This is a genomic window from Rhodoferax sp. ZS1R25, from assembly GCF_056521335.1.
In genome coordinates this window covers 1,460,908-1,517,917 of sequence record NZ_JBWMAZ010000001.1, presented here as the reverse complement: position 1 = coordinate 1,517,917, position 57,010 = coordinate 1,460,908, and the positions used below count along the sequence as shown (strand labels likewise).

50 protein-coding genes (2 of these 50 running past the window's edge) are annotated in these 57,010 nt (G+C 62.9%); 20 read left to right on the top strand and 30 right to left on the bottom strand.

Annotated elements, in window-relative coordinates; translation table 11 throughout:
- From AC097R_RS07275 to panC, 6 genes are all read left to right on the top strand, one after another.
- Positions 1-713, top strand: partial view of a DUF2167 domain-containing protein gene (locus AC097R_RS07275; protein WP_479597154.1) — the 3' portion only. 232 nt of this gene lie to the left of the window's left edge; the window shows 713 of its 945 coding nt (coding positions 233-945); its start codon lies beyond the left edge, outside the window; the stop codon is at positions 711-713.
- 33 nt (positions 714-746) lie between these two features.
- Complete coding sequence (locus AC097R_RS07270) at positions 747-1,478, top strand: site-2 protease family protein (RefSeq protein WP_479597152.1); 732 nt, start codon at positions 747-749, stop codon at positions 1,476-1,478.
- Between the two features lie 38 nt (positions 1,479-1,516).
- On the top strand, positions 1,517-1,723 hold the full coding sequence (locus tag AC097R_RS07265; RefSeq protein ID WP_479597150.1) for a DUF3460 family protein: 207 nt from the start codon (positions 1,517-1,519) through the stop codon (positions 1,721-1,723).
- A gap of 64 nt (positions 1,724-1,787) precedes the next feature.
- Entirely contained in the window at positions 1,788-2,636 is an 849-nt protein-coding gene (locus tag AC097R_RS07260; protein ID WP_479597148.1) for a segregation and condensation protein A, read from the top strand.
- A gap of 83 nt (positions 2,637-2,719) precedes the next feature.
- Complete coding sequence (gene panB / locus AC097R_RS07255; protein ID WP_479597146.1) at positions 2,720-3,613, top strand: 3-methyl-2-oxobutanoate hydroxymethyltransferase; 894 nt, start codon at positions 2,720-2,722, stop codon at positions 3,611-3,613.
- A 109-nt stretch (positions 3,614-3,722) separates the two neighbouring features.
- Positions 3,723-4,547, top strand: coding sequence for a pantoate--beta-alanine ligase (gene panC, locus AC097R_RS07250; protein ID WP_479597144.1), 825 nt, complete (start codon positions 3,723-3,725; stop codon positions 4,545-4,547).
- A gap of 16 nt (positions 4,548-4,563) precedes the next feature.
- Here the strand turns inward: panC and AC097R_RS07245 are convergent, their stop codons facing one another.
- Both AC097R_RS07245 and AC097R_RS07240 read right to left on the bottom strand, forming a co-directional pair.
- On the bottom strand, positions 4,564-5,055 hold the full coding sequence (locus AC097R_RS07245) for a cyanophycin metabolism-associated DUF1854 family protein (protein WP_479597142.1): 492 nt from the start codon (positions 5,053-5,055) through the stop codon (positions 4,564-4,566).
- Positions 5,052-7,313: a cyanophycin metabolism-associated ABC transporter gene (locus tag AC097R_RS07240; RefSeq protein WP_479597140.1), complete on the bottom strand. Its 2,262-nt coding sequence runs from the start codon at positions 7,311-7,313 to the stop codon at positions 5,052-5,054. Before AC097R_RS07240 ends, AC097R_RS07245 begins: the two co-directional genes overlap by 4 nt.
- 182 nt (positions 7,314-7,495) lie before the next feature.
- On the opposite strand from AC097R_RS07240, the gene AC097R_RS07235 reads away from it, so the two are divergent.
- Together AC097R_RS07235 and cphA are read left to right on the top strand one after the other, a co-directional pair.
- Complete coding sequence (locus tag AC097R_RS07235) at positions 7,496-9,670, top strand: cyanophycin synthetase (RefSeq protein WP_479597138.1); 2,175 nt, start codon at positions 7,496-7,498, stop codon at positions 9,668-9,670.
- A gap of 8 nt (positions 9,671-9,678) precedes the next feature.
- Positions 9,679-12,255 (top strand): cyanophycin synthetase, encoded by a 2,577-nt coding sequence (gene cphA / locus AC097R_RS07230; RefSeq protein ID WP_479597136.1) that lies wholly within the window; start codon positions 9,679-9,681, stop codon positions 12,253-12,255.
- A 14-nt stretch (positions 12,256-12,269) separates the two neighbouring features.
- On the opposite strand, the gene AC097R_RS07225 is transcribed toward cphA, so the two are convergent.
- The 4 genes from AC097R_RS07225 to AC097R_RS07210 all read right to left on the bottom strand — a co-directional run bounded on the left by AC097R_RS07225 (position 12,270) and on the right by AC097R_RS07210 (position 14,586).
- Positions 12,270-13,286, bottom strand: a complete 1,017-nt coding sequence (locus AC097R_RS07225) for an NAD(P)H-dependent glycerol-3-phosphate dehydrogenase (RefSeq protein ID WP_479597133.1) — start codon at positions 13,284-13,286, stop codon at positions 12,270-12,272.
- A gap of 57 nt (positions 13,287-13,343) precedes the next feature.
- Positions 13,344-13,799: a protein-export chaperone SecB gene (secB, locus tag AC097R_RS07220; RefSeq protein ID WP_479597130.1), complete on the bottom strand. Its 456-nt coding sequence runs from the start codon at positions 13,797-13,799 to the stop codon at positions 13,344-13,346.
- 87 nt (positions 13,800-13,886) lie between these two features.
- The gene (gene grxC / locus AC097R_RS07215; RefSeq protein ID WP_479597127.1) at positions 13,887-14,150 is read right to left on the bottom strand and encodes a glutaredoxin 3; all 264 of its coding nucleotides are present in this window, start codon (positions 14,148-14,150) and stop codon (positions 13,887-13,889) included.
- A 28-nt stretch (positions 14,151-14,178) separates the two neighbouring features.
- The gene (locus AC097R_RS07210; RefSeq protein WP_479597124.1) at positions 14,179-14,586 is read right to left on the bottom strand and encodes a rhodanese-like domain-containing protein; all 408 of its coding nucleotides are present in this window, start codon (positions 14,584-14,586) and stop codon (positions 14,179-14,181) included.
- Between the two features lie 105 nt (positions 14,587-14,691).
- On the opposite strand from AC097R_RS07210, the gene gpmA reads away from it, so the two are divergent.
- The 5 genes from gpmA (at position 14,692) to AC097R_RS07185 (ending at position 19,466) form a co-directional block, all read left to right on the top strand.
- On the top strand, positions 14,692-15,435 hold the full coding sequence (gene gpmA / locus AC097R_RS07205) for a 2,3-diphosphoglycerate-dependent phosphoglycerate mutase (RefSeq protein WP_479597120.1): 744 nt from the start codon (positions 14,692-14,694) through the stop codon (positions 15,433-15,435).
- A 98-nt stretch (positions 15,436-15,533) separates the two neighbouring features.
- A complete protein-coding gene (locus AC097R_RS07200; protein WP_479597117.1) occupies positions 15,534-16,970 on the top strand; it encodes a S41 family peptidase in 1,437 nt (478 codons plus the stop codon).
- A gap of 7 nt (positions 16,971-16,977) precedes the next feature.
- On the top strand, positions 16,978-17,724 hold the full coding sequence (locus AC097R_RS07195) for a HesA/MoeB/ThiF family protein (protein ID WP_479597114.1): 747 nt from the start codon (positions 16,978-16,980) through the stop codon (positions 17,722-17,724).
- Between the two features lie 111 nt (positions 17,725-17,835).
- Positions 17,836-18,630 (top strand): GGDEF domain-containing protein, encoded by a 795-nt coding sequence (locus AC097R_RS07190; protein WP_479597112.1) that lies wholly within the window; start codon positions 17,836-17,838, stop codon positions 18,628-18,630.
- Positions 18,630-19,466: a MinD/ParA family protein gene (locus tag AC097R_RS07185; RefSeq protein ID WP_310339753.1), complete on the top strand. Its 837-nt coding sequence runs from the start codon at positions 18,630-18,632 to the stop codon at positions 19,464-19,466. The genes AC097R_RS07190 and AC097R_RS07185 overlap by 1 nt, the downstream gene beginning before the upstream one ends.
- 26 nt (positions 19,467-19,492) lie before the next feature.
- Here the strand turns inward: AC097R_RS07185 and AC097R_RS07180 are convergent, their stop codons facing one another.
- The 20 genes from AC097R_RS07180 to AC097R_RS07085 all read right to left on the bottom strand — a co-directional run bounded on the left by AC097R_RS07180 (position 19,493) and on the right by AC097R_RS07085 (position 47,470).
- On the bottom strand, positions 19,493-23,632 hold the full coding sequence (locus tag AC097R_RS07180) for a PAS domain S-box protein (RefSeq protein WP_479597109.1): 4,140 nt from the start codon (positions 23,630-23,632) through the stop codon (positions 19,493-19,495).
- Between the two features lie 137 nt (positions 23,633-23,769).
- On the bottom strand, positions 23,770-24,603 hold the full coding sequence (locus AC097R_RS07175; RefSeq protein WP_479597107.1) for a DUF429 domain-containing protein: 834 nt from the start codon (positions 24,601-24,603) through the stop codon (positions 23,770-23,772).
- A 5-nt stretch (positions 24,604-24,608) separates the two neighbouring features.
- Positions 24,609-25,490 (bottom strand): EamA family transporter, encoded by an 882-nt coding sequence (locus tag AC097R_RS07170; protein WP_479597105.1) that lies wholly within the window; start codon positions 25,488-25,490, stop codon positions 24,609-24,611.
- 8 nt (positions 25,491-25,498) lie between these two features.
- Positions 25,499-25,921: a BLUF domain-containing protein gene (locus AC097R_RS07165; RefSeq protein ID WP_479597103.1), complete on the bottom strand. Its 423-nt coding sequence runs from the start codon at positions 25,919-25,921 to the stop codon at positions 25,499-25,501.
- A 4-nt stretch (positions 25,922-25,925) separates the two neighbouring features.
- Entirely contained in the window at positions 25,926-26,645 is a 720-nt protein-coding gene (gene folE, locus AC097R_RS07160; protein ID WP_479597100.1) for a GTP cyclohydrolase I, read from the bottom strand.
- Between the two features lie 92 nt (positions 26,646-26,737).
- A complete protein-coding gene (clsB, locus tag AC097R_RS07155; protein ID WP_479597098.1) occupies positions 26,738-27,943 on the bottom strand; it encodes a cardiolipin synthase ClsB in 1,206 nt (401 codons plus the stop codon).
- The gene (locus AC097R_RS07150; RefSeq protein ID WP_479597096.1) at positions 27,940-28,680 is read right to left on the bottom strand and encodes an endonuclease/exonuclease/phosphatase family protein; all 741 of its coding nucleotides are present in this window, start codon (positions 28,678-28,680) and stop codon (positions 27,940-27,942) included. Before AC097R_RS07150 ends, clsB begins: the two co-directional genes overlap by 4 nt.
- Positions 28,677-29,180, bottom strand: coding sequence for a dihydroneopterin triphosphate diphosphatase (gene nudB, locus AC097R_RS07145; protein ID WP_479597094.1), 504 nt, complete (start codon positions 29,178-29,180; stop codon positions 28,677-28,679). The genes AC097R_RS07150 and nudB overlap by 4 nt, the downstream gene beginning before the upstream one ends.
- Before the next feature lie 72 nt (positions 29,181-29,252).
- The gene (gene aspS, locus AC097R_RS07140) at positions 29,253-31,067 is read right to left on the bottom strand and encodes an aspartate--tRNA ligase (protein ID WP_479597092.1); all 1,815 of its coding nucleotides are present in this window, start codon (positions 31,065-31,067) and stop codon (positions 29,253-29,255) included.
- A gap of 39 nt (positions 31,068-31,106) precedes the next feature.
- Complete coding sequence (locus tag AC097R_RS07135) at positions 31,107-31,727, bottom strand: DUF502 domain-containing protein (RefSeq protein ID WP_479598106.1); 621 nt, start codon at positions 31,725-31,727, stop codon at positions 31,107-31,109.
- 30 nt (positions 31,728-31,757) lie between these two features.
- Positions 31,758-32,093 carry an FmdB family zinc ribbon protein gene (locus AC097R_RS07130; protein WP_479597090.1) on the bottom strand — a complete coding sequence of 112 codons (336 nt, stop codon included), beginning with the start codon at positions 32,091-32,093 and terminating at the stop codon, positions 31,758-31,760.
- 51 nt (positions 32,094-32,144) lie between these two features.
- Positions 32,145-33,710 (bottom strand): ubiquinone biosynthesis regulatory protein kinase UbiB, encoded by a 1,566-nt coding sequence (ubiB, locus tag AC097R_RS07125; RefSeq protein ID WP_479597088.1) that lies wholly within the window; start codon positions 33,708-33,710, stop codon positions 32,145-32,147.
- Positions 33,707-34,222: an SCP2 sterol-binding domain-containing protein gene (locus AC097R_RS07120; RefSeq protein ID WP_479597086.1), complete on the bottom strand. Its 516-nt coding sequence runs from the start codon at positions 34,220-34,222 to the stop codon at positions 33,707-33,709. Before AC097R_RS07120 ends, ubiB begins: the two co-directional genes overlap by 4 nt.
- A gap of 72 nt (positions 34,223-34,294) precedes the next feature.
- Entirely contained in the window at positions 34,295-35,275 is a 981-nt protein-coding gene (locus tag AC097R_RS07115) for a Tim44 domain-containing protein (RefSeq protein ID WP_479597084.1), read from the bottom strand.
- Between the two features lie 22 nt (positions 35,276-35,297).
- Positions 35,298-36,029 carry a bifunctional demethylmenaquinone methyltransferase/2-methoxy-6-polyprenyl-1,4-benzoquinol methylase UbiE gene (gene ubiE / locus AC097R_RS07110; RefSeq protein ID WP_479597082.1) on the bottom strand — a complete coding sequence of 244 codons (732 nt, stop codon included), beginning with the start codon at positions 36,027-36,029 and terminating at the stop codon, positions 35,298-35,300.
- A 70-nt stretch (positions 36,030-36,099) separates the two neighbouring features.
- Positions 36,100-36,513, bottom strand: coding sequence for a gamma-butyrobetaine hydroxylase family protein (locus AC097R_RS07105; protein WP_479597080.1), 414 nt, complete (start codon positions 36,511-36,513; stop codon positions 36,100-36,102).
- A gap of 4 nt (positions 36,514-36,517) precedes the next feature.
- The gene (locus tag AC097R_RS07100; protein WP_479597078.1) at positions 36,518-38,128 is read right to left on the bottom strand and encodes a ShlB/FhaC/HecB family hemolysin secretion/activation protein; all 1,611 of its coding nucleotides are present in this window, start codon (positions 38,126-38,128) and stop codon (positions 36,518-36,520) included.
- Between the two features lie 5 nt (positions 38,129-38,133).
- Complete coding sequence (locus tag AC097R_RS07095) at positions 38,134-39,471, bottom strand: FecR family protein (protein WP_479597075.1); 1,338 nt, start codon at positions 39,469-39,471, stop codon at positions 38,134-38,136.
- The gene (locus tag AC097R_RS07090) at positions 39,459-43,382 is read right to left on the bottom strand and encodes a two-partner secretion domain-containing protein (protein WP_479597073.1); all 3,924 of its coding nucleotides are present in this window, start codon (positions 43,380-43,382) and stop codon (positions 39,459-39,461) included. The genes AC097R_RS07095 and AC097R_RS07090 overlap by 13 nt, the downstream gene beginning before the upstream one ends.
- Positions 43,383-43,543: 161 nt before the next feature.
- A complete protein-coding gene (locus tag AC097R_RS07085; protein ID WP_479597071.1) occupies positions 43,544-47,470 on the bottom strand; it encodes a DUF3683 domain-containing protein in 3,927 nt (1,308 codons plus the stop codon).
- 203 nt (positions 47,471-47,673) lie between these two features.
- Here AC097R_RS07085 and ugpB point away from each other — a divergent pair, with 203 nt between their 5' ends.
- The 5 genes from ugpB (at position 47,674) to ugpQ (ending at position 52,621) form a co-directional block, all read left to right on the top strand.
- Positions 47,674-48,993, top strand: coding sequence for a sn-glycerol-3-phosphate ABC transporter substrate-binding protein UgpB (ugpB, locus tag AC097R_RS07080; protein ID WP_479597069.1), 1,320 nt, complete (start codon positions 47,674-47,676; stop codon positions 48,991-48,993).
- A 13-nt stretch (positions 48,994-49,006) separates the two neighbouring features.
- Positions 49,007-49,888, top strand: a complete 882-nt coding sequence (ugpA, locus tag AC097R_RS07075; RefSeq protein WP_479597067.1) for a sn-glycerol-3-phosphate ABC transporter permease UgpA — start codon at positions 49,007-49,009, stop codon at positions 49,886-49,888.
- Between the two features lie 2 nt (positions 49,889-49,890).
- Complete coding sequence (gene ugpE / locus AC097R_RS07070; protein WP_479597065.1) at positions 49,891-50,742, top strand: sn-glycerol-3-phosphate ABC transporter permease UgpE; 852 nt, start codon at positions 49,891-49,893, stop codon at positions 50,740-50,742.
- A gap of 62 nt (positions 50,743-50,804) precedes the next feature.
- A complete protein-coding gene (gene ugpC / locus AC097R_RS07065) occupies positions 50,805-51,842 on the top strand; it encodes a sn-glycerol-3-phosphate ABC transporter ATP-binding protein UgpC (RefSeq protein WP_479597063.1) in 1,038 nt (345 codons plus the stop codon).
- Entirely contained in the window at positions 51,839-52,621 is a 783-nt protein-coding gene (ugpQ, locus tag AC097R_RS07060; protein ID WP_479597061.1) for a glycerophosphodiester phosphodiesterase, read from the top strand. The genes ugpC and ugpQ overlap by 4 nt, the downstream gene beginning before the upstream one ends.
- Positions 52,622-52,681: 60 nt before the next feature.
- Here ugpQ and AC097R_RS07055 read toward each other — a convergent pair whose 3' ends face one another.
- Genes AC097R_RS07055 through AC097R_RS07045 form a run of 3 tightly spaced genes read right to left on the bottom strand, consistent with a single transcriptional unit; the run spans position 52,682 to position 54,108 of the window.
- Positions 52,682-53,149 (bottom strand): GNAT family N-acetyltransferase, encoded by a 468-nt coding sequence (locus AC097R_RS07055; protein ID WP_479597059.1) that lies wholly within the window; start codon positions 53,147-53,149, stop codon positions 52,682-52,684.
- Positions 53,150-53,161: 12 nt separating this feature from the next.
- Positions 53,162-53,818: an HAD family hydrolase gene (locus tag AC097R_RS07050; RefSeq protein WP_479597057.1), complete on the bottom strand. Its 657-nt coding sequence runs from the start codon at positions 53,816-53,818 to the stop codon at positions 53,162-53,164.
- Positions 53,819-53,838: 20 nt separating this feature from the next.
- Positions 53,839-54,108 carry a hypothetical protein gene (locus AC097R_RS07045; RefSeq protein ID WP_479597055.1) on the bottom strand — a complete coding sequence of 90 codons (270 nt, stop codon included), beginning with the start codon at positions 54,106-54,108 and terminating at the stop codon, positions 53,839-53,841.
- 77 nt (positions 54,109-54,185) lie between these two features.
- Here AC097R_RS07045 and hemA point away from each other — a divergent pair, with 77 nt between their 5' ends.
- Together hemA and prfA are read left to right on the top strand one after the other, a co-directional pair.
- A complete protein-coding gene (gene hemA, locus AC097R_RS07040) occupies positions 54,186-55,445 on the top strand; it encodes a glutamyl-tRNA reductase (protein ID WP_479597053.1) in 1,260 nt (419 codons plus the stop codon).
- Positions 55,446-55,521: 76 nt separating this feature from the next.
- Complete coding sequence (gene prfA / locus AC097R_RS07035) at positions 55,522-56,619, top strand: peptide chain release factor 1 (protein WP_479597051.1); 1,098 nt, start codon at positions 55,522-55,524, stop codon at positions 56,617-56,619.
- A gap of 30 nt (positions 56,620-56,649) precedes the next feature.
- On the opposite strand, the gene AC097R_RS07030 is transcribed toward prfA, so the two are convergent.
- A protein-coding gene (locus AC097R_RS07030; protein ID WP_479597049.1) for a methyl-accepting chemotaxis protein crosses the window boundary here: on the bottom strand, positions 56,650-57,010 show its end. It continues 1,607 nt past the right edge of the window; only the last 361 of its 1,968 coding nucleotides appear in the window; the start codon falls outside the window, past its right edge; its stop codon occupies positions 56,650-56,652.

Here is a 57,010-nt window from a genome sequence, read left to right as displayed (position 1 = left end):
GCAACCCTGGCCAGGACTCGGCCCTGCAAGGCCTGGTGTTCCCCAACGACAACGCTCCCTGGTTCATGACCATTCGTTACCAGAGCTCTGGCTACGTCAAGGACGACGATGCCAAGGAATGGAATGCCGATGATCTGCTCAAGAGCTACCGCGAAGGCACCGAGGCCTCCAACGAAGAACGCAAGAAAATGGGCATTCCTGGTCTGGAGATTCTGGGTTGGGCGCAAAAGCCCGCCTATGACAGTGCGACACACCGCCTGGCCTGGGCCATGTCTTCGCGAGACATTGGCGCTGCAGAAAACGAACCCCAAGGCGTCAACTACAACACCTATGCGCTGGGCCGCGAGGGCTACTTCAGCATGAACCTGGTCACCGGCCTGGCCGAGCTGCCCACCTACAAGCCCCAAGCCCACACGCTGCTTGACGCCTTGCAGTTCAATGATGGCAAGCGCTATGCCGATTTCAACTCCAGCACCGACAAGGTGGCCGAATATGGGCTGGCCGCGCTGGTGGTGGGCGTAGCGGCCAAAAAGCTGGGCTTTTTTGCGGTCGCTGCGGTGTTCTTGGCCAAGTTTGCCAAGGTCATCGCCCTGGCCGTGGTGGCCTTTGGTGGCACGGCCATGAAAATCTTCCGCAAGAAAACCCCGGAGCCTGCGCCTGCACCGGCAGTGACTGCTGCCAACAGCGACCCCACACTGCCACCTGCGGCCTAGCCTTTTTTTTTGCCAGATCGGGACTAAGCCACGATGACCAAGCTGCTCTTGCTGCTGTTGTCCGGCGTCAAACTGGGCAAGCTGTTTACCACGGGCGGCACCATGCTGCTGTCGGTGCTGGCCTACGCCTGGATTTATGGCTGGCGCTACGCCGTGGGCTTTGTGCTGCTGCTCTTTGTGCATGAGATGGGCCACTATCTGGCGGCGCGCCAGCGTGGCCTGACTGTGGGGTTGCCCACCTTCATCCCCTTCGTGGGTGCCTGGGTCGAGCTCAAGGACATACCGCACGACGCCGAAACCGAGGCTTGGGTGGGCCTGGGCGGCCCACTGCTGGGCAGCCTGGGGGCCTTGGTCTGTTACTTCGCTGCCCGCGAAACCGATAGCAACCTGCTGCTGGCGATTGCCTACTCGGGCTTTTTCCTGAACCTGTTCAACCTGATCCCCCTGTCGCCGCTGGACGGCGGGCGCATCACAGCGGTGCTGTCCCCGCGTATCTGGCTGTTGGGTATACCAGTGCTCATGGGGGTGTTTCTATGGCGCCCGAGCCCCATGCTGATATTGATTGGCGTGTTGGCGGCGCCGCAGGTCTGGAAGGCGATCAAATATCGCTCAGACAGTGAAGAAGCCCAAACCTACTACGCCGTGAGCACCGCTGTCCGCCTGGAATACGCCATGTACTACCTGGGTCTCACCCTGTTTCTGGCGATCATGGTGCACGACGTGCATGAAATGTTGGGCGCCTTGGGCAAAGTTGCTGGTACCTAGAGGCCCGCAGCTAAAATGGCCCCAACGAGGACACCCCCATGAGCATTTTTCGCCGCCCCGACTACCAATCCGAAGCCACCCAGTTCATTGACCACCTGAAAACGGCCAAGCCGACGCTGGAAGCCGAGCAGCGCCAGGGCCGTTCGCTGCTGTGGGACAAGAAAATCGACCGCAACGCGGTGAAGGAATACGGTGAGGCCCGCGTGGAGCAAAAGCCCTACGTCTACCAGACCAACGCAAAATAGGCCTCAAATTGGCCTCTAGCCCCCGTCAATATTGCGCGGGCAGCTCCCAATTTCATAGCAATCCATGAGCACCACCCCTGCGGACGACGGCACAGACACGGCCGCCATTGCGGTCATGCCCGACGTGGTGGACCGCGTGGCGCTGGCGCGCCTGTATGGCGAGCCGCTGTTCGCCATGCCGCAGGATTTGTACATCCCGCCGGACGCGCTGGAGGTGTTTCTGGAGGCCTTCGAGGGCCCGCTGGACTTGCTGCTGTACCTGATCCGCAAGCAGAATTTCAATATTCTGGACATTCCCATGCTCAGCGTGACCAAGCAGTACCTGGTCTACGTGGACCAGATCCGCAAGCACAACCTGGAGCTGGCGGCCGAGTACCTGCTGATGGCGGCCATGTTGATCGAGATCAAGTCGCGCATGCTGCTGCCGCCCAAAAAGGTGGCCGAGGGGGAAGAAGCCGAAGACCCACGCGCCGAGCTGGTGCGCCGCCTGCTGGAATACGAGCAAATGAAGCTGGCCGCAGCGCGCCTGAATGCGATTCCCCAGTTTGGCCGCGACTTCCTCAAGGCCGAGGTCTTCATCGAGCAAAGCCTGCAGCCGCGCTTCCCCGATGTGCACCTGGTGGACCTGCAAGAGGCTTGGCGCGACATCCTCAAGCGGGCCAAGCTGGTGCAGCACCACAAAATCAGCCGCGAAGAGCTCTCGGTGCGCGAGCACATGAGCATCGTGCTCAAGCGCCTGCAGGGCCGCCGCTTTGTGGGCTTTGAAGACCTGTTTGACCCCAGCCAGGGCTCGCCCGTGCTGGTGGTGACCTTCATCGCCCTGCTGGAGCTGGCCAAGGAAACCCTGATCGAGATCACCCAAGCCGAGGCTTTTGCCCCGATTTACGTGCGCCTGGCCTATTCCCCTGCCTGACTGGTGCCACTAACCGATACGCCCGCTTGCGGTTAGTATCGGCCCCGCATCCCGCCCAACCCCTGTTGATGGAGTCTCTGTCCATGGCCCAAGAACCAGCTGGCAACGCGTCTGCCGCGGCATCCCCTTACGGCACGCTGCCCCCGGCCTCGCCCATGGCGACCCGCAAGCCCATCAGCCTGCCGCGCATCCAGGAAATGCATACGCGCGGCGAAAAGATCACCATGCTCACTGCGTACGACGCCACCTTTGCCGCCGTGGCCGATGCCGCCGGCGTGGAGTGCATTCTGGTGGGCGACTCACTCGGCATGGTCTGCCAGGGCCTGCACAGCACGGTGGGCGTGAGCCTGCAGGACATGGCCTACCACACCGAAAGCGTGGCCCGTGGCCTGCGCCGCTCGCAAGGCACGGCCTGGCTAATTGGCGACCTGCCCTTTGGCAGCTACCAGGAATCGAAAGAACAGGCCATCCGCAGCGCCAGCGTGCTCATGCAGGCCGGCGCCCACATGGTCAAGCTCGAAGGCGGTGGCTGGACCACCGAGGTGGTGCACTTTCTGGTGGAGCGCGGCATCCCCGTGTGCGCCCACCTGGGCCTGACCCCACAAACCGTGCACGCCTTGGGCGGTTACCGCGTGCAGGGCCGGGGCGATGTGGCCTCAGAACAGATGAAGAAACATGCCCTGGCGCTGCAAGACGCTGGCGCCACCATGGTGGTGCTGGAAATGGTGCCCGCGCCCCTGTCGGCCGAGTTGACGAAGGAACTGCCCCACTGCGCCACCATCGGCATCGGTGCGGGCAAGGGCACGGCCGGCCAGGTGCTGGTGCTGCACGACATGCTGGGCGTGAACCTGGGCAAGAACCCCAAGTTCGTGCGCAATTTCATGGCCGAGTCCACCAGCATCCGTGGCGCCATGGAAGCCTATGTGGCCGCCGTCAAAAACGGCAACTTCCCCAACGACGCCCTCCACGCCTGGTGACATGGTTCCCCCCCGAAGCGCCTGCGGCGCCTCCCCCTCAAGGGGGCGACACCAGCCGTCTGGCAAAGCCAGTCCGGCGGTGTCCCTGAGCAACTCCTCCTCATAACCTATGCAACTCCTCCACACCATTGCCGACCTGCGCGCGGCCCTGAGCCAGTACCGCCACCCTGCCGTGGTGCCCACCATGGGCAATTTGCATGCGGGCCACCTGGCCCTGGTGCGCCAGGCCAAGCCACTGGGCGACGTGACCGTCAGCACCATCTTTGTGAACCGCCTGCAGTTCGCCCCGCACGAAGACTTTGACACCTACCCGCGCACGCTGGAGGCAGACTGCGCCCAGCTGGAAGCCGCGGGCTGCGACATCGTGTTCGCGCCCAAAGAAGCCGAGCTGTACCCGCAGCCACAAACCTTCAAGATGCACCCGCCCACCGAGCTGGCCGACATTCTGGAAGGCCACTTTCGTCCCGGCTTTTTCATCGGCGTGTGCACCGTGGTGATGAAGCTGCTGGCCTGTACCCAGGCCCGCACTGCGTTGTTTGGCAAGAAGGACTACCAGCAGCTCATGGTCATCCGCAACATGGTCAAGCAGTTCGCGCTGCCCATTGACGTGGTGGGCGGCGAAACCCAGCGCAACGACGCCGGCCTGGCCCTGTCCAGCCGCAACGGCTACCTGAGCCCGGCGCAGCGCGAAGAAGCGCTGCTGCTGTCTGCGACGCTGAAGAAAATCGTCACGGCCCTGCGCGCTGGTGAGAAGGATGTGGCCCGTTTGGAGTCGGAAGGTATGCACACCCTGCACAGCGCGGGCTGGCTGCCCGACTACGTAGCCGTGCGCCGCCAGGCCGATTTGCAAGCGCCGCAAGCGGGCGATGCGCTGGTGGTGCTGGCCGCGGCACGGCTGGGATCCACGCGCCTGATTGACAACCTGGAGGTCTAAAGCCTCCGGGCCGGTTTTACAAAAACCGGTCCAGCACCCGCTTGCTATGGGCGTCCAGCGCAAACTGGTCACGCACCAGGTACTGAATGCCATGCGCATCGGCGATCAAGAGCGCATGCTCCTTGCCAATGCGGCGAATGTCTTCATCACCGCGCAGCACAAATTCGGTGTCACCGCGGTCGGTCTTCACGGCCCAAGTGCAGGGTGTGGAGTAGCTGGTGACCGACACAATGCGCTCGATCACCGGCATGAACTCCCGCGTGGCCAGCTCGGCGCGGATCAGACCCTGCGCAGGTTCGGGCACTTCGTTCAGCAAATCGACCCAGGCCACTTCCTTCCCATCGATGCTGACCAGCGAAATACCGTCATCCGGCGACTGGATGGGGAAAGCGCGCACCGGCACCACGCCTTCAAAGCGTTCACCGGCTTCATTGGTCAGCACCAGCTTGCCAAAGGACGTGCGTTCCAACGTGAAGCGGCTGGCCGTCACGGTTTGCAGGGCGCTCATGCGGACTCCTCGAGCAGGTTGTTGTTGCGTGCCTGGGCTTGGTACAGGTTGAAGTAAGCGCCTTCGGCCGCCATGAGCGCGTCGTGCGTGCCCTCTTCCACCACCTTGCCGCGGTCCAATACCACCAGGCGGTCGGCCCGGTGCAGCGTGGACAGGCGGTGGGCAATGGCAATGGTGGTGCGGCCTTGCACCAGGTTTTCCAGCGCCTTCTGGATTTCCTTCTCCGTCTCGGAGTCCACCGACGAGGTGGCCTCGTCCAGAATCAAAATGCGCGGGTCGATCAGCAGCGCACGCGCAATCGAGATGCGTTGGCGCTCACCGCCCGACAGGCCCTGGCCACGCTCGCCGACCATGGAGTCATAGCCTTGCGGCAGTCGGAGGATGAATTCGTGCGCGTGGGCGGCGCGGGCCGCAGCGATGATCTGGGCCCGCGTGGCATCCGGCTTGCCGTAGGCGATGTTGTCGGCAATGGTGCCGAAGAACAGGAAGGGCTCCTGCAACACCAGGCCAATGTTCTGGCGGTAGTCTGAAATCGCAAACGACCGGATGTCTACGCCGTCCACCAGGATCGCGCCTTCGGATACATCGTAGAAGCGGCAGATCAGGTTCACCAGCGTGCTCTTGCCCGAGCCGCTGTGGCCCACCAGGCCAATCATCTCGCCAGGCGCAATCTTCAGGTTGATGCCGCGGTTCACCTCGCGGTTGCCATAGCGGAAGCCCACATCGCGCACTTCGATGCTGCCCTGCACCGTGCCCATGGGCACGGGGTTTACCGGTTCGGGCACGCTGGATACGTGGTCCAGGATGTCAAAAATGCGCTTGGCGGCCGAGGCCGATTTTTGGGTGACCGACACAATGCGGCTCATGGAATCCAGCCGGCCGTAGAAGCGGCTGATGTAGGCGATGAAGGCGGTCAGCACGCCCACCGTGATCTGCCCCTTGGACACCTGCCAAATGCCAAACGCCCAGACCACCAGCAGGCCCAGCTCGGTTAGAAACGACACGCTGGGCGAGAACAGCGACCAGATCTTGTTGATGCGGTCGTTCACCGCGAGGTTGTGCTTGTTGGCTTCGCGGAAACGGCTGGCCTCGCGCTTTTCCTGCGCAAAGGCCTTGACCACACGGATACCCGGAATAGTGTCAGCCAGCACATTAGTGACCTCTCCCCAAACGCGGTCGATTTTCTCGAACCCGGTGCGCAAGCGGTCGCGCACAAAGTGGATCATCCAGGCGATAAAGGGCAGTGGCACCAAGGTCACCAGCGCCAGCCAGGGGTTGATGGAGAACAGGATCAGCGCCGTCATGGTCAGCATGATCACGTCGGTGGCAAAGTCCAGCAGGTGCAGCGACAGGAACACGCAGATGCGGTCGCTCTCGCTGCCGATGCGCGACATCAAATCCCCCGTGCGCTTGCCGCCAAAATACTCCAGCGACAGGCGCAGCAGGTGCTCGTACGTGCTGGTACGCAGATCGGCCCCGATGCGCTCGGACACCAGCGCCAGGATGTAGGTCTTGGCCCAGCTCAGCACCCAAGCAGCCAGGGCCGAGCCCAGCAGCCCGCCCATGTACATCGTCACCAGCATGGGATCAATGGTCTGGCCGTTCTGGAACGGGATCAGCACGTTGTCCATCAGCGGCATGGTCAGGTAGGGCGGCACCAGGTTGGCCGCCGTGCCCAGCAGGGTCAGCACAAAGCCCAGCAGCAACTGGCCGCGGTAGGGCTTGGCAAAGCGCCAGAGGCGAAACAGCGTCCAGGTGCTGGGCGGGGTGTGGACCACTTTGGTACACACCGGGCACTCTTCCTGGTCCGCTTCCAGCGGGGCCTTGCAGCTGGGACATACATTGGTGAGCGCCAGGGCCAGCGGGCGACCCGACACCGTGCTTTCCAGTTGCGCCTGGAACTGGTCTACCAGGCGGATGGCCTGCAGGTTCTGGCCCAGCGTGAAGCGCCAAGTGCCCAGCAAGCCCTGCGCGTCCAGCAGGTCCAGGTGGCCCACGCCGGCATGGTCGTGGTGGAGCAGGCTTTGGCCGGGCAGCAAGTCCCAGGCCTGCCAGACACCCTGGGGGCCGGTACGGCTCAGCAGGCGCTGGCTGGTCACCACCACAAGGCCTTTGACAAAGCGCAGTTGCTGGTCAAGGTCAACCTCCAGCGAGGCCAACACGTTCTCTTGGGATCGGAGCTGCAACTGCACCTCGTCGCGCCACAGCGGGGAAATCTCGCCAAACGGCAGGGGAGCAGCCAGTGCTTCAGTGGTCATTAACAACAACGGATAGGTTTTTATTCAAATATGCGGGGAATTTCAGGCTTCAAGGCCTCCCGACGTCAGCCTGACGATATTACGCCCTGCCACCAGTGTGCCCACCCTGCCAACGCCGGGTGAGCGAGAATACACAACGCACACAGCGTAACAATGGTGGACCGCCCCCTCCACAGCAAGCCATGACAGCCAAGAAAAACATTGAAATTCTGCGGGTAACCTACCTGCGCGGTCCCAATATCTGGACCTACCGGCCCGTCATCGAAGCCTGGGTCGACATTGGTGAACTGGAGGATTTCCCCTCCAACACCCTGCCAGGCTTCTACGAACGCATCACTGCCTGGCTGCCGGGCCTGATAGAACACCACTGCAGCCCCGGCGTGCGTGGGGGCTTTCTGGAGCGGCTGCGTGAGGGCACCTGGGCCGCCCACATTCTGGAACACGTGTCCCTGGAGATTCAAAACCTGGCAGGCATGCAAACCGGTTTTGGCAAGGCGCGGCAAACCTCGCAGCGCGGCATCTACAAGGTGGCATTTCGCACCCGCCAAGAGCAAGTCGGCCGCCAAGCCCTGGTCGTGGCACGTGACCTGGTCATGGCCGCCATCAACGACAGTGCCTATGACCTGGAAGCCCAGTTGACCGTCCTGCGCGACCAGGTGGACTCCCTGTGCCTGGGCCCCAGCACCTCCAACATCGTCGATGCCGCCACCGACCGGCGCATCCCCTCCATCCGCCTGACCGAAGGTAACCTGGTGCAACTGGGCTATGGCCATGCGCAGCGCCGCATCTGGACCGCCGAGACCGACCAGACCTCGGCCATTGCCGAAGAAATCGCCAGCGACAAAGACCTGACCAAAAGCCTGCTGAAGTCCTGCGGCGTGCCGGTACCCGAAGGCGCGTTGGTCAACTCTCCCGAAGCCGCCTGGGAGGCTGCGCAAGACATTGGCATGCCCGTGGCCGTCAAACCCTACGACGGCAACCATGGCCGCGGTGTGTCGTTGGAACTGATGGACGAGGCCAGCGTGGTGGCAGCCTTCCACGTGGCCAAGCAGCAAAGCGGTGGCAGCGTCATCGTCGAAAAGTTCATCCCCGGCAACGAACACCGCCTGCTGGTGGTGGGCAAGCACGTGGTGGCCGCCGCCCGTGGCGAATCGGCCTGGGTGGTGGGCGACGGCGTGTCCAGCGTGACCACGCTGGTCGACCAGCAGCTCAACACTGACCCACGCCGCGGCACCGGCGAAGATGCCCCGCTGAACCTGATTGACCTGAGCGACAACCCCGAGGTGGCCCTGGAACTGGAGCGCGTGGGCCTGACGGCCCAATCTGTGCCCGCCAAAGACCAGCGCGTGCTGATCCAGCGCAACGGCAATGTGGCCTGCGACGTGACCGACCAGATGCACCCCAGTGTGGCGGCCATCGCTGCCCTGGCCGCCCGCGTGGTGGGCCTGGACATTGCGGGCATCGACATGGTCATGGAAGACATCTCCAAACCTATCCGCAGCCAACAAGGCGCGGTGATTGAAGTCAACGCAAGCCCCGGCCTCTTGGCCCACATCAAACCCGCCGAAGGCCACAGCCGTCCCGTGGGCAAAGCCATCGTGGCGCACCTGTTCGCCCCTGAGGCCGACGGGCGCATCCCCGTGGTCGGCATCACCGGCACCCAAAACACTGGCCGCCTGGCGCGCCTGGTGGCCTGGCTGGTCCACATCAGCGGCAAGCATGTGGGCCTGGCCTGCAGCGAAGGCCTGTACCTCGATGGCCGCCAGGTGCTGGCGACCGATTGCGCGCACTGGGAACCCAGCCAACGCCTGCTCATCAACCGCTCGGTACAAGCCGCTGTGTTTGAAAACAGCAGCGCGATGATCCTGGGCGAAGGCATGGCTTACGACAAATGCGCTGTGGGCGTGGTGACCGATGCCAAGTGGACACCCGCCCTCAAGGAGTTTGACATTCTGGACGCCGAGCAAACGTTCAAGGTGGTCCGCACCCAGGTGGACGTGGTGCTGCCCAGCGGCACCGCCGTACTGAATGCCAGTGATCCGCAGGTGGTGGAGATGGCCGAACTGTGCGACGGCAAGGTCATTTTTTACGCGGTGGATGCGGCGCAACCCGCACTGGCTGCCCACCAGGCGGCTGGCGAACGCGTGGTATTTCTGCGCAACGGCGAAATCGTGCTGGCCCAGGGCGCTGAGGAAATTGCCCTGCTGCCGCTTTCCTCGCTCAAACCCGTGAAAGCTGCGCAACCCGAGCTGGTAATGGCCGCCACGGCCGCTGCCTGGGCACTGAACATCCCCGTGGAGTTGATCGGTGCGGGTTTGCGCACCTTTGACTCCAGCCCCAAGAAAACCCCCTACTGAGTGACACCATGGAAGTAACACGCATCCGCGCGCTGCGCGGCCCCAATCTGTGGAGCCACCACACGGCCATCCAGTCGGTGGTGGAGTGCCGGCCCGAGGAATGTTCGATCAGCAACCTGGCCGGATTTGAAGTTCGCCTGCGCGCGCGCTTCCCCGAGATCAGCCCCTTCCAGTCCACCGGCCACGACGACCACATCCCCATGGCCCGCGTGCTGGAACTGGCGGCCTTGGGCCTGCAGGCCCAGGCCGGCTGCCCGGTTACCTTCAGCTGCACCACACCCACACTGGAAGCCTGCATTTACCAGGTGGTGGTGGAGTACAGCGAAGAAGAAGTCGGCAAGCTGGCCATGGAACTGGCCCAAAAACTGTGCCAGGCGGCGCTGGAAGACACGCCCTTTGACCTGCGCGCCGCGCTGGACCAGTTGCGTGAACTGGACGAAGACGTGCGCCTGGGGCCCAGCACCGGCTCCATCGTGGACGCCGCCGTGGCCCGCGGCATTCCCTACAGCCGCATGACCGAAGGCAGCATGGTGCGCCTGGGCTGGGGCAGCAAGCAGCGCCGCATCCAGGCCGCTGAAATGGATGCCACCAGCGCCATTGCCGAAGCCATTGCGCAAGACAAGGAACTGACCAAAAAACTGCTGGCCGCCGCGGGCGTGCCCGTGCCCGGCGGCCGTGCGGTCACCGATGCGGACGATGCCTGGAAGGCCGCGCAAGAGATTGGCCTGCCCGTGGTGGTGAAACCCAACGACGGCAACCAGGGCAAGGGCGTCACGGTGAACATCACTTCCGAAGCCCAGCTGCGCAAGGCTTACACCACCGCGCGCGAATTCCGCGACGACATCCTGGTCGAGCGCTTCATGCCCGGCAACGATTTCCGCCTGCTGGTGGTGGGCGACAAGCTGGTGGCAGCCGCCCGCCGCGACCCGCCCAAAGTATTGGGCGACGGCGTGCACACCATTGCGCAGCTGGTGGAACAGGTCAACCTGGACCCCAAACGCGGTTCCGGCCACGCCACCTCGCTCACCAAAATTCGCTTTGACGAAATTGCCCATGCCTGCCTGGCGACCCAGGACCTGACGGCCGACTCCGTGCCCGCCAAAGGCCAGCGCGTGAACCTGCGTAACAACGCCAACCTGTCCACCGGTGGTTCGGCCACCGACGTGACCGACGATGTGCACCCCGAAGTGGCCGCACGCGCCATTGCCGCGGCGCACATGGTGGGCCTGGACATTTGCGGTGTGGACGTGGTCAGCGACAGCATCCTGCAACCGCTGGAAGACCAGGGCGGTGGTATTGTGGAAGTGAACGCGGCCCCCGGCCTGCGCATGCACCTCTCGCCCTCGTTTGGCAAGGGCCGCGCGGTGGGCGAGGCCATCATTTCCAGCATGTTCAAGAAGGGCCAGGACGGCCGCATTCCCATCGTGGCCGTCACCGGTACCAACGGCAAGACCACCACGGTGCGCCTGATCTCGCACCTGCTGACGCAAAGCGGCCTGCGTGTGGGCATGACCAACACCGACGGCGTGTATGTCAACGGCGACACCATCGACACCGGCGACTGCAGCGGCCCCAAGAGCGCGCGCAGCGTGCTGCTGCACCCCGATGTGGATGCCGCGGTGCTGGAAACCGCACGTGGCGGCGTGCTGCGCGAAGGCCTGGCCTTTGACCGCTGCGATGTGGCCGTGGTCACCAACGTGGGCAGTGGCGACCACCTGGGTCTGAACTACATCACGACCGTGAACGAGCTGGCCGTGCTCAAGCGCGTCATCGTGCAAAACGTGGCACCCACGGGCACCGCGGTGCTCAACGCGGCCGACCCCATCGTGGCGGCCATGGCGGTCAAATGCAAGGGTTCGGTTACCTTCTTCACGGCCGACAAGAACCACCCGGTCATGGCCACGCACCGCGCCCAAGGGCATGCAGTGGTGTTTGTGGAAGGCGGCCATGTGATCGCCGCCAAGGGTGACTTGCTGCAGTCCATCCCGCTGGCCGATGTGCCCATCACCCTGGGCGGCGCCATCGGCTTCCAGGTGGACAACGTAATGGCCAGCGTGGCCGCAGCCTGGGCGCTGGGGCAGGACTGGGCGACCATTCGCCAGGGTCTGGCCAACTTCTCCAACGACAGCCACAACGCTGCGGGCCGCTTCAACCTGTTCAACTACCGCGGCGCCACCGTGATTGCCGACTACGGCCACAACCCCGATGCCATGCTGGCGCTGGTGCAGGCCGTGCAGGCCATGCCGGCCACACGCCGTGCCGTGGTCATCAGCGGCGCCGGTGACCGGCGCGACCAGGACATCCGCCAGCAAACCGAAATCCTGGGCGAGGCCTTCGACGAGGTGGTGATGTTCGAAGACCAATGCCAGCGCGGCCGCAAGGATGGCGAAGTGATCGCCCTGCTCCGCGAAGGCCTGGCGAACGCCAAGCGCACGGTCAAGCGTTCCGAAGTGTTTGGGGAGTTTTTGGCGATCGACACCGCCATGGACCAACTGAAACCCGGCGAGCTGTGCCTGGTGCTGGTGGACCAGGTGGAAGAAGCCATGGCCCACATTGCAGCCAAGGTGCAGGCCAGCAAGGCCTGAACCACAACAGCGGGCTAGGCGCCTTCGGTAGCCGGCCCGCGGCCCATCAAGGCTGCCACCGCCTGGGCGGGTTGCAACTTGCCGTCAAGCAAATCCACCACGCTGTGGGTGATGGGCATGGGCACCCCCAAGTGCTGCGCGCGCTGCAGCACCGTGCGGGCGCTGTACACACCCTCGGCCACATGGCCCAATTCGTTGACCGCATCGGACAGGCTCTGGCCTTGGGCCAGGGCCAAACCGACCTTGCGGTTACGCGAAAGGTCACCCGTGGCGGTCAGCACCAGATCCCCCAGACCGCTGAGGCCCATGAAGGTATCGGCCTTGGCGCCCAGCGCCAGACCCAGACGGGAAATTTCGGCCAAGCCGCGCGTGATCAGCGCCGCGCGTGCATTCAGGCCCAGCTGCAGGCCGTCACACAGGCCCGTGGCAATGGCCAGCACGTTTTTCACCGCACCGCCCACTTCTACACCCACCACGTCATCATTGGCATACACACGCAAAGAGGGGCTGTGGAAGGCTGCGACCAGCGCATCGCGCACCTCAGCATGCGCGCTGGCAGCCACCAGGGCTGTGGGGTGGCCGGATGCAACCTCCTGCGCAAAGCTGGGACCGCTGAGCACACCGGCCTGAATTTGGGGCGCCACCTGCGCTTGCACCTCGTGGCCCATCAGGCCAAATTGGCCGCGGACGGAGGCCTCGAAGCCCTTGCACAACCAAGCCACTGGCACGGTCGCCCCGGCCAGCTGGCTCAGCATGTCACGCAACCCCGCCATGGGCGTGGCGACCACCACCATGTCGAAGGCGGACAAACCCGCCACCACATCCGCCAGCGGTTGGCCGCTGAGCATCAGGCTGGCGGGCAAGGGGTGGCCGGGCAGGTAGCGCTGGTTCTCGCGCGCCCGGGCCATGCCCTGCACGAGGGCGGCGTCACGCGCCCACAGGGTCACCGCGTGGCCGGCCTGCGGATTGGCGGCGGCGCTAACGGCCAGCGCCGTGCCCCAGGCACCGGCTCCAAGTACTATGATTTTCATAGCTGCTCGCGCAATATCGACGGGGGCTAGAGGCCCAAAAGACCTCAAACCCTGGCGTTACTGGGGCAGGCTGCCTGCGGGCGCGCCGGCGGAATCCGCCTGCTGCTGCTCGTACATGGCCTGGAAGTTGATTTCCGACAGGTGCACGGGCGGAAAACCGCCGCGCTGGATCAGATCGGCCACGTTACCACGCAGGTAGGGGTAGACGATTTGTGGGCAGGCGATACCCATGATCTGGCTGAGCTGCTCGGGCGCCAGGTTGCGAATTTCGAAAATGCCGGCCTGCTTGGCTTCGACCAGAAACACGGTCTTGTCCTTGACCTTGGTTTGCACGGTGGCGGTCACGCACACCTCGTACACGCCTTCGGCCACGGGTGCGGCTTCCACGCCGAGCTGGATGTCCACAGCGGGCTGCTCTTGCTCGAGCAAGATGGCAGGGGAATTGGGTTGCTCCAGCGAAGCCTCTTTGAGGTACACGCGCTGGATTTGGAAAACGGGATCTTGGTCTGCCATGGCAATAGTCTCTCTAGATAAACACAAAGCCCGTTGGCGGTGTGCCAAACGGGCTTACGAAGCAAATTCGCAACGGGGGGAATTATGTCAGGCTGCGGCAGCCAGCAAGGGCAGCAACTCGCCACGGCCGTCCAGCGCCATCAGATCGTCACAGCCACCCACATGGGTTTGCCCAATGAAAATTTGCGGCACGGTACGACGCCCGGTCACTTCCATCATCTTCATGCGCTCCTCGGGATGCGCATCCACCCGAATTTCTTCGATGGCCTCGACCCCTTTGGATTTGAGAATCCGCTTGGCCTGCACGCAGTAGGGGCAGACGGCGGTGGTGTACATCTTGACGGCTTGCATGGTTCTTACCTTGGTTGCAGGGACCTGATTAGGCCTTTTCAACCGGAAGATTAGCGGCTTTCCAGGCTTTCAGCCCACCGGCCAGCGATTGGGCCTGCTCGTAACCCAGTTTCTTGGCCGTCGCCACGGCACGGCCCGAACGCGCACCGGTCTGGCACACCAGCACCAGCGGCAAGCCCTTGTTCTTCACCGCCTGGGCCAGCTTGGCTTCCAGATCACCCAGAGGGATGTTCTTGGAGCCCACGATGTGGCCTTGTGCAAACTCTGGTGCCTCGGACACGTCCACCACCACCGCTTTTTCGCGGTTGATCAACTGAATGGCGGCTGTGGGGGCAATCCCCGCCAGGGTGGCGCCTTGCAGCACGGGCCACAGCAGCAGGCCACCGGAGATCGCGGCAATCGAAATCAGATGCCAGTTGTTGAGAATAAATTCCACTTTGTTCCTTGTTGGTTACTTCACGCTAACCCGCCATTTTAGAATGCGAAGCTGTACGCCGCCGGGCGCACCGCCCGGTCCCCCCACTGATTTGTGACCCATACCATGTACAAACTTGTTCTCGTACGCCACGGCGAATCCACCTGGAACCTTGAAAACCGCTTCACCGGCTGGACCGATGTGGACCTGACGCCCCTGGGCGTGGAGCAGGCGAAGACAGCCGGCAAGCTGCTCAAGGCCGACGGCTACGAGTTCGACGTGGCCTACACCAGCGTGCTCAAGCGCGCGACCCGCACCCTCTGGCACACGCTGGACGAGATGGACCGCACCTGGCTGCCCGTGGTGCACAGCTGGCGCCTGAACGAGCGCCACTACGGCGCCCTGCAGGGCCTGAACAAGGCCGAAACCGCCAAGCAGTACGGTGACGACCAGGTGCTGGTGTGGCGCCGCAGCTACGACACCCCGCCCCCCGCCCTGGAAGCCACCGACGCACGCAGCGAACGCTCCGACCTGCGCTACGCCAAGCTGCAGCCGGACCAGGTACCGCTGACAGAATGCCTGAAAGACACCGTGGCCCGCGTGCTGCCCTTCTGGAATGAATCCATGGCGCCCGCCATCAAGGCCGGCAAGCGCATCGTGGTGGCCGCACACGGCAACTCCATCCGCGCGTTGATCAAGTACCTGGACAACATTTCCGATGACGACATCGTGGGCGTGAACATCCCCAACGGCATCCCGCTGGTGTACGAACTGGACGCCGACCTGAAGCCCATCCGCCACTACTACCTGGGTGACGCCGAAGCCGCCGCCAAGGCCGCAGCGGCCGTGGCCTCCCAAGGCAAGGCCTGAACCTGACGCGCCAGCCCCACTGAAATAGTGGGGCTGCAGGGGAACTGGAACGAAAGAGTGACCTCCAAGGTGTATATTGGTGCGGCACAGGAATACATATGGGTCACAAACTGAAAATTACGGGCTGGATTGCGTTAGGCGCATTGGCTGGAGCACTGACCACCGTGTCACTGCAAACCGTTGCACGCAACACCTTGGCCCCGTTGCCGCTGGAAGAGCTGCAGCAACTCGCCGCCGTCTTTGGCATGGTCAAGAGCGACTATGTGGAGCCCGTGGATGAGAAAAAGTTGATCACCGATGCCATCGCAGGCATGGTCGCCAGTCTCGACCCGCATTCCCAGTATTTCGACAAGAAGTCTTTCAAGGAATTCCGCGAAGGCACTTCCGGCAAGTTCGTCGGTGTGGGCATTGAAATCACGCAAGAAGACGGCTTGGTCAAGGTGGTCTCGCCCATCGAAGGCTCTCCCGCCTTCCGCGCCGGCCTCAAAACCAACGACCTGATCACCAAGATCGATGACACCGTGGTCAAAGGCTTGTCGCTGAACGATGCCGTCAAACGCATGCGCGGCGAGCCCAACACCAAAGTGCTGCTGACCATCTACCGCAAGGATGAAAACCGCACCTTCCCGGTGACGATCACGCGCGAAGAAATCAAACAACAGTCGGTGCGCGGCAAGCTCATCGAGCCCGGCTACGCCTGGATTCGCGTAAGCCAGTTCCAGGAACGCAGCTTTGAAGATTTCGCCAAGAAAGTGGACGAAATTTACAAGCAGGACCCCAAGATCAAGGGCTTGGTACTGGACCTGCGCAATGACCCAGGTGGCCTGCTCTCTTCGGCCGTGGCACTGTCAGCAGTCTTCCTGCCCGAGAACGTGACCGTGGTATCCACCAACGGCCAAACCCCGGACAGCAAGCAAACCCTGCGTGCCAATGCCAGCGACATCCGCGGTCTGCCAGGCTCTGACGCCTTGAAGAACCTGCCCGCCGCCCTGAAAAAAGTGCCACTGATTGTGCTGGTGAACGAAGGCTCTGCCTCGGCCAGCGAGATCGTGGCCGGCGCTTTGCAAGACCACAAGCGCGCCACCATCATGGGCAGCCAGACCTTCGGCAAGGGCTCGGTGCAAACCTTCCGCCCCCTGGGGCCAGACACCGGTCTGAAGATCACCACCTCGCGTTACTACACCCCTAGCGGACGCTCCATTCAGGCCAAGGGCATCGTGCCCGATGTGATGGTGGACGAAACCGAAGAAGGCAGTCCCTACGCCGCTCTGCGCATGCGCGAAGCCGACCTGGAAAAGCACCTGACCAGCGGCCAGGGCGAAGAAAAGAAGGACCCAGCGCGCGAAAAGGCCCGTGAGGACGCCATCAAGCGGCTGGAAGAAGAATCTCGCAAGCCCGTGGCTGAACGCCGCCCACCCGAGTTTGGGTCTGACAAGGACTTCCAGTTGATGCAGGCCATCAACCAGTTCAAAGGCAAACCCGTGATGGTCAGCAAAACCCTTGTGGAACGCAAGGAAGAGCCCAAGGACAACTGAACCCAGCATGCAGGACCAGGAACTGCTGCGGTACTCGCGCCACATCCTGCTCGATGAGATTGGTATCGAGGGGCAAGAGAAACTCAATGCCGGACATGCCCTGGTCATCGGTGCCGGGGGCTTGGGCTCTCCGGCGGCGATGTACTTGGCCTGTGCGGGCGTCGGTCACATCACCTTGGTGGACCCCGACACCGTCGACCTGACGAACCTCCAGCGGCAGATTGCCCACACGACTGCACGCGTGGGCCAACCCAAAGTAGACTCCGCCGCGGCAAGCCTGCGCGCACTCAACCCCGAGGTCCAGATCACACCGGTGCAGACGTCGGCCGACGCTGCGTCGCTGCAGGCGCTGGTGGCCCAGGCCGATGTGGTGCTGGACTGCTGTGACAACTTCCGAACCCGCCAGGCCGTCAATGCCGCCTGTGTGCAGCTGCGCAAACCGCTGGTGTCGGGCGCTGCCATCCGCTTCGATGGGCAGGTCAGCGTGTACGACCCGCGCAACACTGCCAGCCCCTGCTATGCCTGCGCCTTTCCTCCCGATGAGCACCCCGAGGAAACCCAGTGCTCCACCATGGGGGTGTTCGCACCGCTGGTAGGCGTCATCGGCGCAATGCAAGCCGCAGAGGCACTCAAGCTTTTGATGGGCCTGGGACCCAGTTTGGCGGGGCGCTTGCTGATGCTGAACGGCCGGGCCATGGAGTGGACCGAAGTGCGCCTGCCGCGCCAGCCCCAGTGCAGCGTCTGCGGCCACTGAAGCACCGAGAAAATGCCCTCGGAAAGCCGCCTTTCTCCACGGCCAGCGCCGGGTAAAACTTGCCATCGGCGTTACCGTTCCTGTTAGACTTTCGCAACACATTCCTCCCTTGTGGCCAACAAAGCTCCGCCCCCCTCCGTCGAACTGCAGCAGCTGCAGCTGGACGATGCACGCGCCTTGCTGGACCATGACCACAGCATCAACCTGCCAGCACCCGAGGCCTCGGCCACCGCCTACCTGCAGGGCATCATTGATGGCTTGTGCGAGCTATCGCTCAAAGACCCACTGACGGGACTGGCCAACCGGCGGCATTTCCGCTCAGTGGTGGACCGCGCTATCGATGTGGTAGCCCGCTCCGGCGAGCCCGCCCTGCTGCTGATGCTGGACATTGACCACTTCAAGAACGTCAACGACACCTACGGCCACCAGGCCGGTGACCAGGTGCTGCAGGCCATTGCCAAATGCCTGGTGGGCTGTGTGCGCCCCATGGACACCGTGGCCCGCCTGGGTGGAGAAGAGTTTTCCGTCATGCTACCGAGTTGCCATACCTCGTTTGGCAGCGTTGTGGCAGAACGCATCCGCCACAATATCGAAGCCATGCAGATCGCGATTGCACCGGGTGTCAGCATCCAGGTGACCATCAGCATAGGCGGCGCCTTTGCGCCTGAGTGGGTACGCTCCACCGCAGCACTGTGGACCGAGCGCGCCGACCAGCAGCTCTACCGCGCCAAATCCGAAGGACGCAACCGGGTGCTACTGGACCAGCAACAAGAAGTTTACGTAAGTGCCGAAGAGAAGAATCTTCTCTTCGGCCATTTGTCTCTGGGCGATCCTGCCTGGATCGAAAGTGCGGCCACCGAGGCTTCCGGTGGTAACGCCAATGGCACCATGCAGAGGGTTTATTAATGTCTGACGTGCTGAATCCCCCCGAGTCCGCCGAAGGCAGCACCAGCGTGCCGCTCAAGCCCTTGGGCAAGGTCGTGGCTGTCACCAGTGGCAAAGGCGGCGTAGGCAAGACCTTTGTGTCCGCCAACCTGGCTGCCGCTTTGGCCAAACGCGGGCACCGCGTGCTGGTGCTCGATGCCGACCTGGGGCTGGCCAATCTGGATGTGGTCCTGAACCTGTACCCCAAGATCACCTTGCACGATGTGTTCACCGGCAAGGCCAAGCTTGAAGATGCCATCATCCGCGCGCCGGGCGGCTTCTCGGTGCTGCTGGCCGGTTCGGGCATGGTCGAGTATTCGCGCCTGACACCCGAGGTGCGTGACGACTTCCTGCGCATCATGGCCGGGCTGGTGCCGCACTACGACGTGGTGTTGCTGGACACTGGCGCAGGTATTTCTGACGTGGTGCTGTTTGCCGTGTCACTGGCGTCAGAAGTGCTGGTGGTGGCCACGCCGGAACCCACCTCGCTAACAGACGCCTACGCCACCATCAAGGTGCTGGCCGGGCAACAAAAACGCAAAATCATCCGCATGGTGATCAACCAGACGGCCCGCTTGGGCGATGGACGGGCTATCACCACGCAGCTGCAGCAGGTGCTGGATCGGTTTGTGACATCGGAGGATGGCAAGCAGCTGCGTCTGGTGCACATGGGCGATATCCCGGCTGACAATTCTGTGCGCCAGGCCATCATGCGCCGCCAGTTGCTGCTGCAAAGCATGCCAGGCTGCCCTGCAGCCATGGCCATTTCTCAGCTCGCACTCAAGATCGAAGAGACCGTCGCCCCCAAAGCGGCCTAATCCCCGCGAGGCCGTGACCGATCAGGTCACACCAGCGCGTCCAGCTCTTGCCACACCGCGGAGTTTTCCCATGTCAGCGCCCACGGCTGCACCTGTGTTGCCGGCATGGGTTTGGCGATGCCATAGCCTTGGGCCAGGTAGCAGCCCAGGCGCATCAAAGCTGCCCCGTGCGCCATGGTTTCTACGCCTTCGGCAATGACCTCTCGGTTGAAAGCGTTGGCCAAGCGCACCACCCCTTCAACGATGCCCAGGTCATCGGCATCGTTGAGCATGTCGCGCACAAAACTCTGGTCAATTTTCAACGTATCCACAGGCAGCTTGCGCAGATAGGTCAATGACGAATAGCCAGTACCAAAGTCGTCCAGCGCAAACCGCACCCCCAAGGCCTTGCAGCGCTGGAGTATGGCCACGGCCTGGTCCATGTCGGCAATCGCGGCGGTCTCCAGCACTTCGAGTTCAAAACGCCCGGCATCCATCCCTGGGTGGCGCTGCAACTCCACGCTCAGGTAGTCAAAAAAACCAGGTTGCAACAGGTGGGCGGCGTGGATGTTCACGCTGACCGAAGTATGCAGGCCGTGCTGCTTCCACCACGCCAGCTGGTTCATGGCGGTGCGGATCACCCATTCACCGAACATCGCCTCCAGACCGCTACCCTGGATATAGGGCAGAAAGTCCCCCGGCGGTAGCAAGCCCTTTTTCGGGTGCTGCCAGCGAATCAGGGCTTCCACTCCCACCAGAGTGCCATCGCGCAGATCAACCTTGGGCTGGTAGTACAGCAGGAACTCGCCGTTTTCTAGCGCCCTATGCAGCAACACCATGTAATTGCGATGGGCCTGGGCCTTGTGGTCGCTCTCCGGGTCAAACAGCTGGTAGCGGTTCTTGCCCGCATCTTTGGCCAGGTACATGGCCTGGTCCGCATGGCGCAGCAGCGTGTCTGCATCCACATGGTCCTGCGGATAAATGCTTACCCCGATGCTGGCGGACACCCGCAGCATCAGCTCGTCAATCGACACCTGGCTGTTGATCGCCTGGAGGATGCGGTCCAGTATCTGCGCGCACTCCTCAGGCCCCGTGATCTCCGACAGCAGCAGGACAAACTCATCGCCCCCCATGCGCGCCAGCGTATCGTCGACACGCAACACCCCCTTGAGGTTCTCTGTCACCCCGATCAACAACTGATCCCCCACGGCATGGCCATGCAGGTCATTGATTTCCTTGAACCCGTCGAGGTCCAGAAAACACACTGCCAGGGAACTGCCATTGCGGGCGGTGCGCACAATTGCCTGACCCAGGCGATCCATGAGCAAGCGCCGGTTGGGAGAACCCGTCAAGGGGTCGTAATGGGCGATCCGGTCCAGCTCGGCTTCATGGTCCTTGATCTGGCTGATGTCGGAGAAAACCCCCACGTAGTGCTGTGTGACGCCACGCGGATCGCGCACCACCGAGATCGACAGCAACTCCGCAAACACCTCGCCACTCTTGCGCCGGCTCCAGGCTTCACCACGCCAAAACCCGTGTTGGCGCGCACTGTCCCACATGGCTTGGTAGAACTCGGCCTCATGTCGGTCCGACGACAGAATATCGGGCGACTTGCCCATCATTTCCTGCGCCGAGTATCCGGTGATGCGGGTGAAGGCTGGGTTGATTTTGGTGATCAGCCCTTCGGGACTGACCACCATGATGCCCTCGTAGCTGCTCTCGAATACGGTGTTGGCCTGGCGCTGCGCGAGCTCGGCATTCTTGCGCTCATGGATGTCGGTGTGGGTGCCGGACATGGTCAGCGGGCTGCCTTGGCTGTCCCACTCCACCACCCGCCCCCGCGACAGGAGCCAACGCCACTCACCCGCCTTGGTTCGGCAGCGCACCTCCACTTCGTGGAGGGGGGCTTCGCCACTCACATGCCGGCGGATCGATTCACGTGCTCCCTCCAGATCATCGGGGTGCAGCATGCTGGCCCACTCGGCCACGTTGACCTCACCCGGTGCATAGCCCAGCATGGTCTCCCAGCGCGCACTCACCTTGAAGGTATTGGTCACCAGGTTCCAGTCCCAGTAGCCCTGGTCAGACCCTTCGATCACCCGGGTCAGTTGCTGCTCGCGTTCCCGCAGCTGGGTCTGCGCCTTCTTGCTTTCGGTGAGGTCCCGGCCGAAGGCCATGTAGCGTCCATCCTGCAAGTGCACGGTGGTCATTTCCACATCGAGGGTACTGCCATCCTTGCACAGCAACTGCCATTCACCGCGCACACAGCGTTCCTGCGCTAACTGTGCCAACAGCTGCGGCAGCTGTTCCAAGGTGTGCGGCTGCACCAGGTTCGCCAACGGCACCTGACGCAATTCCTCGGCACTGTGGCCGGTGAGTTTGCACGCGGAAGCATTGGCAAACAGGTAATCGCCGCGGGCGTTCACGATCCAGATGGCATCACCCGCTTCTTGCAGCACCAGGCGCAGGTCTTCGTCCCGCTGGCGGTGCTCGGTCACATCGGAGAGGGTTCCCACCATGCGTAGCGCCACGCCGGACCCATCCCGTGCCACCACGCGGCCTTTCACCTTTACCCAGCGCATATCACCCGCCCGTGTGATCAGGCGGTAGCCAAAATCAATGCCCTCGGACAGGCCCTGGCGATGCCGCTGAATGTTCTCGAGGGCATGGGCTAAATCATCGGGATGCACCGTGCGCTTGAAGAACTCAAAATCATGGGTGTCGTCTTCCGGGGCATAGCCCGCCACGGCGTAGTACTGGGGTGAACGATGCACATAGCCCGTGCGCAAATCCCAGTCCCACAGGCCGTTACTGGTGGCGTCCACGGCCATGTGAAAGCGCTCCTCGTTCGTCTGCAGTGCGAGTAAGGTGTGTTTGCGCTCCGTGATGTCCTGCACCGTGCCGTACATGCGGATTACCTGCCCCGCACTGTCACGCTCCGCCTGACCGCGCGCGGTGATCCAGCGTTGCCCACCGTCAGGGCGCGTTACTTCGGCATCGCATTCGTACGATTTCCCGGTTGCCAGGGCCTGCTCCACCGCTGCGGCCAAGTGGCTCCAGCTCTCAGGCGTGAAATACTGCTGCACCTCGGGGTAGACCGCCGGTGGCAGCGCTGGGTCACGCCCGTAGATCTGGTAAATCTCGGTCGACCAATGGTGCACGTCGGTGACCAAATCCCACTCCCAGCTGCCAACCGCCGCAAGGTGTTGAGCCGCTTTCAGGGCGCCTTCACTGGTGCGCAAGGCCGCCTCGGTGTCCTTGAGGGCGGTGATATCGCGCGAGACACCAAACAGGCCCCGCACCTGACCGGACTGGTCCAAGATAGGCCCCTTGGTGACCAAGAACACCCGGGGCTGGCCGTCGCCCGTGGTGATGCGCTCTTCATGCGTCTGGACCCGCCCTCCGCGCAAAATCGACTGGTCTTTGTCCACCAGTTTTTGTGCAACCTCGTCCGGGAAGATGTCGTGGTCATTCAGTCCCACCACGGTGTCTGCCGCTTTGCCCATGTAGGCCGTAGCGGCCGGGTTGGCCAGCAGATAGCGCCCCTGCACGTCTTTCACAAAGATGGCGTCTGAGGTTCCAGAGACCACCGCATCCAGCAGGCGGCGGTTGGCCTCCAGTTTGAGCAGGGAACGCCGCCACAGCCCGCTGAGAAAACTCACCACCATGCCATTGCCGGCGAGGAACATCCATTGCAGAAAATCGTGCCGCCCCGCGATGTCAAAGGTGTAGACCGGGTGGATAGCCAGGAAGTACATGCCAATGGAGGCCAGGGCCGTGGACAGCAACCCTGGCCCCATGCCGCCCATCACCGCACTGAGCACGATCGGCAGCATGAACATGATCATCATGGGCCGGTCGCCAAAATCGATCGCCAAACTCATGCGCACCAACAGCACCGAGAGGGTGACTGCCACGGCAAGACCGTAGGCGAACCAGCGCCGTCGGTTGGCCGCGGACGTATCGGTGAGCACCGCATCCCACAGAAAGGTTACCGCGCGCGGATCGTTGTGCAACGCAGCACGCCAAGCCACCCACAACAGCAGCACGGTCACCGTGATGAACAGGGCAGCCTTGGCGCTGGAGACCCAATAAAAAGTCTCACTCCCCTGAAAAATCCAAGCCAGGGCCAGCAAGGCGTAGGCAATTGCGGCAAGCATCACCAGGCGGCCGGACTTTGAAATCATCACTGGCATGCAGACGGTTCCACGCAAGGGCCCATGGCAGAAGCTCCCCCCTAAGACAATGTCCTTTTACACCACTGCCCGCGGTTTTTCCACACCCTTGGCCTGCATAAACCACCTTTTACGGGAATTTACCCTCCCTAGGCGGTCAATATCCAGCCTTCCAAGGCGTCTAGATTCGCGGGCAGGCCATAGCAGGCGTGGCCAGCTTGCGATTGCCGCTCGCCCCAGGCTGCCTGCAGCAGACAGAGCACCGCGTCCAGTGCATCGCCCGAGGCATCCTCGACCAGCGCATCGTGCTGCGCGTGGCTGAGTTTGAGGCGCAGCTGCAGGCGCGTCTGGCCCATCTCCAGCGCGGTCACCAGGTCTTTACGGGCAATCAGGCGCTCCGGGGTTTGCTTGGCCACATTGTCGTTTTTGTAACTGCGCGTACCCAACACCTCGCGTGCGAGCAAGCCGGGGTAGGCCTCCAGTGCCACACGCAACGCGGCATGGGGTGCCACGGCGGGCTGCACGCCCGGTAGGTGCACCCCAGCATCCAGCAGCCGCGACACACCCGCATGCAGCATGTAGGCCACCGGCGGGTTGACCCATTTCATGGACGGGCTCGAGCCGGCAGGCCCGTCCGTGGCACGGTGGGCAAACTTGCCGCCCACTGGGCGGGCCGCGCAAAAGGCGGCGAAGATGTCTCGGATGTCGGCGCGCGGCAAGGACGCAAAGTGGCGAACGCAAGCCTCCCACTCTAGCGGCCAGCCCAAAGTGCTGACCAACTCACGCGGCAAGCCAAATGGCAAGTCAAAACCGCCTATCCAGCCGCGCGGAACGGCCAGCCAGGCGGAGAAGGCATCGAGCGAATCCAGGCGCTCCAGCGATTGCAGCACCACCCGGCCCCGGTCTTGTTCGCCCAGCGCCAACACGATCTGTTTGCGCCGCGAGGGGCTGCTGGAAAAATCACATCCCACCAGGAGCGCCATGGCGGCTACCCCAAGGCCAGGGCCATCACGCCCACACCAATACAGGCGGCACCAGCAATGCGGGCCAGCCGATCGCCCTCGCCCAGCAAATGCCCGCCCAGCAAGGCGGCAAACAGCATGGACACCTCGCGCGCAGGCGCCACATGGCTCATGGGCGCCACCTGCATGGCGTAGAGCACCAGCACATAGGAGATGGGGCTGATGATGCCCACGATGAGCGCATATTTCCATTGCTGCGCCCACAGGGCCGCCGCCGCCGGGCGGTCGCGCAGCACGGGTGGCAGCAAAAATGCGAGCCGCACAAAGTTGCCAAAGTAATCGATCAGGATGGGCGACAGCAGCAGCGCCTTGACTGCATAGCCATCGACCACGGTGTAGCTGGCGATGAACACACCGGTCATCAGACCATAGACCATGCCCTTGCGGATACGCACGTGCTTGAGGGGGTCATGCGCCTGGCGAAACAGCCCAGGGCCCCCGGCCACCAGAAACACGCCCCCCACCACAGCCACGATGCCCAAGCCTCCCAAAGCGGAAATGTGTTCGCCCAAAAAGAGAATGGCCACCAGCGACGAGAGCAGAGGCCCGGAGCCGCGCGCCAGCGGGTAGACCACAGTGAGGTCCGCCTTGCGGTAACCGCGCAACAGCACCACGTAATACACCACGTGCAGCACGCCGCTGATGGCGACAAAAGTCCATTCGGTAGCGCCCCAACCAGGCACCTGCTGCCAGCCCAGCCACAGGCCTACAGGGGCCCAAAACACCATCAATACCAGCGCGGTGAAGCAGGCAAAGCGTGCATCGCCCCCGGCCTTCTTGGCCGCGATGTTCCAGCTTGCGTGGATCAGGCCGGCGAAAATGACCAGGGCAAGGGCGCTAACCGGCATCCGAAAGGTCAGGCCCTGCCGATGATGGACGCGGTGGCCATCAGCTCTTCCAGCAAAGCAAGGGATACCTTGCCCGACACCGAGTACGGGTCCAGCTCAGGCTTTTCAGCGTACTTGAGCAGGATGTTGGTGTTGATCTTGGACATGTTCACCTGGCCCATGGTCCAGCCGCCAAAGCGGCGCTCGGTGATTTCTTCGTAGTGCAGCAGCACCACGTCTTTGTGGCGCACGTCTTTCTGGATGTGGCCATACAGCTCGCTCACCGCCATGCGGCCGCCTTCGATGGCCTGCAGAAAGATGCCGCCACCGTAGCAAAGAATGCCGGTGATGCCGCAGGTGGGGTTGTAGTGGCGCGACTGGGTCAGGATGGCCTCGATGGCCTCGGGACGCAAATCGATCGCACGGCTGGCGTAAAGCAAACGGACCAACATGGCATTACCCTTTCCGAGGAATCAGTGAGAGAAATTCGCGACGCAAGGTGGGGTCTTTGAGGAACACGCCGCGCATGACCGAGTTGATCATCTTGCTGTCCATGTCCTTCACACCCCGCCAGGCCATGCAGTAGTGGCTGGCCTCCATCACGATGGCCAGGCCATCGGGTTGTGTTTTTTCCTGGATCAGGTCGGCCAGCTGCACCACGGCCTCTTCCTGGATCTGCGGGCGGCCCATGATCCACTCGGCCAGGCGCGCGTACTTGGACAGGCCAATCACATTGGTGTGCTCATTGGGCATCACACCAATCCAGATCTTGCCGATCACCGGGCAGAAGTGGTGGCTGCACGCACTGCGCACGACGATGGGGCCGACGATCATCAACTCGTTGAGGTGGCCCACATTGGGGAACTCGGTGATGCTGGGCGCGGGCACGTAGCGGCCGCGAAACACCTCGTTGACATACATCTTGGCCACACGGCGGGCGGTGTTGTCGGTGTTGTGGTCGTGCTCAATGTCGATGACCAGGCTGTTCAATACGCCCTTCATCTTGTCTTCCACCTCGTCCAACAGCAGTTCTAGCTCGCCGGGTTGGATGAAAGGGGCAATGTTGTCGTTGGCATGGAAGCGCTTGCGCGACGCCTGGATGCGCTCGCGGATCTTGACGGAAACCGGGGTTCCTTCGTCGGCATCGGTGGGGTTCATGGTGCTCTGGGTGTTCATGGTTGGAATGATGTTACCAGCCTTTGGCCGCTCTGTATTTATAAGGTTTTTGGCCTCCAGCCCCCGTATTCATTGCGCAAGCAGCTATTAATTTAATAGCGACGCCCGGTCAGCACCAGGGTCAGGCGCATCAGGCCATAGGCCAACCAGTCCAGCGCGCGCTGGCCCAGAGGCCGCCGCGCATGGGCGATACCGTCCAGGCGGCGTCCGTGTTCGGCAATGGCCTGCAGCAGGGCCTGGCGTAACTGGGCGGCAAACACCGGGTCCTGCACCACCACATTGGCCTCACGCGCCAGCAGCAGGCTCAGTGGGTCCAGGTTGGACGAACCCACGGTGGCCCACTGCCCGTCGACCACCGCCACCTTGGCATGCAGAAAACCGGCCGCGTATTCATGGATTTCCACGCCGGCGTCCAGCAGCGCGCCGTACACCGGGCGCGCTCCGTGGTACTGCATGAAGTACTCGTACTCGCCATTGAGCAACAGGCACACGCGCACGCCGCGCCGCGCCGCATGCATCAGCGCCCGGCGCAGCTTGCCACCCGGCAGAAAGTAGGCGTTGGCAATGATGACCTCGTGCTGGGCGGCGCCCAGCGCCTTGCGGTAGGCCCGCTCGATGCGGGCACGGTGGCGTACGTTGTCGCGCAGCACCAATGCGGCGGGAGAACCCGTGGCGTCGCCCGCGCCCGCGGGCACCGCCTGGGCAGCCTGAGCGGCACTGACCAGCGAGGCCTTGGCCTGCGACCACTCCAGCCGTTCCAGCTGGCGCGTGGCCTGCAGCCGCCCCCAAAATTGCCGCATGGTGCGGTGCACATCGGCCACCAACGGGCCCTGCACCTGCACCGCAAAATCAAACCGTGGCGAGGTCAGCTGGCCATAGTTGGGGTCGTAGAGGTCATCCAGCACATTGATGCCACCGCAAAACGCAATCCGCCCATCCACCACGGCCAGCTTGCGGTGCAGACGGCGCCAGCGGCCCGGAATCAGCAGGCCCAAGCGACCCAGTGGCTTGAAGCGATGCCAATGCACGCCCGCACCATCCCAGCGCTGCTGCCAGGCGAATGGCACTTCGGGGGTACCCACACCATCCAGCACCACCATCACCTGTGCTCCGCGCTGTGCGGCCCGTTCGAGGGCGGCAGCCACGCCCTCGCCTTGCGGGTCGAAGCTGAAAATATAGGTCTCCAAGCGCACCTCTTGCGTGCTGGCGTCGATGGCGGCAATCAGCGCAGGGAAGTACTCGGTACCGCCCTGTAGCAACGCCAGGTGGTGGCCGGGTGTGTAGGGAACATCGGTCACCGCGCATCCGCCCACTCAAATTCGGCGATCAGCGGCAGGTGGTCCGACATGCGCCACCAGTTGCGGCCATGCGGCACGGTGATGCCTACCGGCTGCATACCGCGGGCCAGCACATGGTCCAGCTGCACCAACGGCAGGCGCGAGGGAAACGTGGGATAGCGCCCCGTGGTGAAGGCCCGCAGGCCCGCAGGCGCCAGCAAGCGCGACACCACAGCAGCACCATCGTTGAAGTCACCCGCCACCACCAACGGGGCGTCCTGCGGAATCTCGCGCGCAATGAACTCCACCAACTGGCCCAACTGGCGCACGCGGCTGCCGCGGATCAGCCCCAGGTGCACCACCAGCACATGCACGGCACGCCCTTCGATCAGCAGCTCCACATGCAACAGGCCACGTTGCTCAAAGCGGTGGTCCGACATGTCTTCGTGCTGGTGCGCCACCACGGGCCAGCGCGAGAGCAGCGCATTGCCATGCTCGCCATGGCGGGTCACGGCGTTGGTACGGTAGACGGCCACATAGCCCTCAGGTGCCAGAAAATCGGCCTGTGGCAACTCGGGCCAGTGGGCAAAGTGCGCCGCCTCCCGGTGGTGCACCTTGCGCACCTCTTGCAGGCAAACCACATCGGCATCGAGCTGCTCCACGCCATGGCCCAGGTTGTGGATCTCCAGCCGGCGCACGGGCCCCAGGCCCTGCACGCCCTTGTGGATGTTGTAAGTGGCAATGCGCAGCCGGGTCATGCCACGGTGCCCAGACGCTGTTTGGCGTAGTGGGGCAACTGCAAGATCGCCTCCGCATTCGAGGGAGAAAAGCAGGCGTCCGCGGCGGCGTCGTAGGGCAGCCACTGGTAGTCGGTGTGCTCGCGCGGGTTCAGCTGCACCACCGCCCCGTCGGGCACCTGCAGGCCAAACACACGCTCGGTGTTGTGCGTGACGCCCGGCGCGTAGCGGTGCAGCCAGCGTGGGTAGATGCCGTAGATGTTCTCCAGCCCCCAATCACGCAAATGCGGCGCCAGCGCGCTGCCCGGCGTGCAGTCCAGGCCGGTTTCTTCCAGCACCTCACGCGCGGCGGTGTCGGCCCAGGGCTCGTCCAGCGCATCCTTGCTGCCCGTGACCGACTGCCAGAAGGCTGGCGCGTCCGGGTCCGCCTCGGTGCGGCGGATCAGCAGCACGTCCCAAGCCGGGGTGTAGATCACCACCAGCACCGACTGCGGGATTTTGAAAGACTTGGGCTTGGGCATGGAGGCAAACAAAAAGGGCGCTCACAGAGCGCCCTTTCATTGTGCACCAGCCCTGCGGCTGCGCTTGTAGGATTAGGCCGCTTTCACAGCGTCCAGGTTGCGCAAACGGATATGCAGTTCGCGCAGCTGTTTTTCGTCTACCGGGCTGGGCGCCTGGGTCAGCAAACACTGGGCACGCTGGGTCTTGGGGAAGGCGATCACGTCACGGATGGACTCGGCGCCGGTCATCAGCGTGACGATACGGTCCAGACCGAAGGCCAGGCCGCCGTGCGGGGGCGCGCCGTACTGCAGCGCATCCAGCAGGAAGCCAAACTTCAGCTGGGCTTCTTCGGGCGTGATCTTCAGCGCGTCGAACACTTTCTGCTGCACGTCGGCACGGTGGATACGGACCGAACCACCACCCATTTCCCAGCCGTTCAAGACCATGTCGTAGCCTTGCGAGATGCACTTCTCGGGCGCAGTGACCATCCAGTCTTCGTGACCGGCCTTGGGCGCGGTGAAGGGGTGGTGCACCGCGGTGTAGCGTTGGTTTTCCTCGTCGAACTCGAACATGGGGAAATCCACCACCCACAGGGGCTTCCAGCCCGCGGTGAACAGGCCGTTTTTCTTGCCAAACTCGCTGTGGCCGATCTTGATACGCAGCGCGCCAATGGCGTCGTTGACGATTTTTTCCTTGTCGGCACCGAAGAAGATCAGGTCGCCGTCTTGTGCGCCCGTGCGCTCCAGCACCGCAGCCAAGGCCACGTCGTGGATGTTCTTGACGATGGGGCTTTGCAGACCGTCGCGGCCCATGGCCAACTCGTTGACGCGGATGTAGGCCAAGCCCTTGGCACCGTAGATCTTGACGAACTCGGTGTAGGCATCGATCTCACCGCGGCTGATACCGCCGCCTTCGACAGAGCCACCAGGCACGCGCAGAGCCACCACACGGCCGCCCTTCATCGTGGCGGCGCCGGAGAAGACCTTGAAGTCCACGTCCTTCATCACGTCGGTCAGTTCTGCGAACTGCAGGTTCACGCGCAAGTCAGGCTTGTCGGAGCCGTACAGGCGAGCAGCGTCCTGGTAGGTCATGACCGGGAACTCGCCCAGGTCCACGCCGATGGTGTTCTTGAACACCGTGGTGATCATGCCCTGGAACATCGCGCGGATGTCTTCCTCGGTCAGGAACGAAGTCTCGATATCGATCTGGGTGAATTCGGGTTGGCGATCAGCGCGCAAGTCTTCGTCACGGAAGCACTTGGTGATCTGGTAGTAACGGTCAAAACCGGCCACCATCAACAACTGTTTGAACAACTGGGGCGACTGGGGCAGCGCGAAAAACATGCCATCGTGGACACGGCTAGGCACCAGGTAATCGCGCGCGCCCTCGGGCGTGCTCTTGGTCAGCATGGGGGTTTCGATGTCGACGAAGCCGTTGGCATCCAGGAACTTGCGCACTTCCATGGACACGCGGTAACGCAGCATCAGGTTGTTCTGCATGTAGGGGCGGCGCAGATCCAGCACACGGTGCGTCAGGCGGGTGGTCTCGGACAGGTTCTCGTCGTCGATCTGGAATGGAGGCGTGACCGAGGCGTTGAGCACCGTCAGCTCGTGGCACAGCACTTCGATCTTCCCGCTCTTCAGGTTGTCGTTGGTCGTGCCTGCAGGGCGCGCGCGCACCAGGCCCTTGATCTGCACGCAGTATTCGTTGCGGATGTCTTCGGCCACCTTGAACATGTCGGCACGGTCGGGATCGCAGACCACCTGCACATAGCCTTCGCGGTCGCGCACGTCCACAAAAATCACACCACCGTGGTCACGGCGACGGTTCACCCAACCACACAGGGTTACGGTTTCGCCCAACAGGGCTTCGGTCACAAGACCGCAATAGTGGGAGCGCATGGCCATAGCTTGCTTTCAGTTCGCCGCCCCAAAGGCGGCGGGTTGTTAATGGGTTGGTTGGGGCGCCACAGAACCCATGGAGATCACATAGGTCAGGGCTTCGTCCACACTCATGTCCAGTTCGATCACATCCGCCCTGGGCAGCATCAGAAAGAACCCGCTGGTGGGGTTGGGCGTGGTGGGGACGTACACGCTGACGAATTCGCCGTTCAGGTGTTTTTGGACTTCACCACTGGGCGTACCGGTCTGGAACGCAATCGTCCAGCTGCCCGCGCGCGGGTACTGGATCAGCAAGGCCGTGCGAAAGGCATTGCCATTGCTGGAAAACAGCGTGTCGGATACTTTCTTGACGCTGTTGTAGATCGATTTGACGATGGGAATGTTGGTGAACAAGCGGTCCCACTGGCGTACCAGCCAACGGCCCGCCACGTTGGACACCAGCGCACCGGTGAGCAGCAGCGCCAGCACCACCAGAATCACGCCCAGACCATGGATGGCGCGCAGCTTGTCGATCATCGGCAAGGCGGCCACCGGCAGCAACGCCTCAAACCCGGTGAGGACCCCACCAAAGATGCCGTCCAGAATGCCGACCATCCACAGAATCACCCAGACGGTGATGGCCAGTGGCAGCCAGACCAGCAGGCCGGTGATCAGGTATTTTTTGATGGGCACGGTGTTTCCAGTTCTGCAGGCGGGTCAGGGGGTCGATTTGGGCGGGGTGGCTGCAGGCGTGGGGCTGCTAGGGCTGGCGACTGCCGGCGTCGTAGCGGCGGGCGCGGCATCGGTCTTGGCGGCCGGGGCCGCGGCGCTATCGCCGGTGGCTGGCGCTACGCTGGTGGCCGGTGCGCTGCCGCCCTTGAAGTCGGTCACGTACCAGCCGGAGCCTTTGAGCTGAAAGCCGGCAGCGGTCAGCTGCTTTTTGAACGTGGATTGCCCGCAGGTGGGGCAGTCTTGCAGAGGCGCGTCGGAGATTTTTTGCAATACGTCCTTGGCAAACCCGCAGGACTCGCATTTATAGGCGTATATGGGCATGGAAGTATGGCTCTGACATCAAGTTGCAAAGCTTTCCATTATAAGTGGCGCTTAGAAAACTCCAACGCGCACCACAATCTGCATCACCACCATACCCAGCGCGAAACCTATGACCGCGGCCACCAGGGTCTGCAGCAAGCGGTTCGTGCGCTTTTGTTCCAGCAACAACTCGTGCACCAACTGGCTGTTATCGGTACCGCGTTGCTGCAAAAACTGGTGCAGCAGCGCAGGCAGCTCGGGGATCAGCTTGGCGTAGCGCGGAGCCTGGGCCTTGAGCTCATTGATGAGCTTTTGCGGGCCCACCTGCTCCAGCATCCACTGCTCTAAAAAAGGCTTGGCCGTGGCCCACAGGTCCAGCTCAGGGTCCAGCTCGCGGCCGAGGCCCTCGATATTGAGCAGGGTTTTTTGCAGCAGCACCAGCTGCGGCTGGATTTCCACATGGAAGCGGCGTGAGGTCTGGAACAGGCGCATCAGCACCATGCCCAGCGAAATTTCCTTCAACGGCCGGTCGAAATAAGGCTCGCACACCGCGCGTACCGCCGCCTCCAGCTCGTCCACTCGGGTACTGGCTGGCACCCAGCCCGATTCGATGTGCAGCTCGGCCACACGCTTGTAGTCGCGCCGGAAGAACGCCACAAAGTTTTGCGCCAGGTATTCTTTGTCGACCTCGGTGAGCGTGCCCACGATGCCGAAGTCCAGCGAGATATAGCGGCCAAACGTGGCTGGGTCCAGGCTGACCTGGATGTTGCCCGGGTGCATGTCGGCATGGAAAAAGCCATCGCGAAACACCTGGGTGAAGAAAATGGTGACGCCATCGCGCGCCAGCTTGGGGATGTCTACCCCCGCGGCACGCAGCCGGTCCATCTGGCTGATGGGCACACCCACCATGCGCTCCATCACCAGCACATCGGTGGTGCAGTAGTCCCACAGCATCTCGGGAATCAGTACCAGGTGCAGCCCCTCCATGTTGCGGCGCAGTTGGGCCGCGCTGGAGGCCTCGCGCACTAGGTCCAGCTCGTCGTGCAGGTACTTGTCGAACTCGGCCACCACCTCGCGCGGCTTCAGGCGTTTGCCGTCGGCCGACAGGCCCTCGACCCAGCCGGCCATCATGCGCATGAGGCTCAGGTCTTTGTCGATGACGTTGAGCATGTCGGGGCGCAGCACTTTGACGGCCACCTCGCGCTCACGGCCCTGGCGGTCGCGCAGCACCGCGAAGTGCACTTGCGCAATGGATGCGCTGGCCACGGGCGTGCGGTCAAACGACACAAACAATTCGTCGACGGGCTTGCCCAAGGCCCGCTCCACGATGGCCACAGCCAAGTCGGAGGGAAATGGGGGCACGCGGTCCTGCAGCTTGGCCAGTTCGTTGGCAATGTCCAGCGGCAGCAGATCACGCCGGGTAGACAGCACCTGGCCGAACTTCACAAAAATGGGGCCCAGGCGCTCCAGCGCTTCACGCAGGCGCTGGCCGCGTGGGGCATCCAGTTTGCGGCCTACCGAGACAATGCGGGCGAGCAGGTGCAGCCAGGGCTTCTGAAAACTGGTGAGCACCAGCTCGTCCAGCCCATAGCGCAGCGCTACCCAGACGATAAAAACGCCGCGGCTCAGACGGGTCATGCGGCAGTGCCGGAGGCAGCGTCAGACGGCGCGGCACGCTTGCCCACAAACTGCTGCAGTGCCTGGGCAAAGCTGCGTCCGGTTTGCATGAACAGATGGGCCGGGGCGTCACCCAGAATGCGCGAGAGGTCTTCTTCCACATCCCAGCGCACATGGTCGGCTAGCCAGTTGATCTCGGCAGCCAGCTGCACATCCCCCTCGATGCGTACCTTGGGCTTGCCACCCTGCATCAAGGCCTGGGCAATGGCAAAGGGGGATTCGTCGGTGATCACCAGCGTCAAGTCGGCAGTGGCGTCGGCCGGGGCCAGGTCCAACAGGCCGGCGGGTGTGGCCTGCACCTTGAAGGTGAACTCGCGCCACTGGCTGAGCACCACCCGCCCCTTTTGGCGCGCCAGGCGCTCCATAGCCTGGGGTTCTTGCTGCAGCACATGGTTGAGCAAGAGCACCACCCGGCGGTGGCTTTCTTCAATGGCCCAAGCGGGGGGGGCGGGAGGGGTCGGAAGTGCTTTCAAAAAGCCTTCCAGCATAGAAAAAGGGGACTGTGTTGCCATAGTCCCCCATTATTCCCTGAAACCCCGTGTGCGCTATTGCAGGGCCTGCACGCCCGCCACCAGCCAGCCGCTGGTGCCGGACTTGGACTTGGTCATGTTCCAGACTTCGCGGAACGGGCTGGGGCCGGCGGAGGGCTCTTCGCGGATCATGCCGGAGAACTCCACGCTGGCCATGTACTCGTCGGGCAGCTCTTCGATGCCCAGCAGGCGGGCCTCGATCATCACTACCTCGGTCAGGTTGGCATCGGCACCCGTGTGGGTCTCGCGCTCGGACAGCTGGGTCTGGATTTCCTTGAGCATGTCATCCGTCATCATGGCCCGCAGAGCCGGGATGTCCGAACGGTCCCACGCTGCCTGCAGCGTCACAAAATTGGACTTGGCCGACTTCAGGAAGCCTTCGCTGTCAAAACCGGCAGGCACACCCCAGGTTTGCGAGCCCAGCAAGGCAGAGCCGATCATGGAGCCTCCTTGGGGCGGTTGCTGTGGCGCTTCAAACGCCATGCTGTTGCGCTCCCAGGGCCGGGCCGACGCATCGTTGCCCACGTTTTCCGTGCGGTAGGGTTTGGCCAATGGTGCAGGCGAAGCGCCCGCGCCCTGGAAGGCGAAGGGCGATGCTTGCGACACTGCGGGTTTGCGGCTGCGCATGAACCAGCCCACCAGCATCATCACGCCCAGGGCCAGCAGGCCGAACATCAGGATGTTGCCAAAGGCCGCACCCATGCCCAAGGAATTGGCCAGCCAAGCCAGGCCCAAGCCAGCGGCCAGACCGCCGAGCATGGCGCCCCAGGGGCGCTTGGGAGCCACCGCAGGCGCGGGGGCTGCCGGAGCCGGTTTGGCCGCCGCGTTGTTCATGCCCTGTGCGGGGGCGGCAGGTGCCGCAGGCGCGGCTTCACGTTGCGTCACATTGCTGGACTGCTTGCCGAACGACTTACCGCCGCCGAAGCGTTTGGCGGCCTCTGCGTTGATGCCCGACAAGGACAACACCAGCGCCAAACCCAAAGCCCACAATTTCATGATTTCTCCAAAATGATTGTTCTCAGCACTTGATTCCAACATGCAATGCGGCAATGCCGCCAGTCAAGTTGTGATAGTCCACATGTCCAAAGCCCACTTTGTGCATCATGGTCTTTAGCTCTTGCTGGCCCGGATGCATGCGGATGGACTCCGCCAGATAGCGGTAGCTGGCGTCATCCCCAGCAATCAATTTGCCCAGGCGCGGCAGCACCTTGAAGGAATACCAATCGTAGACTTTCTCCAGTGGTGGCGCCACTTTGGAGAACTCCAGCACAAGCAGCTTGCCGCCGGGTTTTAGCACCCGGTTCATCTCGGCCAGGGCGAGGTCCTTGTGGGTCATGTTGCGCAGGCCAAAAGCCACACTGACCACGTTGAAGTGGTTGTCGGAAAAAGGCAACTTTTCCGCGTCGCAGACCAGCGTGGGCAGCACCACACCAGCGTCCAGCAGGCGGTTGCGGCCAGTGGAGAGCATGGCTTCGTTGATATCCGTATGCACCACCTGCCCGCTTTTGCCGACCTTTTTGGAGAAAGCCAGGGCTAGGTCGCCGGTGCCGCCGGCAATGTCCAGCGCCTTGTCACCTTCCTTCAGGTTGGCCACCAGCACGGTGTAGGCCTTCCAGCCGCGGTGCAGGCCGGCCGACATCAGGTCGTTCATCAGGTCGTATTTGGGTGCGACCGAATCGAACACGCCACGCACGTGGCTGGCCTTCTCCGATTCATCGACGGTCTTGAAGCCGAAATGGGTGTTTGTCATGGGTTGTGAGTAAAAAGTGGCTCTAGCCCCCGCGGAATATGCGCGAGTAGCTCCTGAAACAATAGCAATTTTAATGGCTGGCGCAGCTGTGCCCGCCCTTGGTCGCCATGGGTGTATCGCGCTCGGTGTGGGCGGCCTTGAGTTTGCCCTCGTATTCCTGCCAGAGCCGGTCCGCCTGGGAGCCCAGAAAGTACAGGTAGTCCCATGTGTAGATACCTGTGTCGTGGCCATCGGAAAAGCGTGGCTGCACCGCGTAGTTGCCCACGGGGTCCAGCGCTTCCAGCTCGACGTCGCGCTTGCCGGTTTGCAAGGTTTCCTGGCCGGGGCCGTGGCCCTGCACTTCGGCCGACGGCGAGTAGATGCGCATCAGCTCAAACGGGATGCGAAATTGCGCGCCGTCCGAAAAACTGACCTCCAGCACCCGGGACTGGCCGTGCACGGTCAGCGCCTGCGGGGTGGGAGAGTTGGGAGTGAGTCCGGCCATGGTCTTAAAAACGTGCGGTAAGGTTGATGTGCAATTTGTCCTCGCCTTCGCGAGGATAGGTCGTGCCACTGGCTGCTGGCAAGGCACTGCCGGTGATCACGCGGCCATAGTCGGCCGACAGCGAGAGCCCGGAGCGCACATAGCGCAGCCCCAAGCCCACACTGGCGATATTGTCCGATGCCAGCTTGTTGGCATTCGGGTTGTTGTTGCTGAGCCAGCCTGCGTCCACAAAGCCCAGCGCACGCCAGCCCGGGGCCAGCTCGGGGGTGGTGATTTCACCCGAGAGCGACAGGCCGCTGTCGCCAGAGAGGGGCCGCTCGCCCGTGCCGCGCACCGAGCCGGAGCCGCCGATGCCGAACTGCTCGCCCGCAATCAGCGCGTCCGGGCTGTACTGGAACTGGCCACGCACACCCCAGAGCCAGCCGCCACCCAGCCCCGCCAGGTAATTGGCTCCGCCATGCACGGCGGTCCAACTGGCCGTGCTGATGCGGGTGTCTTCAGTGCGGTAAGCCGCCAGGTCATTGCCATCACCACCGGGCAGGTTGATGGCCACATCGGCGTTGTAGCCCCAGGTGGCCAGGTCCGACTCCAGGCGGGCGTTGTAGCCCAGCGTGAGCGGCAGGCTGCGGCGCGTGGCTTGGCCGGCCAGCGGCACACCGTTGATCTTGGTCACGTTGAACTGCTTGTCATCCACGCCCAGCAGCAGGTAGCTGCGAAAGCCGCCCTGCGGTGCGAGGTAATGGTTGTAGCTGATGCCAGCTGTTTGACCCGCGCCGGTGCTTTTGAACGAGCCGAAGTCTCCCAGTACATCGGACTGCGTGAAGTTGGCGCCCAACACGCCGCCCCAGCGGTACATGGGGATGCGGTAGTTGAGGCCGTACTGGCGCACATCGTCCGGGCGCTCCATCGAAGTGGTGAAGGCCAGCGTCAGCGAATGGTCCAGGTCCGCGATATTGGCGTGGCCCGCAGTCAGCGTCACGCGGTCATTGCCGGTGGCCTTGGAACCCGTGTTGGCCGCGTTCACGGACACATACCAGGGCTTGGACTCCTTGACCAAAATGCGCGCATCGATCTTGTCGGGCTCTTCCGATTCCTTCAGCGACACCTGCACCTGCTTGCCAGGGCTCTCGTTGGCAATGGCGGTTTGCACCGCCAGGGTCTGGAAATTCGGCGCCGTGCCTTCGGCCAGTTCTGGCAGGCTGGTGCGCAGGTTGGCCTCGCTGTAGCGCTCGCGCCCTTCGATCGTCACCTTGCCAATCACGAACTTCACGATGTTGAGGGTGACGGTGGCGCCCACCTCTTGCGGCGGTAGCGCCACCCGGTGCAGCAGGTAGCCACGCTCTTTCAGCGCAGCCTCCAGCGCCTGCGTGGCTTTTTGCAGCGTTTCGATGGTGGCGTCGTTACGCAGATAGGGCGCGAGGATGCGGGAGACCTCCGAGGACGACAGCGGGTTGTCACCCACGATGTCAAAGCCGCGGATCACAAAACTGGGGTTGTTGGCAGAGGCCAGCACCGGGGCCGGAGCCTGCTGGGCGTTCGCAGACAGCGGCCCAAAACCCAGGACGGCACAGGCCAGAGACAGCGCGCGCAACGGAAACTTGGAGAGGTGAGGCATGGGCATCATCCGCGGCACTGGTTGACGGAGCGCACGCCCGCATCGTTGAGTACACCGCGCAACTGCTGGTTCTTGCTGTCGGGCCGCGGCACGATGTCAAAGTCCAGGAACAGCGGGATGCGCAGGGGGCGCACTGCGTCGCCATTGGCGCCAGCAAAACCGGCTTCGCCCCGACCCAACTGAAGAACCTCGGAAGCGGTGGTGATCTCGATATGGCCGTCGCGCACGAACACATACAGACCTTCCGTGCCCTCGGGCAAAGCGCCCCCGGAGAACAGCTGCTGCATGTCTACCTTAACCTCATCGGGGCGCGGCAAATCACCCAGCGTGGGCGCGGTCAGCACCCGCACCTCGTCGCGGCTCACAAACAAGCCCTGCCCGGCTTCCAGTACCTGCAAGCCGGTTTGTCCATTGGGCGTAACTTCGATGGAACCGAGCCAGGTAAAGAAACTGCAGCTGCCTGCGCCGGAGCAGTCCATGTCCAGCCCCGTGCCACGAATCCCGATGGTGGAGGTCGCCGTGGTGAAGCCCACGTTGCGCTGGTTGGCCTTGCCAATCAGCCCGGTCAGCGCGCGCATGGACCCTTGCAACAGCGAGAGCAGGAAGCGCCCTTCGCGCGGGTTGGCTTGGTCAAACACAAAGCTGTCCACCTTGAATCGGGTGTTGGCGCCAATGGTCACGCGGCTCTCATCGCGAAACGCGAAAACCGCGGTCGCGCCCACGCCGGTTTCCACCACATCACCGGGGTACACACTGCCGCCTGGCACCACGCGGCGCCGGGCTCCTGTGGCATCCACCACGCTGGCCTCACCCAGCAGCGTGACCAACTTGGCGCTGGCCAACACCATGTTGCTGCGGGCCGGGTCAGGTACCTTGGCCGATTCGGCCTTGCAGTCCGTGGTGCACAGGCGTGCGTCAAAGTCGGTTCCGCGGATGCCGATAGTCGCTGTGGCCGTGATCACGCGCGCGGCACCCGGCGTGCTTTTGTTGATCAACCCCGTGATGGCGCGGAAGCCACCGCGCAGCAACTGCAGCACCAGGCTGTTGTTCTCGGCGTTTTGTTTGTATTCGTACTGCTGGATCAGGATGTCAGAGTTTGGCCGCACCGTCATCTGCGTGCCGTCCTGCAACTTGACGATGGCATAGGCACCATCCGCCGTGGTCAGGCGGTCACCCGCCTGCAAGGCCAGGCCCTGGCCCAGCGTGCGTGGCGTCTGTCCGGCCGATTGGGCAAAGCCCACGCCGCGTGCAAACTCCACCTGCCCGGCTGGCTGTGCCAGTGCGGCAGACGCGCACGCCAAGGCCAGCGCAAAAACCGCGGCGAGTGTCTTCAGATTCGGCATATTTCGCCCTCCACCACCAGCCCGTCTTTCCCCTTGGCCTTGTCGTCCTGGGCATCCTGACGGATCAGCAGGGTTTCGAACTTGTCGGCGAAATCGGCGGTGGTGCTGCCGGCAAACGGCTGCAACGTATTCACTGCCTTGGTCACGGTGCCAATGGTGCCGCTGGTGTTGGCCTTGTAGCCATACACCTTGAGCCCCCCTGCATCCACCATCATGTCCACCGTGGCATTGCTGACGGTGGTGTTGATGCCGGTGCCGATATCAGGGCTGCTCAGCGTGCCGGTGCCGGACAGCGTGATCGTGCCCACGGGCGTAAAACCTCCAAGCAAGCCGGTTGGCCCCGTCAGCGTGGCACCGGCCAGGCTGATTGAAGTGGTCCCGTCATAGGCCTTGGTGACGGAGCCGCCCAAGGTACCGGTCAGTACCGCCACCACCGCGGGATCGTAGAGCACGCCATTGCCCGTGCCCAGCACGGTCGCGCCATAGGCTGCATTGAACTGCTTGAAAGCGGGTACGGAAACAAAGCTATGCCCCGCCAAGCTCTTGACATAGGCCAACCAGCGCCCATTGGGTGTGGTGATGGAAGCCGTGAAATTGCCCATCGTGCCATCGGTGCGCAGCACCACTGCGTCGCCCGCCGCAGATGCACTGATCGCACCGGCAAGGTTCAGGTTTCCGACCGAATACACATTGAGTGACGTGGTTGCGGTACTCCCCAAAGTCAAAGCAGTTGCATTGTTCACAATGGAGACCACGCCCCCATTGGCTACGTTCAGCGATTGAAACTGGTTTCCAGCATCTGTGAGGGTAATAGCTCCTCCACCGGAATCCAACGCTGTCGTGGTACCGCCGCCGAAGGAAACTGCACCTGATTGGGTCAAAGCCCCACCGGCTGTCTTGATACTCAATCCAGCGGTGGACGTGATAGCGCCCAAACTCAATGCTCCCGTATTCCAATAGCTCGACTGATTTGTATTGCCGGAAAGGTTCGCGCTGAGAGTCGACACAGCATTTGCCTCTGTCATGGTGACCAAGCCAGTTCCTTGCAATACCAAGCCACTCGCAGTAACAGTGGCACCCGCCGACTGAGTCACCCCAGCACCCCCAAATTTCAAAGCCACGGTATTGCCGGACGACGTCAAAGCGCCTGAAAAGCTAATTCCGCCTGTGGTTTCCAGCGTGAGGTTGTCTTGAAAGGTCGATGTCCCCACTGTGATCAACCCGCTGTGCGTGGCGCCACCAATGGTGATGTTGGAGAACCCGTTGGTCAGGGCGCCAAGCTCAGTGGCATCCAGTGTGAAAGCGCCAGTGCCAGTGCCCAGGCCTATGCTGGTAGTGCCTGTGAATGGTTTGAGCGACAAGGCACCGGTGCTCTGGATGGACACGCCTGTCGTGATCGCGATGTCTTCCAGCACGCCCTTGGCAACAAAACTGATAGCACCTGAAGCCGAGGCACCACCTATGGTGATCGCACTGCCGGTGCCATCCAGCTGAAAACTGTTCTGCGACGCTACGCCCGAACCGGCACCCGTGAAATTGATCGCTGCGGATCCCGTTGAGGTCACGTTGATCGGTCGGCCCGAAAACGCGAAAGCACGCACCCCCTCGGAATTGCCGGTAGCCGTGCCATCAATAGAAATCGCCCCACTGACCGACGACACGGTAAGCGCCGAAATACCGGTGGTCAGAAAAACTCCGTAGTTCAATCCGCCTGTGCTGCCCGCTCCCCCCGTGCCTGTGATGGCGATGGTCCCGCTGGAGGTCGCGCTTATCGTGCCACCATCCAGATACACCCCCATGTTGGAGGACGTGCCGTTGCTGCCGCCGGTGCCGGTGAGCGCAATGGCACCGGTAGCCGTCTGTATCGTTCCGCCGGACAAGTAAATGCCGTACTTGTTGTTGTAAACACCCGCACTGGCACCGCCCGTGCCATTCAGGGTGATATTGCCACTGGTGGTCAGCAGCGAACTGCCCGACCCAATTTCAATGCCACTGTTGATATTGGGAATGCCTGCGACGCCAGTACCTGTGATGCCGATGTTGCCCGTGCCGGCGTTCAGTGTGGCGCCGGTCAGCTTGATGCCGGTGGTGTTGGTAGCGTTACCAACGCCAGTCAGTGTGATGTTGCCTCCCTTGCTGGTGATCGAGGAGCCGGTATTCATCACAATGGCACCGCTGGCATTCAAAACCACACCCAAGGGGCTTGCCGTCGAGGTTGAGCTGATGCCAACCCCGCCATTCACCACAATGTCTTTGTCAGCTTGCAGCGTCAGCGTGGTACCGGAACCGGCGCTCTTGGTCACGTTGGACCCCACCACGATATTGCCCGCGCCACCGCCGCTGCTGGACGTGCTGACGGTCACGTTGTTCGAGACCAACGCGGCGTCCAGCGTCGCGGTTGTCAACAGAGAGTCCGTTGGCGTTCCCGCCGTTGAAAACACTGTGGGCCCGGCGAGGTCCACGGAGTTGTCCGTTCCCGCCATGCCCAATGCGGTTGCAGTTGCCTGATCCACCGCGATATAGATGTTGGTGGGGTCCAGCAGCAAGGTGCCTTTTTTGCCATTGGCGGCGCTGGTCGTCACTCTGCCCTTAAAAGACAAAAAGTTTTTGCCAGAGACCTCTACCGTCCCACCATTTCCGCTGCGGGCGCCACCGTTGGCGTTGATGGTGCCGAAATACCGCGTCGCATCGTCGGACCACACAATGACCTTACCGCCGTTGCCGTTGGTGCGGGCGTTCGCCAGCAACTGTGTATTCGCACCGACATAGGCGGCCTTGGCGTTTTGCACCAATGGGTTCTTGCCCTGGTAGTCGCCGCCCACCAGAATCTCACCACCGCCGGTAGCCCCGGATGCGTCTACGACTGCACGATCGGTAACCGCCACGCGGTTACCCAAAATGGCCACGCTGCCGCCCTGGCCTGTTGCGCTGCTGGCGTCGATGCGGGCGTCACCGCTGACATAGGTGTCACCGCTAGCTTTGAGCACGACCTTGCCGCCTTCCAGCGTGGCCGTGGTCGCCTGGATCACACCGCTGTGGCGCAGCGTGCCTGCGAACACGCCGACCGCGCCCGCCTTTAGGGTGCCCAGATTCACCGCAGAGTCGGTGGGCGCCTGCACCTGCAGGTAAATGCCCTCCAGGCCACGACCCGTGAGCTCCACCTTTTGCCCGGCCGCCAAAATCGTGCTGCCGTTGGGCGCTTCCATCAGCGCTTCGCCGCCCGTGTTGATGCTGGAGCCAATCAACACCACATCGCCACTGCGCGCCAGAATGCGGCCCTGTACTGACACACCCGACGTCGACGTTGTGTCGTCACCAAAGCGCAGGCGCCCCGCCAGCGCGTCGGCATCCGACATGCGCAAGGCCGACGCGGTAAAGCCCGCCGTGTCCACCACAGCCCCTGTGCCCACGGCAATGCCGGCCTGGTTCACCAGCACCAGACTGCCATTGCTCGACAAGGTACCAAACAACAGAGACGGGGTGTTGGTCACCACCCGGTTGATCGAGGTGCTGGCCGCGTTGGGCTGCTGAAAATGGGTGGTGCTACCGGCCGGGATGGAGAAGCTTTGCCAGTTGATGGCCGAATAGTTGGTGCCAGCGCCGTTTTGGGTGGTCACCACCAGCCGATTGCCCGTGGCCGCCATATTGGCGGTGCCCACAATGGCCACGCCGCCTTCGGGGTTGGCAAAGGCCGCCGACGGTGCGACCGTCCACGCCACCGCAATGGCGAGTGAGAGTGCTCCCAGCCGCAACGGTGGATACGCCGCAGGCCACACCAGTGCACGACCGCCGCTTGCACCGGCCGCTGCGCGCCCGCTACTGGTGGCGATTTCAGCCACAGCGACCATAGCGCCCAGCGCACTGTTCCAGACAGTGCGGTAAATGTGATTCAGTGACGCACGATTCGACATATGGGAGTCCCCCCGACAACACAACCCTGGCCCCGCGATCTTAGGGAGTCAGCAGGCACGGCAACATACCGCCTGACAAGCCCACACCGACGGTCTGTGGGCGAGTATCGGCCTAAATCCCGCCCGGCCCCGCAAAAATTCGCAGGGCTGGGCCGATGGGACTACACCAGCACGCGCTCAATACCGCCCGCGTTGGCCGTCTGCACGTACTCGGGCATCCAGTCCTTGCCCAGAATCTGGTTGGCCATCTCGACCACGATGTAATCGGCCTCCAGCAGACCCGACTTGAGGTCATCCTGGTAGCGGTTCAGACCCATCAGGCAGCTGGGGCACGAGGTCAGAATTTTGACGTTCTGCTCAGGCTGCACGCTGCCGGATGCGCGCAGCGTGGCTTCGCCCTTGCGAATTTCTTCTTCCTTGCGGAAGCGGATCTGGGTGGACACATCGGGGCGCGACGAGGCCAAACCACCGCTCTCGCCGCAGCAGCGCTTGCTCTCCACCACTCCATCGCCTACCAGTGCCTTCACTGTTTTCATGGGCTCCTGCAGCTTCATGGGACTGTGGCAGGGGTCGTGGTACAGGTAACCACCACCAGCGGCAGCGCCCAGTGTGATGTTCTTTTCCAGCAGGTACTCATGGATGTCCATGATGCGGCAGCCGGGGAAGATCTTGTCAAACTCGTAGCCCTGCAGCTGGTCGTAGCAGGTCCCGCAGCTCACCACCACGGTCTTGATGTCCAGGTAGTTCAGCGTATTGGCCACGCGGTGGAACAGCACGCGGTTGTCCGTAATGATCTTCTCGGCCTTGTCGAACTGGCCCGAACCCTTTTGCGGGTAACCGCAGCACAGGTAGCCCGGGGGCAGCACGGTTTGCACACCGGCATGCCACAGCATGGCCTGGGTTGCCAGGCCCACCTGGCTGAACAGCCGCTCCGAGCCGCAGCCGGGGAAGTAAAACACTGCCTCGGTCTCCGCCGTGGTGGTCTGCGGGTTGCGGATGATGGGGACGTAGTCCTTGTCTTCAATGTCCAGCAACGCGCGGGCCGAGCGCTTGGGCAGGCCACCCGGCATCTTCTTGTTGATGAAGTGGATCACCTGCTCTTTGGGCGAGGCGGGTCCCACCGTGGCGGGCGGCGCCTGCGTCTGCTTGCGGGCCAGCACATTGAGCACGCGGTTGCCCAGACGCTGAGCCTTGAAGCTCAGGTCGGTGGCGGTGCGGGCCACGGCAATGGCGCTGGGGCTGGTGGTGCCAATAAACCAGGACTGGAAGGCGGCGGCGGGGCGGAAGCTCTGCTTGTCCATTTTGCGCAGCAGGTTGCGCATGTTCATGGTCACGTCGCCAAAGTCGATCTTCACCGGGCACGGTGACTCGCACTTGTGGCACACCGTGCAATGGTCGGCCACATCCTCAAACTCTTCCCAGTGCTTCACGCTGATGCCGCGACGCGTCTGCTCTTCGTAGAGGAAAGCCTCCACCAACAGTGACGTCGCCAGAATCTTGTTGCGCGGGCTGTACAGCAGGTTGGCGCGCGGCACGTGGGTCGCGCACACCGGCTTGCACTTGCCGCAGCGCAAGCAGTCTTTGACCGAATCGGCAATCGCGCCAATATCGCTCTGCTGCATGATCAGCGACTCGTGGCCCATGAGGCCGAAGGACGGCGTGTAGGCATTAGTCAGGTCGGCATAGATGGTCGAACCATCTGCAGTCAAATGCGGTGCAAATCCGCTTCCAGGCTGCGCGGGCAGCTCCTGATTTCGGAGCAACTTGCCTTTGTTGAAGCGCCCCTCGGGGTCCACCTTGGCCTTGTAGGCGATGAAGGGAGCCAGCTCGGCCTCGCTCAAAAACTCCAGCTTGGTGATGCCAATGCCGTGCTCGCCCGAGATCACGCCGTCCAGGCTGCGCGCCAGCGCCATGATGCGTTTGACCGCACCGTGCGCCGCCTGCAGCATGTCGTAGTCATCGCTGTTGACGGGGATGTTGGTGTGCACATTGCCGTCACCCGCATGCATGTGCAGCGCGACCCATACGCGGCCCTTGAGCACACGCTTATGAATGGCTGTGCATTCCAGCAGGATGGCCTCAAACGCGGCGCCGGTGAAGATGTCTTGCAGCGGCGCACGCAGCTGGGTCTTCCAGCTGGCACGCAGCGTGTGGTCTTGCAGCTGCGAGAACAATGGCTCCACATCATTGAGCCAGCCCTGCCACTGGCCGCGCACTTGCGCCACCAGCTCCAGCGCCTGCGCCACACGGTCTTCCAGCAGCTCTGCACTGGGAATGTCGTTGGCATCATCGGTCTTGCCCAGGGGCAGGTCGCTGCGCTCAAAGAACTCGGTCAGCGCATCACACAGCGCCAGCTTGTTCCGCAGGCTCAGCTCGATGTTGATGCGCTCGATGCCGTCGGTGTACTCGGCCATGCGCGGCAGCGGAATCACCACGTCTTCGTTGATCTTGAAGGCGTTGGTGTGCTTGCTGATGGCGGCGGTGCGCTTGCGGTCCAGCCAGAATTTTTTGCGTGCCTCAGCACTCACAGCCACAAAGCCTTCGCCGCTGCGGCTGTTGGCCAGGCGTACCACTTCACTGGTCACGCGGGCCACGTCGTCGGCATCGTCACCGGCAATGTCACCCACCAGCACCATCTTGGGGAAGCCGCCGCGCTTGCTCTTGGTGGCGTAGCCCACGGCTTTCAGGTAGCGGTCATCCAGGTGCTCCAGGCCGGCCAGCAACACGCCACTGCGTTTTTGCTCGGCAAACATGAAGTCCTTGATGTCCACGATGCTGGGCACAGCGTCGCGGGCATTGCCAAAGAACTCCAGGCACACGGTGCGCGTGTGGGCGGGCATCTTGTGCACCACCCAGCGTGCGCTGGTGATCAGGCCATCGGTGCCCTCTTTCTGGATGCCGGGCAGACCGCTCAAGAACTTGTCCGTCACGTCCTTGCCCAGGCCTTCCTTGCGGAAGGTGGCGCCGGGAATATCCAAGCGCTCTTGGCGAATAGGCGTTTTGCCGTCGGCCTTGTAGTACTGCAGCACAAAGCTGGCCACTTCCACGTCATGGATCTTGCCCATGTTGTGGTTCACGCGGGTGACTTCCAGCCACTCGGCCTGCGGTGTCACCATGCGCCAGCTGGCCAGGTTGTCCAATGCCGTACCCCAGAGCACAGCTTTTTTACCACCCGCGTTCATGGCGATGTTGCCGCCAATGCACGAGGCCTCGGCCGAGGTCGGGTCCACGGCGAACACAAAGCCCGCACGTTCGGCCGCATCGGCAACGCGCTGGGTCACCACACCGGCTTCACTCCAGACGGTGCCGACTTCGCGGTCCAGACCGGGCAAGACTTTCATCTCCACCTCGGTCATGGCTTCGAGCTTCTCGGTGTTGATGACCGCACTCTTCCAGGTCAAGGGAATCGCACCGCCCGTGTAGCCGGTGCCACCCCCACGCGGGATGATGGTCAGACCCAGGTCGATACAGCCCTTCACCAGCCGGGCCATTTCTTCTTCCGAATCGGGGCACAGCACCACAAAGGGGTACTCCACGCGCCAGTCGGTCGCGTCGGTCACATGGCTCACGCGGCTCAGGCCGTCGAACTTGACGTTGTCTTTGGCGGTCAGCTTGTAGAGCAGCTTTTGGGTCTTTTTGCGCAGCCCAGCCACTTCCACAAATGCGGCGTCAAACGCTTTGACCGCAGCGCGGGCGGCCACCAGAAGCTGGCCCACCATGGCGTCACGCTCAGGGTCGGCCTGCGGGGTACGGCGTTTTTCTACCTCGCCCAGGCGGTGGTTCAGCGCGTCCACCAGCTGACCGCGGCGCTTGGGGTTGTCCAGCAGGTCGTCCTGCAAATAGGGGTTGCGCTGCACCACCCAGACATCGCCCAGCACTTCATAGAGCATGCGGGCCGAACGGCCGGTCTGGCGCTCACCGCGCAGGTGGTTCAGCAAGTCCCAACTCTGAGAACCCAAGAGGCGAATCACAATCTCACGGTCGGAGAAGGACGTGTAGTTGTACGGGATTTCGCGGATGCGTTCTTGCACATGCGCACCAGGGCTGGTGGCGCTGAGGAGGTGATTGAGCGAGGTGGGTGCGTTCATCAGGGTGGGTAGTTGCTGCCAAGAGCCCCAAAACGGGCGTTTTTTGGTAGGCCTTAGATGGTACCGCACCCACTATTCACGGGCTTTTCTAGTGGAAACCCCTGACCAAACGGTCAAGGTCTCTCGGGTTTAATCAAATTGACACGAATTTGACACGACCCGCCCCTAGCATCGCGCCATTCTTAATTCAGGAGCCTTCCCCCATGTCGATCACCCGCAGAGCCCTTGCCATCGCCGCTGTATCTGCAGCCGCGTTCTCCATTCCCACCCTGGCCCAGGCCCAGGTCGACATCCAGTGGTGGCACTCCATGACCGCGGTGAACGGCGAGTGGGTCAACGACCTGGCGAAGGAGTTCAACGCCAGCCAGAAGGAATACCGCATCCTGCCCACCTTCAAGGGCACGTACGACGAGTCCATGACCGCGGCTGTGGCCGCCTTCCGCGCGGGCAATGCCCCGCACATCCTGCAGGTGTTTGAAGTGGGCACCGCCACCATGATGGCCAGCAAGGGCGCCATCGTGCCTGTGGGCAAGGTGATGACGGACGCGGGCTACAAGTTCGACCCCAAGGTCTACATCCCCGCCGTGGCCGGTTACTACACCGCGCCCAATGGCCAGATGCTGAGCTTCCCGTTCAACAGCTCCACCACCGTTTTCTATTACAACAAGGATGCCTTCAAGGCCGCCGGCCTGGACCCAGAAAAAGCGCCCGCCACCTGGGGGGAAGTGGCCCTGGCTGCCGCCAAGCTCAAGGCCAGCGGCCACAAATGCCCGCTGTCCATTTCCTGGCAGAACTGGACCCAGCTGGAGAGCTTCTCCGCCTGGCACAACGTGGAATTCGCCAGCAAGCAGAATGGCCTGGGCGGCATGGACGCGCGCCTTAAAGTGAACACCCCCCTGCACCAGCGCCACATTGAAAACCTGGCCAACATGGCCAAGCAGGGCCTGTTTGTCTACAAGGGCCGCGGCAACGTGCCCGAGGCCAGCTTTGTGTCGGGCGAGTGCGCCATGATGACGACGTCCAGCGGCTTCTACGGCAACGTGAAGAAGAACGCCAAGTTCGCCTACGGTCTGGCCCCCCTGCCCTACTACCAGGACGTGCCCGGCGCGCCGCAAAACACCGTGATCGGTGGCGCCAGCCTTTGGGTCATGGCCGGCAAGAAACCCGAGGAATACAAAGGCATCGCCAAGTTCTTCGACTTCATCTCCCAGCCTGAAGTGCAATCCGCCAGCCACAAGCGCACCGGCTACCTGCCTGTCACCACCGCCGCGTACCAGCTGACCGAGAAGTCCGGCTTCTACAAGGAAAACCCCGGTACCGACGTGGCCGTGACCCAAATGATCCGCAAGGTGACTGACAAGTCCCGCGGCATCCGCCTGGGCAACTATGTGCAGATCCGCGCCATCGAGGACGAAGAACTCGAACAAGTGTGGGCCGGCAAAAAGACCGCCAAGGAAGCCCTGGAAGCCATCGTCACCCGTGGCGACGAGCAACTGGCCCGCTTTGAAAAAGCCAACAAATAGGTAGCTGCTGCGAGTGGAAAAACGCGTCTTCTTCAAGTCCGCCTGGCTGCCCTGGGTGCTGATTGCACCCCAGGTGCTGGTCATCGCGGTCTTCTTCTTTTGGCCCGCCGGCCAGGCCCTGCTGCAGTCGGTGCAGCAAAGCGATGCCTTTGGCACCTCGGTGGCGTTTGTCGGGCTGGAGAACTTCCGCAACCTGTGGAATGACGCGTCCTACCTGGAGTCCTTCAAAACCACCGCCGTGTTCTCCGCGCTGGTGGCCGTGCTAGGCCTGGTGCTCTCGCTCACCCTGGCCATTTTTGCGGACCGGGTGGTGCGCGGCTCGGGCATCTACCGCACGCTGCTGATCTGGCCCTACGCCGTGGCCCCCGCCGTAGCGGGGGTGCTGTGGCTGTTCATGTTCTCACCCAGCATCGGCATCTTGTCGTACTGGCTGCGCCAATGGGGCCTGGGCTGGGACCCGCTGCTCAATAGCACCCATGCCATGGCGCTGATCGTGATGGCCGCGGTGTGGAAGCAGATTTCCTACAACTTCCTGTTCTTCCTGGCCGGGTTGCAAAGCATCCCGAAGTCGCTGATCGAGGCCGCCGCCATGGATGGTGCACGGCCCTGGCGCCGGTTCTGGACCATCCAGTTCCCGCTGCTCTCGCCCACCACCTTTTTCCTGCTGGTCATCAACATCGTCTACGCCTTCTTCGACACCTTTGCCATCGTCGACGCAGCCACCAAAGGCGGCCCCGGCAAGGACACGGCCATCCTGGTCTACAAGGTCTACTTTGACGGCTTCAAGGCCATGGACCTGGGCGGCTCCGCGGCCCAGAGCGTGGTGCTGATGGTGATCGTCGTCGCATTGACGGTCGTCCAGTTCCGCTTTGTCGAGAAGAAAGTGAGCTACTGAAGATGGTTGAACGACGGCTCACCCTGGGCATCCTGGCGCACGTGATTTTGCTGCTGGGGGTGCTCATCATTGCGTTCCCGATCTACATCACCTTTGTGGCCTCCACCCACACCACCGAAGCCGTGGTGCAGGTCCCCATGCCCCTGTTGCCCGGCGGGCATATGCTGGACAACTACGCCACCGCCCTGTCAGGCGAGCGCACGGGCACCGGTTCCCACGCCTCCGTGGGCCGCATGATGGTGGTGAGCTTTGTCACCGCCATGGTGATTGCGCTGGGCAAGATTGCGATCTCCTTGCTTTCGGCCTTTGCCATCGTGTACTTCCGGTTCCCGTTTCGCATGGCATTTTTCTGGGCCATCTTTGTCACACTGATGCTGCCGGTGGAGGTGCGCATTGGCCCCACCTACCAGGTGGTGGCAGACCTCGGCATGCTCAACAGCTACGCGGGCCTGACGGTGCCGCTGATTGCGTCGGCCACGGCTACCTTTTTGTTCCGCCAGTTCTTCCTAACCGTGCCCGACGAACTCGCCGAAGCGGCGCGGGTGGACGGTGCCGGCCCCATGCGCTTCTTCAAGGACATCCTGGTGCCACTCTCGGCCACCAGCGTGGCGGCGCTGTTTGTGATCCAGTTCATCTACGGCTGGAACCAGTACCTGTGGCCACTACTGGTGACCACGGAAGAAAACATGTACCCCGTGGTCATTGGCATCAAGCAGATGATCTCCGGAGGCGATGCGCAAACCGAATGGAACATCGTGATGGCCACCGCCATGCTGGCCATGCTGCCACCGGCGCTGGTGGTCATGCTGATGCAGAAGTGGTTTGTCAAAGGCCTGGTTGATACGGAAAAGTAAACGTGCTTGCGGGACAGACCGCAGCGAAGCGAAGCTCTGTCCCCAACTGACTAAAGAAGAATATGGCATCCATCGAACTCAACAACGTCATCAAACGCTACGGCAGCGGCAAGTCAGCCAACCAGGTCATCCATGGCGTGAACGCGCAGATTGCCGATGGCGAATTCATCGTCATCGTGGGCCCCAGCGGCTGCGGCAAATCCACGCTCTTGCGCATGGTGGCCGGGCTCGAAGAAATCAGCGCAGGCCACATCTCCATTGGCGGGCGCGTAGTGAACGACCTGGAGCCGAGTGACCGCGACATCGCCATGGTGTTCCAGAATTACGCGCTGTACCCGCACATGAGCGTGTTCGAAAACATGGCCTATGGCCTGAAGATTGCCAACGTGCCCATGGACGAGATCAAACGCCGTGTGGACAAGGCCGCAAAGATTCTGGAGTTGGCTCCATTTCTGGAGCGCAAGCCCAAGGCCCTGTCGGGCGGCCAGCGCCAGCGCGTGGCCATGGGCCGCGCCATCGTGCGCCAGCCCCAGGTGTTTTTGTTTGACGAACCGCTCTCCAACCTGGACGCCAAGCTGCGCGCCCAGACCCGGCTGGAAATTCAGAAGCTGCACCGCGAACTCGGCATTACCAGCCTGTTTGTGACGCACGACCAGGTGGAGGCGATGACGCTGGCCCAGCGCATGATCGTCATGAACGGTGGTGTGATGGAGCAGTTCGGCACACCCGAAGAGGTCTACACCCGGCCCGCCACCACCTTTGTGGCCAGCTTCATCGGCTCCCCGCCCATGAACCTGCTGAAGAACGCACCCGACGCCAAGCCCGGCCTGATCACCGGCGTGCGCCCCGAACACCTGGACATCACGCCCACGGGCTGGGCGCTGCAGGTAGAGGCTGTGGAAATGCTGGGTGCCGAGCGCCTGATCTACGGCAAATGGGCCCACAAATTGCATGCAGCAGACGCCGACGAGATGCTGATCATCCGCACCGAAGAATCTGCCGCGGTGCCCGCACTGGGCGCCACGCTGCATGTGACACCACGTGCCAACCGCATCCACCACTTTGACGCAAGCACTGGAAAACGCGTAGACACTGTATGAGCGACCCCACTGCCCTCGACCTGCCCGTCTGGCCCTACCCGCGCTGGGTGGCGCACCGCGGCGCGGGCAAGTTGGCGCCGGAAAACACGCTGGCCGCCTTTCGCCTGGGTGCCAGCCATGGCTACCGCATGTTCGAATGCGATGTGAAGCTGAGCAGCGACGGCGTGCCGTTTTTGATGCACGACGCCACCTTGCAGCGCACCACCAACGCACGCACCAAGCTGGGCCAGGGCCATAGCGCTGTGGGCGGTGACCACGCCTGGAGCGCGCTGTCGCAGCTGGACGCAGGCAGCTGGCACAGCCGCAGTTATGCGGGCGAGCCCCTGCCCACGCTGGACGCGGTGGCCGCCTATTGCATCCGCAATGGCTACTTTCTGAACATCGAAATCAAACCCACACCCGGCACCGAGCGCCACACGGGCGAAGTGGTCGCGCAGCACGCCGCACGCCTGTGGCAAGACCAGACCGTGCCACCGCTGCTCACCTCGTTTGACCCCGAGGCGCTGGAAGGCGCACAGGCCACTGCCCCCGCCTTGCCCCGCGGCCTGCTGCTGGACAGGCTGTGGAAGGGCTGGCTGGAAACCGCGTTGAGCCTGGGCTGCCAGGCGATTGTGTGCAACCACGCGCTGTGGGACACCAGCACCGTGACCCAAGCCAAAAGCGCGGGCTTCCGCACACTGAGCTACACGGTGAACGACGACTGGGCCGCCCAGCGCCTGATCGACCTGGGTACCGACGCAATCATCACCGACCGCGTGGACTTTTTCAGCCCTGTCTGACTGCTATACAAACAATAGCTGCTTGCGCATATTCTGCGGGGGCTAGAGGCCGTTTTCGTATCAAACGGTCGGCGACAGCCGCATCGGCACATAGGCAATGCCACGCGTCTGCACCTCGGGCCCGGTGGCCACAAAACCCAGGCACTGGTACACCGGCAGGGCATAGGGGGTTGAATTCACGGTAAAGCCCTCGGTGTTGCCACGCGCCAGCGCACGCTGCTGCGCATGGGCCCATAGGCGGGCGGCAAAGCCCTGGCGCTGGAATGTGGTGTCTACAAACAGATGAAACAGGTGCTGACCGTCACGCACCGCCACCACGCCGGCCAGTTGCCCCTCACATTCCCCCACGCTGTAGTCAAACGCGTCGGACGCGATGTAACCCGCAATGGCCGCGGGCGACACGGTTTGCAGAAACGGCGCCGTGGTGGCTTGTGCGGGATCCAGCAAAAAATGGTGAGCCAGCCCCTGCACCAAGCGGCTGATGACGGGGGCGTCGTCGGCTTGCGCCTGGCGAATCTTCAAGTCCATGGCCTACGCGGCTCAGCGCTGGGCCAGCGCCCAGCGCACCGCCTCCTGCATGCTGGGCAGGGTCACCGTGGCGGCGCTGAAGTCGTGGTTGGCCGACATCTCGGTGGGGATGGCCACACAGGCCAGGCCCGCCGAAATGGCAGCGGCCACGCCATGTTCGGTGTCCTCGAACGCCACCACGTCCTGCGCCAATAGGCCCATGCGCTGCAGCGCCAGCAGGTAGCAGTCGGGCGCGGGCTTGCTGTGCACCACGTCGTCGGCCGACACCACGGTCTCAAAGGCGGGGGCCAGGTCATGCGAGCGCAGTGTCGCGTCAATGGCATAGCCACGCGCCCCGGTCACCACGCCCAAGCGCAGTTTGGCGGCCTGCAGCTGGGCGATGGATTCGCGCACGCCGGGCATCAGCGGGAAGGCATTGGCCTGCAAATAGGCCTGGGCGCTCTCGTTCTTCAGGCGTGCCAGCACCTCGGGCGCCTCTTTCACGCCAAAGCGCTCCACCAGGTCAACGGCATTGGCGTCGGTGGGCACACCGGCGTAAAAATCTTTGTACTGCGCCAGCGTCAGCGCAAAGCCATAGGGCGCCAGCACCTGGTTCCACAGGGCAAAGTGCTGGCCTTCGGATTCGACCAAGGTACCGTCGTGGTCAAACAAAACCGCCTTAAAACGCATGGAGCTCCAATAAAAAGGATTTAACGGCGCAGCGCCCACCACTGGCTGGTGGCAGTGGCCAGCACCAGGGCGGCATAGCCGGCCATCTTGCCGTCGCGCCCCAGCAGCCACAGGGCCAGTCCCAGCGCCAGCGCGCCCGCTACAGAATTAATAGCTGCCTGCGCAATGCGGCCGCGGGCTAGAGCCTGTTTTCTATAAAAAACAGGAGCCACAAAGGCCAGCAGGCAGCCCAAGGCCAGGGCCGGTGCCACAAAATTCAGCAGGTGATTGAGCAGGTCAAAAAGGCCCATGGTGGTTGGCGCAAAGGCCAATTGGGGCCTTGGTGGTGGGGAAGAAGGGCTCGATTTTATAATCGGGGTCTAAACATATGGCAGTCTGGGCATTAGGCATCAACCACACCACCGCACCGCTGGATATGCGGGGCCGGTTTGCGTTCGCCAGTGACCAGATTGCGCCGCAGCTCCACGGCCTGCGCCAGAGCATGGCACGCCCCCCGGAAGCGGCCATTGTCTCCACCTGCAACCGCACCGAAATCTACTGCGCCGGCGACGAAGCTGCGCTGGACCACACCCTGACTTGGCTGGCCGAATCGGGCGGGTTGACCGCCAACGAGCTGCGCGCCCATACCTACCGCCTGGAAGACGGCCAGGCCGCACGCCACGCCTTCCGCGTGGCCAGCGGACTGGACAGCATGGTGCTGGGCGAGCCCCAGATTTTGGGCCAGCTGAAAGACGCGGTGCGCGCCGCCGACGAGGCCGGTGCCCTGGGCACTACGCTCTCGCAAATGTTCCAGCGCTCGTTTGCCGTGGCCAAAGAGGTGCGCACCTCCACCGAGATTGGCGCGCACAGCATCAGCATGGCCGCCGCCGCCGTGCGCCTGGCGGGCAACCTGTTTGAAGACCTAGCCCAGGTGAAGGTGCTGTTTGTGGGTGCGGGCGAGATGATCGAGCTGTGCGCCACGCACTTCGCCGCCAAGAACCCCAAGGCCATTGCCATTGCCAACCGCACGCTGGAGCGTGGCGAGAAGCTGGCCAGCCGCTTTGGCGGCGAGGTGATGCGCCTAGCCGACCTGCCCGAGCGCCTGCACGAGTTTGACGCCGTCATCAGTTGCACCGCCAGCACCCTGCCCATCATTGGCCTGGGTGCGGTGGAGCGCGCCATCAAGAAACGCAAGCACCGCCCCATGTTCATGGTGGACCTGGCCGTGCCGCGCGACATCGAACCCGAGGTGAAGGCGCTGGGCGATGTGTACCTGTACACCGTGGATGACCTGGCCAGCGTGGTGCAAACCGCCCAGGCCAGCCGCCAGGCCGCCGTGGCCCAGGCTGAGGCGATTGTGGACGCTGGCGTGCAAAGCTTTATGCACTGGGTGGACCAGCGCCGCGCCGTGCCACTGATCCAGCAGCTCAACGCCCAGGCCGACGAATGGCGCTTGGCCGAGCTGGCCCGCGCGCGCAAGCTGCTGGCCAAGGGCGAGGACATGGACACGGTGCTCGAAGCCCTGTCCAAAGGCCTGACGCAAAAGATGCTGCACGGCGCCATGGCCGAGCTGCATGCGGGCGATGCCGCCGCGCGTGAACGCGCCAGCAACGCCATCCAGCACTTCTTCCTGCGCAACAGCCGTTAGCTGCGCTGCCCCAAACGCAGCCCGGCCCTTTGCGCATGCCAAGGGACCTCCCCCCATTTTCCGTGTGAGTATCCCGATGAAACCCTTTTTGCGCCAACAACTAGCCCGCTACGCCGACCGCCTGGGAGAGCTGGAATTTTTGCTGTCCCGCGAGGACATCATGAAAGACATGGAGCAGTTCCTCAAGCTCTCGCGCGAGCACACCGACGTGGCCGCTGTGGCCACCCGCTGGAGCCGCTACCAGCAGCGCGAGGCCGACCTGGCCAGTGCGCAGGACATGAAGTCGGACCCCGACATGGCAGAAATGGCCGAGGAAGAAATCACCAACGCAACCGCCGAGCTGGCCCAGCTGGAAACCGAACTGCAGCGCATGCTGCTGCCCAAGGACCCGGACGACGCACGCCCCGCGTTTGTGGAAATCCGCGCCGGCACAGGCGGCGACGAATCGGCCCTGTTTGCCAGTGACCTGCTGCGCATGTACATGCGCTACGCCGACCGCTGCGGCTGGAAGACCGAGATCGTCAGCGAATCCCAAAGCGAACTGGGCGGCTACAAGGAAGTGGTGGTGCGCATGGAAGGCCACCACAATGGCACCGGTGCCTACGGTGCGCTGAAGTTCGAATCCGGCGGCCACCGCGTGCAGCGCGTGCCCGCCACCGAGACCCAGGGCCGCATCCACACCAGCGCCTGCACCATCGCCGTGCTGGCGGAGCAGGACGAGGCCGAGGCCATCAAGATCAACCCGTCGGATCTGCGCATCGACACCTACCGTGCCAGTGGCGCCGGCGGCCAGCACATCAACAAGACCGACTCGGCCGTGCGCATCACGCACATCCCCACCGGCATCGTGGCCGAGTGCCAGGACGGACGCAGCCAGCACAGCAACAAGGCCCAGGCGCTGAAAGTGCTGACCGCCCGCATCCATGAAAAAGACCGCAGCGAGCGCGCCGCCAAGGACGCAGCCGAGCGCAAGAGCCTGGTCGGAAGTGGCGATAGAAGCGACCGGATTCGGACCTACAACTTCCCGCAAGGTCGCCTGACCGACCACCGCATCAACCTGACGCTGTACAAGCTGCTGACCATCATGGAGGGTGACCTGGACGACGTGGTGGAACCCCTGCAGGCCTACGAGGCCGCAGAGCAACTGGCCGCGCTGGAGAAGGGGCTGGCCTAAGCCCCGGCGCTGCGGCGCAGCCGCAACCCCTCAGAGCTTGAAGACGCCAACCACCTGCACCAGTTCGTTGGCCTGGCTCTTGAGGCTGCTGGCCGCGGCGGCCATTTCTTCCACCAGTGCGGCGTTCTGCTGCGTGGCCTGGTCCATCTGGGTGATGGCCTCGCCCACCTGGGCCACACCGGCGCTTTGTTCATGGCTGGCGGCGCTGATCTCACCCATGATGTCGGTTACGCGGCGGATGCTGGTGACCACTTCGGTCATGGTCTCGCCAGCCTTGTCCACCAGCGTGGTGCCCTGCTCCACGCGGTCCACGCTGGTGCTGATGAGCTGTTTGATTTCCTTGGCCGCTTCGGCGCTGCGTCCGGCCAGGCTGCGCACTTCCGACGCTACC

What these genes read in the sequence shown, in the direction of transcription:
- AC097R_RS07270 (WP_479597152.1), top strand. Translation starts at nt 747, where the DNA reads ATGACCAAGCTGCTCTTGCTGCTGTTGTCCGGCGTCAAACTGGGCAAG.
- AC097R_RS07265 (WP_479597150.1), top strand. Translation starts at nt 1,517, where the DNA reads ATGAGCATTTTTCGCCGCCCCGACTACCAATCCGAAGCCACCCAGTTC.
- AC097R_RS07260 (WP_479597148.1), top strand. Translation starts at nt 1,788, where the DNA reads ATGAGCACCACCCCTGCGGACGACGGCACAGACACGGCCGCCATTGCG.
- panB (WP_479597146.1), top strand. Translation starts at nt 2,720, where the DNA reads ATGGCCCAAGAACCAGCTGGCAACGCGTCTGCCGCGGCATCCCCTTAC.
- panC (WP_479597144.1), top strand. Translation starts at nt 3,723, where the DNA reads ATGCAACTCCTCCACACCATTGCCGACCTGCGCGCGGCCCTGAGCCAG.
- AC097R_RS07245 (WP_479597142.1), bottom strand. Translation starts at nt 5,055, where the DNA reads ATGAGCGCCCTGCAAACCGTGACGGCCAGCCGCTTCACGTTGGAACGC.
- AC097R_RS07240 (WP_479597140.1), bottom strand. Translation starts at nt 7,313, where the DNA reads ATGACCACTGAAGCACTGGCTGCTCCCCTGCCGTTTGGCGAGATTTCC.
- AC097R_RS07235 (WP_479597138.1), top strand. Translation starts at nt 7,496, where the DNA reads ATGACAGCCAAGAAAAACATTGAAATTCTGCGGGTAACCTACCTGCGC.
- cphA (WP_479597136.1), top strand. Translation starts at nt 9,679, where the DNA reads ATGGAAGTAACACGCATCCGCGCGCTGCGCGGCCCCAATCTGTGGAGC.
- AC097R_RS07225 (WP_479597133.1), bottom strand. Translation starts at nt 13,286, where the DNA reads ATGAAAATCATAGTACTTGGAGCCGGTGCCTGGGGCACGGCGCTGGCC.
- secB (WP_479597130.1), bottom strand. Translation starts at nt 13,799, where the DNA reads ATGGCAGACCAAGATCCCGTTTTCCAAATCCAGCGCGTGTACCTCAAA.
- grxC (WP_479597127.1), bottom strand. Translation starts at nt 14,150, where the DNA reads ATGCAAGCCGTCAAGATGTACACCACCGCCGTCTGCCCCTACTGCGTG.
- gpmA (WP_479597120.1), top strand. Translation starts at nt 14,692, where the DNA reads ATGTACAAACTTGTTCTCGTACGCCACGGCGAATCCACCTGGAACCTT.
- AC097R_RS07200 (WP_479597117.1), top strand. Translation starts at nt 15,534, where the DNA reads ATGGGTCACAAACTGAAAATTACGGGCTGGATTGCGTTAGGCGCATTG.
- AC097R_RS07195 (WP_479597114.1), top strand. Translation starts at nt 16,978, where the DNA reads ATGCAGGACCAGGAACTGCTGCGGTACTCGCGCCACATCCTGCTCGAT.
- AC097R_RS07185 (WP_310339753.1), top strand. Translation starts at nt 18,630, where the DNA reads ATGTCTGACGTGCTGAATCCCCCCGAGTCCGCCGAAGGCAGCACCAGC.
- AC097R_RS07180 (WP_479597109.1), bottom strand. Translation starts at nt 23,632, where the DNA reads ATGATTTCAAAGTCCGGCCGCCTGGTGATGCTTGCCGCAATTGCCTAC.
- AC097R_RS07175 (WP_479597107.1), bottom strand. Translation starts at nt 24,603, where the DNA reads ATGGCGCTCCTGGTGGGATGTGATTTTTCCAGCAGCCCCTCGCGGCGC.
- AC097R_RS07170 (WP_479597105.1), bottom strand. Translation starts at nt 25,490, where the DNA reads ATGCCGGTTAGCGCCCTTGCCCTGGTCATTTTCGCCGGCCTGATCCAC.
- AC097R_RS07165 (WP_479597103.1), bottom strand. Translation starts at nt 25,921, where the DNA reads ATGTTGGTCCGTTTGCTTTACGCCAGCCGTGCGATCGATTTGCGTCCC.
- folE (WP_479597100.1), bottom strand. Translation starts at nt 26,645, where the DNA reads ATGAACACCCAGAGCACCATGAACCCCACCGATGCCGACGAAGGAACC.
- AC097R_RS07150 (WP_479597096.1), bottom strand. Translation starts at nt 28,680, where the DNA reads ATGACCCGGCTGCGCATTGCCACTTACAACATCCACAAGGGCGTGCAG.
- nudB (WP_479597094.1), bottom strand. Translation starts at nt 29,180, where the DNA reads ATGCCCAAGCCCAAGTCTTTCAAAATCCCGCAGTCGGTGCTGGTGGTG.
- aspS (WP_479597092.1), bottom strand. Translation starts at nt 31,067, where the DNA reads ATGGCCATGCGCTCCCACTATTGCGGTCTTGTGACCGAAGCCCTGTTG.
- AC097R_RS07130 (WP_479597090.1), bottom strand. Translation starts at nt 32,093, where the DNA reads ATGCCCATATACGCCTATAAATGCGAGTCCTGCGGGTTTGCCAAGGAC.
- ubiB (WP_479597088.1), bottom strand. Translation starts at nt 33,710, where the DNA reads ATGACCCGTCTGAGCCGCGGCGTTTTTATCGTCTGGGTAGCGCTGCGC.
- AC097R_RS07115 (WP_479597084.1), bottom strand. Translation starts at nt 35,275, where the DNA reads ATGAAATTGTGGGCTTTGGGTTTGGCGCTGGTGTTGTCCTTGTCGGGC.
- ubiE (WP_479597082.1), bottom strand. Translation starts at nt 36,029, where the DNA reads ATGACAAACACCCATTTCGGCTTCAAGACCGTCGATGAATCGGAGAAG.
- AC097R_RS07105 (WP_479597080.1), bottom strand. Translation starts at nt 36,513, where the DNA reads ATGGCCGGACTCACTCCCAACTCTCCCACCCCGCAGGCGCTGACCGTG.
- AC097R_RS07100 (WP_479597078.1), bottom strand. Translation starts at nt 38,128, where the DNA reads ATGCCTCACCTCTCCAAGTTTCCGTTGCGCGCGCTGTCTCTGGCCTGT.
- AC097R_RS07095 (WP_479597075.1), bottom strand. Translation starts at nt 39,471, where the DNA reads ATGCCGAATCTGAAGACACTCGCCGCGGTTTTTGCGCTGGCCTTGGCG.
- AC097R_RS07090 (WP_479597073.1), bottom strand. Translation starts at nt 43,382, where the DNA reads ATGTCGAATCGTGCGTCACTGAATCACATTTACCGCACTGTCTGGAAC.
- AC097R_RS07085 (WP_479597071.1), bottom strand. Translation starts at nt 47,470, where the DNA reads ATGAACGCACCCACCTCGCTCAATCACCTCCTCAGCGCCACCAGCCCT.
- ugpB (WP_479597069.1), top strand. Translation starts at nt 47,674, where the DNA reads ATGTCGATCACCCGCAGAGCCCTTGCCATCGCCGCTGTATCTGCAGCC.
- ugpE (WP_479597065.1), top strand. Translation starts at nt 49,891, where the DNA reads ATGGTTGAACGACGGCTCACCCTGGGCATCCTGGCGCACGTGATTTTG.
- ugpC (WP_479597063.1), top strand. Translation starts at nt 50,805, where the DNA reads ATGGCATCCATCGAACTCAACAACGTCATCAAACGCTACGGCAGCGGC.
- ugpQ (WP_479597061.1), top strand. Translation starts at nt 51,839, where the DNA reads ATGAGCGACCCCACTGCCCTCGACCTGCCCGTCTGGCCCTACCCGCGC.
- AC097R_RS07055 (WP_479597059.1), bottom strand. Translation starts at nt 53,149, where the DNA reads ATGGACTTGAAGATTCGCCAGGCGCAAGCCGACGACGCCCCCGTCATC.
- AC097R_RS07050 (WP_479597057.1), bottom strand. Translation starts at nt 53,818, where the DNA reads ATGCGTTTTAAGGCGGTTTTGTTTGACCACGACGGTACCTTGGTCGAA.
- AC097R_RS07045 (WP_479597055.1), bottom strand. Translation starts at nt 54,108, where the DNA reads ATGGGCCTTTTTGACCTGCTCAATCACCTGCTGAATTTTGTGGCACCG.
- hemA (WP_479597053.1), top strand. Translation starts at nt 54,186, where the DNA reads ATGGCAGTCTGGGCATTAGGCATCAACCACACCACCGCACCGCTGGAT.
- prfA (WP_479597051.1), top strand. Translation starts at nt 55,522, where the DNA reads ATGAAACCCTTTTTGCGCCAACAACTAGCCCGCTACGCCGACCGCCTG.